Origin of the sequence: Acinetobacter sp. S54 (assembly GCF_016624945.1) — a bacterium.
In the GTDB taxonomy this organism is placed as follows: Bacteria; Pseudomonadota; Gammaproteobacteria; order Pseudomonadales; family Moraxellaceae; genus Acinetobacter.
The window spans coordinates 1-57,671 of record NZ_JACVUI010000007.1 but is presented as its reverse complement, the minus strand read 5'-3'; the positions used below and the strand labels follow the sequence as shown (position 1 = coordinate 57,671).

Annotated in this window: 44 protein-coding genes, 1 pseudogene and 1 CRISPR repeat array (1 of these 46 running past the window's edge); of the genes and pseudogenes, 29 read left to right on the top strand and 16 right to left on the bottom strand. The window is 39.7% G+C overall.

The window, feature by feature from the left end; all coding sequences use genetic code 11:
• The 5 genes from IAE20_RS11370 to IAE20_RS11350 all read left to right on the top strand — a co-directional run.
• A protein-coding gene (locus tag IAE20_RS11370; RefSeq protein WP_200460868.1) for an HlyD family efflux transporter periplasmic adaptor subunit crosses the window boundary here: on the top strand, positions 1-481 show its 3' end. 521 nt of this gene lie to the left of the window's left edge; only the last 481 of its 1,002 coding nucleotides appear in the window; its start codon lies off the left edge, out of view; it ends in the stop codon at positions 479-481.
• A 10-nt stretch (positions 482-491) separates the two neighbouring features.
• Positions 492-2,279 (top strand): ATP-binding cassette domain-containing protein, encoded by a 1,788-nt coding sequence (locus tag IAE20_RS11365; protein WP_200482081.1) that lies wholly within the window; start codon positions 492-494, stop codon positions 2,277-2,279.
• On the top strand, positions 2,276-3,403 hold the full coding sequence (locus IAE20_RS11360; protein ID WP_200482080.1) for an ABC transporter permease: 1,128 nt from the start codon (positions 2,276-2,278) through the stop codon (positions 3,401-3,403). The genes IAE20_RS11365 and IAE20_RS11360 overlap by 4 nt, the downstream gene beginning before the upstream one ends.
• Before the next feature lie 4 nt (positions 3,404-3,407).
• Positions 3,408-4,526, top strand: a complete 1,119-nt coding sequence (locus IAE20_RS11355; RefSeq protein ID WP_200482079.1) for an ABC transporter permease — start codon at positions 3,408-3,410, stop codon at positions 4,524-4,526.
• A 176-nt stretch (positions 4,527-4,702) separates the two neighbouring features.
• Positions 4,703-5,887: a hypothetical protein gene (locus IAE20_RS11350; protein ID WP_200482078.1), complete on the top strand. Its 1,185-nt coding sequence runs from the start codon at positions 4,703-4,705 to the stop codon at positions 5,885-5,887.
• 57 nt (positions 5,888-5,944) lie between these two features.
• On the opposite strand, the gene IAE20_RS11345 is transcribed toward IAE20_RS11350, so the two are convergent.
• Entirely contained in the window at positions 5,945-6,925 is a 981-nt protein-coding gene (locus IAE20_RS11345; RefSeq protein ID WP_200482077.1) for a LysR family transcriptional regulator, read from the bottom strand.
• A gap of 100 nt (positions 6,926-7,025) precedes the next feature.
• Here IAE20_RS11345 and IAE20_RS11340 point away from each other — a divergent pair, with 100 nt between their 5' ends.
• The 8 genes from IAE20_RS11340 to IAE20_RS11305 all read left to right on the top strand — a co-directional run bounded on the left by IAE20_RS11340 (position 7,026) and on the right by IAE20_RS11305 (position 15,966).
• Entirely contained in the window at positions 7,026-8,138 is a 1,113-nt protein-coding gene (locus IAE20_RS11340; protein WP_200482076.1) for a tartrate dehydrogenase, read from the top strand.
• A gap of 180 nt (positions 8,139-8,318) precedes the next feature.
• Complete coding sequence (locus IAE20_RS11335; RefSeq protein ID WP_200482104.1) at positions 8,319-9,974, top strand: BCCT family transporter; 1,656 nt, start codon at positions 8,319-8,321, stop codon at positions 9,972-9,974.
• Entirely contained in the window at positions 9,971-10,924 is a 954-nt protein-coding gene (locus IAE20_RS11330; protein ID WP_200482075.1) for an alpha/beta hydrolase, read from the top strand. The genes IAE20_RS11335 and IAE20_RS11330 overlap by 4 nt, the downstream gene beginning before the upstream one ends.
• A gap of 63 nt (positions 10,925-10,987) precedes the next feature.
• Positions 10,988-12,103 carry a carnitine monooxygenase subunit alpha gene (cntA, locus tag IAE20_RS11325; protein ID WP_200482074.1) on the top strand — a complete coding sequence of 372 codons (1,116 nt, stop codon included), beginning with the start codon at positions 10,988-10,990 and terminating at the stop codon, positions 12,101-12,103.
• A 77-nt stretch (positions 12,104-12,180) separates the two neighbouring features.
• Entirely contained in the window at positions 12,181-13,632 is a 1,452-nt protein-coding gene (locus tag IAE20_RS11320; RefSeq protein WP_200482073.1) for an NAD-dependent succinate-semialdehyde dehydrogenase, read from the top strand.
• A gap of 99 nt (positions 13,633-13,731) precedes the next feature.
• Positions 13,732-14,688, top strand: a complete 957-nt coding sequence (cntB, locus tag IAE20_RS11315) for a carnitine monooxygenase, reductase subunit CntB (protein WP_200482072.1) — start codon at positions 13,732-13,734, stop codon at positions 14,686-14,688.
• A gap of 247 nt (positions 14,689-14,935) precedes the next feature.
• Positions 14,936-15,343, top strand: a complete 408-nt coding sequence (locus tag IAE20_RS11310) for a GFA family protein (protein WP_200482071.1) — start codon at positions 14,936-14,938, stop codon at positions 15,341-15,343.
• Positions 15,344-15,621: 278 nt separating this feature from the next.
• Complete coding sequence (locus IAE20_RS11305; RefSeq protein ID WP_200482070.1) at positions 15,622-15,966, top strand: hypothetical protein; 345 nt, start codon at positions 15,622-15,624, stop codon at positions 15,964-15,966.
• A 76-nt stretch (positions 15,967-16,042) separates the two neighbouring features.
• On the opposite strand, the gene IAE20_RS11300 is transcribed toward IAE20_RS11305, so the two are convergent.
• Positions 16,043-17,872, bottom strand: coding sequence for a monovalent cation:proton antiporter-2 (CPA2) family protein (locus tag IAE20_RS11300; protein WP_200482069.1), 1,830 nt, complete (start codon positions 17,870-17,872; stop codon positions 16,043-16,045).
• 283 nt (positions 17,873-18,155) lie between these two features.
• On the opposite strand from IAE20_RS11300, the gene cas1f reads away from it, so the two are divergent.
• The 6 genes from cas1f (at position 18,156) to cas6f (ending at position 26,933) form a co-directional block, all read left to right on the top strand.
• Entirely contained in the window at positions 18,156-19,118 is a 963-nt protein-coding gene (gene cas1f, locus IAE20_RS11295) for a type I-F CRISPR-associated endonuclease Cas1f (protein ID WP_200482068.1), read from the top strand.
• A complete protein-coding gene (gene cas3f, locus IAE20_RS11290; RefSeq protein ID WP_200482067.1) occupies positions 19,118-22,624 on the top strand; it encodes a type I-F CRISPR-associated helicase Cas3f in 3,507 nt (1,168 codons plus the stop codon). The genes cas1f and cas3f overlap by 1 nt, the downstream gene beginning before the upstream one ends.
• A 204-nt stretch (positions 22,625-22,828) precedes the next feature.
• Entirely contained in the window at positions 22,829-24,169 is a 1,341-nt protein-coding gene (gene csy1, locus IAE20_RS11285; protein ID WP_200460852.1) for a type I-F CRISPR-associated protein Csy1, read from the top strand.
• The gene (csy2, locus tag IAE20_RS11280) at positions 24,170-25,276 is read left to right on the top strand and encodes a type I-F CRISPR-associated protein Csy2 (RefSeq protein WP_200482066.1); all 1,107 of its coding nucleotides are present in this window, start codon (positions 24,170-24,172) and stop codon (positions 25,274-25,276) included.
• 2 nt (positions 25,277-25,278) lie between these two features.
• Positions 25,279-26,325 (top strand): type I-F CRISPR-associated protein Csy3, encoded by a 1,047-nt coding sequence (csy3, locus tag IAE20_RS11275; RefSeq protein ID WP_200482065.1) that lies wholly within the window; start codon positions 25,279-25,281, stop codon positions 26,323-26,325.
• The gene (cas6f, locus tag IAE20_RS11270; protein WP_200460849.1) at positions 26,325-26,933 is read left to right on the top strand and encodes a type I-F CRISPR-associated endoribonuclease Cas6/Csy4; all 609 of its coding nucleotides are present in this window, start codon (positions 26,325-26,327) and stop codon (positions 26,931-26,933) included. Before csy3 ends, cas6f begins: the two co-directional genes overlap by 1 nt.
• A 132-nt stretch (positions 26,934-27,065) precedes the next feature.
• Positions 27,066-32,617: a CRISPR direct-repeat array (repeat unit 28 nt; unit sequence GTTCATGACGGCATACGTCATTTAGAAA).
• Positions 32,618-32,821: 204 nt separating this feature from the next.
• Here cas6f and IAE20_RS11265 read toward each other — a convergent pair.
• The 3 genes and pseudogenes from IAE20_RS11265 to IAE20_RS16940 all read right to left on the bottom strand — a co-directional run.
• Positions 32,822-33,511, bottom strand: coding sequence for a pirin family protein (locus IAE20_RS11265; protein WP_200460848.1), 690 nt, complete (start codon positions 33,509-33,511; stop codon positions 32,822-32,824).
• A 237-nt stretch (positions 33,512-33,748) separates the two neighbouring features.
• The gene (locus IAE20_RS11260; RefSeq protein ID WP_200482064.1) at positions 33,749-35,059 is read right to left on the bottom strand and encodes a L,D-transpeptidase family protein; all 1,311 of its coding nucleotides are present in this window, start codon (positions 35,057-35,059) and stop codon (positions 33,749-33,751) included.
• A gap of 11 nt (positions 35,060-35,070) precedes the next feature.
• Positions 35,071-35,133 (bottom strand): annotated as a pseudogene (locus tag IAE20_RS16940) (4Fe-4S binding protein); the annotation flags it as partial.
• Between the two features lie 130 nt (positions 35,134-35,263).
• Between IAE20_RS16940 and hemE the strand changes: the two are divergent.
• Entirely contained in the window at positions 35,264-36,337 is a 1,074-nt protein-coding gene (gene hemE / locus IAE20_RS11250) for a uroporphyrinogen decarboxylase (protein WP_200482063.1), read from the top strand.
• A complete protein-coding gene (locus IAE20_RS11245) occupies positions 36,309-37,145 on the top strand; it encodes a DUF817 family protein (RefSeq protein WP_227610934.1) in 837 nt (278 codons plus the stop codon). Before hemE ends, IAE20_RS11245 begins: the two co-directional genes overlap by 29 nt.
• Before the next feature lie 51 nt (positions 37,146-37,196).
• Here the strand turns inward: IAE20_RS11245 and IAE20_RS11240 are convergent, their stop codons facing one another.
• The 4 genes from IAE20_RS11240 to folE form a co-directional block, all read right to left on the bottom strand.
• Positions 37,197-38,060, bottom strand: a complete 864-nt coding sequence (locus IAE20_RS11240; RefSeq protein ID WP_265092584.1) for an arabinose transporter — start codon at positions 38,058-38,060, stop codon at positions 37,197-37,199.
• A 17-nt stretch (positions 38,061-38,077) separates the two neighbouring features.
• Entirely contained in the window at positions 38,078-38,413 is a 336-nt protein-coding gene (locus IAE20_RS16870) for an MFS transporter (protein WP_265092583.1), read from the bottom strand.
• A 197-nt stretch (positions 38,414-38,610) separates the two neighbouring features.
• Positions 38,611-39,162 carry a VTT domain-containing protein gene (locus IAE20_RS11235; protein WP_200460844.1) on the bottom strand — a complete coding sequence of 184 codons (552 nt, stop codon included), beginning with the start codon at positions 39,160-39,162 and terminating at the stop codon, positions 38,611-38,613.
• Positions 39,163-39,255: 93 nt separating this feature from the next.
• Positions 39,256-39,804 carry a GTP cyclohydrolase I FolE gene (folE, locus tag IAE20_RS11230; RefSeq protein ID WP_200460843.1) on the bottom strand — a complete coding sequence of 183 codons (549 nt, stop codon included), beginning with the start codon at positions 39,802-39,804 and terminating at the stop codon, positions 39,256-39,258.
• A 359-nt stretch (positions 39,805-40,163) separates the two neighbouring features.
• Here folE and xdhA point away from each other — a divergent pair, with 359 nt between their 5' ends.
• The 3 genes from xdhA to xdhC are packed head-to-tail and all read left to right on the top strand — an operon-like array spanning position 40,164 to position 45,042.
• A complete protein-coding gene (gene xdhA / locus IAE20_RS11225; RefSeq protein WP_200482062.1) occupies positions 40,164-41,663 on the top strand; it encodes a xanthine dehydrogenase small subunit in 1,500 nt (499 codons plus the stop codon).
• Between the two features lies 1 nt (position 41,664).
• A complete protein-coding gene (xdhB, locus tag IAE20_RS11220; RefSeq protein ID WP_200482061.1) occupies positions 41,665-44,040 on the top strand; it encodes a xanthine dehydrogenase molybdopterin binding subunit in 2,376 nt (791 codons plus the stop codon).
• Positions 44,041-44,055: 15 nt separating this feature from the next.
• Positions 44,056-45,042 (top strand): xanthine dehydrogenase accessory protein XdhC, encoded by a 987-nt coding sequence (gene xdhC / locus IAE20_RS11215; RefSeq protein ID WP_200482060.1) that lies wholly within the window; start codon positions 44,056-44,058, stop codon positions 45,040-45,042.
• Positions 45,043-45,052: 10 nt separating this feature from the next.
• Here the strand turns inward: xdhC and IAE20_RS11210 are convergent, their stop codons facing one another.
• The 6 genes from IAE20_RS11210 to IAE20_RS11185 form a co-directional block, all read right to left on the bottom strand.
• Positions 45,053-45,757, bottom strand: a complete 705-nt coding sequence (locus IAE20_RS11210; RefSeq protein ID WP_200482059.1) for a Smr/MutS family protein — start codon at positions 45,755-45,757, stop codon at positions 45,053-45,055.
• Between the two features lie 132 nt (positions 45,758-45,889).
• On the bottom strand, positions 45,890-46,399 hold the full coding sequence (locus IAE20_RS11205; RefSeq protein ID WP_200482058.1) for a GNAT family N-acetyltransferase: 510 nt from the start codon (positions 46,397-46,399) through the stop codon (positions 45,890-45,892).
• A gap of 100 nt (positions 46,400-46,499) precedes the next feature.
• Positions 46,500-47,306: an indole-3-glycerol phosphate synthase TrpC gene (trpC, locus tag IAE20_RS11200; RefSeq protein WP_200482057.1), complete on the bottom strand. Its 807-nt coding sequence runs from the start codon at positions 47,304-47,306 to the stop codon at positions 46,500-46,502.
• A 10-nt stretch (positions 47,307-47,316) separates the two neighbouring features.
• A complete protein-coding gene (gene trpD / locus IAE20_RS11195) occupies positions 47,317-48,366 on the bottom strand; it encodes an anthranilate phosphoribosyltransferase (RefSeq protein ID WP_200460836.1) in 1,050 nt (349 codons plus the stop codon).
• On the bottom strand, positions 48,367-48,951 hold the full coding sequence (locus IAE20_RS11190) for an anthranilate synthase component II (protein WP_200482056.1): 585 nt from the start codon (positions 48,949-48,951) through the stop codon (positions 48,367-48,369).
• Positions 48,952-49,196: 245 nt separating this feature from the next.
• Positions 49,197-49,397 (bottom strand): hypothetical protein, encoded by a 201-nt coding sequence (locus IAE20_RS11185; RefSeq protein ID WP_200460834.1) that lies wholly within the window; start codon positions 49,395-49,397, stop codon positions 49,197-49,199.
• A 433-nt stretch (positions 49,398-49,830) separates the two neighbouring features.
• On the opposite strand from IAE20_RS11185, the gene IAE20_RS11180 reads away from it, so the two are divergent.
• The 4 genes from IAE20_RS11180 to acnD all read left to right on the top strand — a co-directional run bounded on the left by IAE20_RS11180 (position 49,831) and on the right by acnD (position 55,410).
• A complete protein-coding gene (locus tag IAE20_RS11180; protein ID WP_200460833.1) occupies positions 49,831-50,499 on the top strand; it encodes a GntR family transcriptional regulator in 669 nt (222 codons plus the stop codon).
• A 45-nt stretch (positions 50,500-50,544) separates the two neighbouring features.
• Positions 50,545-51,429 (top strand): methylisocitrate lyase, encoded by an 885-nt coding sequence (gene prpB / locus IAE20_RS11175; RefSeq protein WP_200482055.1) that lies wholly within the window; start codon positions 50,545-50,547, stop codon positions 51,427-51,429.
• A 200-nt stretch (positions 51,430-51,629) separates the two neighbouring features.
• The gene (prpC, locus tag IAE20_RS11170; RefSeq protein WP_200482054.1) at positions 51,630-52,787 is read left to right on the top strand and encodes a 2-methylcitrate synthase; all 1,158 of its coding nucleotides are present in this window, start codon (positions 51,630-51,632) and stop codon (positions 52,785-52,787) included.
• Position 52,788: 1 nt separating this feature from the next.
• Positions 52,789-55,410, top strand: a complete 2,622-nt coding sequence (gene acnD, locus IAE20_RS11165; protein WP_200482053.1) for a Fe/S-dependent 2-methylisocitrate dehydratase AcnD — start codon at positions 52,789-52,791, stop codon at positions 55,408-55,410.
• A gap of 343 nt (positions 55,411-55,753) precedes the next feature.
• Here acnD and IAE20_RS11160 read toward each other — a convergent pair whose 3' ends face one another.
• The gene (locus IAE20_RS11160; protein WP_200482052.1) at positions 55,754-56,467 is read right to left on the bottom strand and encodes a hypothetical protein; all 714 of its coding nucleotides are present in this window, start codon (positions 56,465-56,467) and stop codon (positions 55,754-55,756) included.
• Positions 56,468-57,075: 608 nt separating this feature from the next.
• Between IAE20_RS11160 and IAE20_RS11155 the strand changes: the two genes are divergently transcribed.
• A complete protein-coding gene (locus IAE20_RS11155; protein ID WP_004929145.1) occupies positions 57,076-57,219 on the top strand; it encodes a zinc ribbon-containing protein in 144 nt (47 codons plus the stop codon).
• Positions 57,220-57,671: the final 452 nt, after the last annotated feature.

Sequence of the window (57,671 nt, the reverse complement as noted above, 5' to 3'; positions counted from 1 at the left end):
GTTATTGGAAAAAGGTGCAAGAGCAGAAGATCGCGCCGCTACCAAAGCGCAGTACGAAGCCAGCCAAGCCAACCTGAATTTAATTGAATATCAAATTACTCAAAGTATATTACGTGCCCCAGTCAATGCAGTCGTTCGTGCCAGACTTCAGGAAGTGGGTGATATGACTACTGCTCAAAAAACAGTTTATACATTGGCTCTCACAGATCCAAAATGGGTGCGTGTCTATGCCAATGAACAGCAGTTGGGTTTGATCAAAATGGGTAATCAGGCTCAAGTTATTCGTGATTCCCAGCCGAATCAGCCCATTTCAGGCAAGATTGGTTATATTTCTTCTGTAGCAGAATTTACCCCAAAAACGGTACAGACCGAAGATATCCGAACCACTTTGGTTTATGAGGTTAGAGTTTATGTAAATGATCCAGATGATCAATTAAAAATGGGTCAACCTGTGACAGTCAAAATCGCCAAAGCTGATTGAGTAACTGCTTATGAATGACTTGCCAAACAATGCTTCTGATGTGGTTATTGCGCAAAATTTGCGACAGGTCTTTCGCTCAGAAAATAAGAAAATGCCTGATATCTGTGCAATTCAGGATTTAAACATGCACATACGATCAGGGCAACTAACGGCATTGGTCGGGCCAGATGGAGCGGGTAAAACAACTTTTTTACGCTTAATCGCAGGATTATATCAACCCACTTCGGGTTCATTGCAGGTATTAGGAACTGACGTTTCAAAAAATCCGCAAGCTGTGCAAGACCGTATTAGCTATATGCCACAACGGTTTGGATTATATGAAGATCTGAGTATTCAGGAAAATCTTGATCTCTATGCCGATTTGCACGGCGTTCCTCAAGAAATACGCAGACAACGATTTGCCCGTTTATTAGAGATTACCGATCTCAGTAAATTTACCCAAAGACCAGCAGGAAAGCTTTCTGGGGGAATGAAACAAAAACTGGGTTTGGCTTGTACTTTGGTTCGTTCACCCGAGTTATTACTTTTAGATGAACCCAGTGTCGGAGTGGACCCTTTATCCAGACGAGACTTATGGTTAATCATTGAACAATTGGTTAAAGAAGAAAATTTAAGCGTAATTATGAGTACCGCATATATGGATGAAGCCGAACGATGTGCTGAGGTATATGTCATGTATGAGGGAAAAATACTGCAACAAGGCACACCGCAACATTTAAGCGAACAGGTCAGAGGGTTGACTTGGCAAGTCAAGCCACCTGAATTTATGAAGGCACGGGCATTACAAGCACATTTATTAGATAATCATCAATTTATTACAGATGCGGTACCTAAAGGGGATGAAGTTCGATTTATTACACAACCCGATTGTCCGAAATTACCCGATGAGCAGTTACCACAAGGCGTTGTAGTTTCAGCTAGGGAACCTGAACTTGAAGATGCGTTCATGTGGTTTTTACATCAGGCTCAACAGCATGATGATGGTACACAGCATCAGTCTGCAAATGATTTAGTTTCTTCTACGCAAATTGCGAATGATCAAGTTGAACCCGTGATTGTAGTGAAAGATCTTGTGCGCAAGTTTGGTGATTTTACAGCGGTCGCCAGTACTTCTTTTGATGTAAACCGAGGAGAAATTTTTGGTTTACTCGGACCCAATGGCGCGGGTAAAACCACTACATTTAGAATGTTATGCGGCCTATTACCTGCAACCAGTGGAACTCTTGAAGTTGCTGGACTGAATTTGCGTCATGCACGGGCACAGGCACGAGCGCGTATTGGCTATGTTTCACAGAAATTTGCGCTATATGGAAATTTAACAGTTCTGGAAAATTTAAAATTTTTTGGCGGGGCGTATGGTTTATCTGGAAATAAACTCAAGCAACAAATTGAAAAAGCGTTACATCAATTTGAACTCCAGCCCCATGCAAAAAGCGGTGATTTACCCAATGGATTTAAACAACGTTTGTCGATGGCAGCGGCTTTATTACATCAACCCGAAATTGTCTTTCTGGATGAACCGACCAGTGGTATTGACCCTTTAGCGAGGCGAGCTTTTTGGTACACCATCGGAAAATTAGCCGATCAGGGCATGACCATTATTATTACGACACACTTTATGGAGGAAGCTGAGTACTGTGACCGTATTGCGATACAGGATGCCGGTAAGATGCTGGCTTTAGGTTCTCCTAAACAAGTGCGTCAGCAGGCGGGTACAGGCAGTAGTAGTGATATGAATCGCGCATTTATTGCGATTGTAGAACAAGCCCGTACACATCAACAGGAGCATGTCGCATGAAAGGATCGGCTTCTGTTTTACGTTTGGCTGCTTTGATCCGTAAAGAAATTCATCAATTACTCCGGGATAAAAGTAGTCTGGCAATCGGCCTGATCTTACCCCTTATCCTGATTTTACTCTTTGGTTACGGGTTATCTTTCGATTTAAATAATGGCCGGGTAGGCGTGGTTGCACAAAATATGACGCCTCAAAGTCAGCAGTTGATTGCTGGGCTAAATGGGACGAAATATATTACGGCTTTGCCTTATACCAGTTTTTATCAGGCTGAACAGGCAATGGGACGCGCTGAAATAGATGCTATTGTCAATCTGCCTACAGATTTTGCACAGCAAAGCGCACAAAATACCGCAACCATACAAGTCATTACAAATGGCCGATCGACCACGATTGCCTCTGCTTTACAGGGATATATTTCAGGGGCATTACTGACAGCACAAACGATTCAAGCAGATCGAAATAATATCGGCACATCAGCGGGATTAATCAGTGTTGAACAACGTATGTGGTTTAATGAATCGGCAAATAGTACTTGGTTTTTAGTTCCTGGGCTGATCGTATTGGTATTGACCTTGATTGGTGCATTTCTCACCGGTTTATTAATCGCTAGGGAGAGAGAAAGAGGAACGCTCGAAGCTTTATTTGTAACTCCAGTTCGTCCATTGGAAATTGTTCTTTCAAAACTCATTCCATATATCGTGATTGGCATGATCGATATTGTGATGTGCTTATTAGCAGCAAGTTTGATCTTTGATGTTCCAATCCGTGGTTCATTACTTTCTATTATTAGTGCATCATTTTTATATTTATTGGTTTCATTGTTATTAGGATTGACGATTTCGGGATTCTCCAAAAGCCAGTTCCAAGCCAGTCAAATGGCTCTACTGGTCAGCTTTATGCCAGCAATGATGCTATCTGGGTTTGTTTTTGACACTCGTAATTTACCGTGGTTAATACAGATAATTAGCCAAATTTTGCCTGCAACTCATTTTATGTCCCTCATTAAAACTCTGTTTTTAGGGGGAGATGACTGGGGGCTTTGGCTAAAAGAGTGTGGCATTTTAATGGTGTATGTTGTGATTTTAATGACTGCATCGTGTCGATCACTAAGAAAACGTTTGGGGTAACAGCATGTTTCATACTTTTGTTACTTGGTTAAATTACTTGATGGTATTGGTCAAAAAAGAATTTCTCACGATTTTAAGTGATCCAGCCAATCGGGTTATTTTATTTGCACCTGCTTTAATTCAGGCTTTATTGTTTGGCTATGCCGCGAACTATGATGTAAATCGAGTGGATTATGCAATTTTAGATCAGAGTAAAAGTCTGGCATCTCAGCAATTATTATCGCATTTGGATGGTTCTGGTATTTTTCATCGAACCGCTATTCTCAATAATAATTCACAGATTAAAGACGTGATTGATCAGCGCACAGCGTTAGCTGTGATAAGTATTCCGCCAGATTTTGAAGACAAACTAAATAACACTCAAACTTCGCCTATACAAGTTATTTTAGATGGTCGTAATTCATCTACTGCAGGAATGGCTGGCGCTTATATCAATAATGTAGTGAATTCACTTAACCAGGAACGCTTAGGAAATATTGCCCCTTTTCAACTTGAAATACGTACGTGGTATAACCCCAATCAGGAATCCAGATGGGGGATTATGCCTTCGTTAATTGCTGCTTTAAGTATGATGCAAACTTTATTGTTATCTTCGCTTTCGGTTGCAAGAGAACGAGAACAAGGCACGTTTGATCAATTACTTGTGACTCCTTATACCCCGCTTCATATCATGATTGGTAAAGCATTACCGCCAATTTTTATTGGTTTGATGCAATCCACCATTATTTTATTGATCATTATGTTCTGGTTTGGCATTCCCATGAATGGCTCTTTAAGCTTGTTATATTTTGGGTTGTTATTTTTTAACATTGCTGTGGTCGGTGTGGGCTTGTCTATTTCGGCGATCTCTTTAAATATGCAACAGGCCATGTTATTTACGTTCTTTTTAATTATGCCCTTAATGTTGTTATCAGGATTACTTACACCCGTACAAAACATGCCACATATTCTACAAATTGCGACTTATGCCAATCCTTTACGTTTTGGAATCGATTTAGTACAAAGAATTTATCTGGAAGGGGCAACTTTTAGTCAGGTAAAAGGTGATTTTATTCCCATGTTTGTTCTGGCGGTTATTACGTTGCCCTTGGCTGCATGGCTATTTAGAAATCGGTTGTCCTAATAAAATTTGGGTAATTCCACCCTCATTTTGAGATTGCTGGGTAATCGATGCTTTGATTTTGCTTATGCGCTGTAAGGATTAAACACACTTCGGAAAAGCCAACTTCATAGTTTAGCCGTTGTTCATTGGGTTAAATTTCTTCATTTTTACATAAGTTAAAACAAGGATGTAAAACAATGAAGAAGGTGCTTTTATTTTTAGGTTCAATGAGCATTTTGGCAAATATGCCTCTATTAGCGGCAGATTTAAGTATCGGTGATCCCACTGCTGAAACGGGTCAACTTAAACTTTCAGGGGCGATTCGTACCCGCTATATCCATAAAGATTATGTGGTTGAGGCAAATGAAGGCTCAAAGAATGATGATTGGCAACTTGCAGATATCAAAACAGTTTTAACATATGAAAATCCTGACTGGATTGCATCGATGGATGTTCGTTGTTATCAATACAGCCGCTTATGTGATGCGTTATTTTTAAAAGATGCATGGGTTGGATATAAAATTTCAAATCAGCAACGTGTTTCAATAGGATTGCAATCAGTCGATTTTGGGTTTGGACGGCTTTGGGGCAATAGTTATTATGAAACTTTACTCAATACAGTCGGACTGGAGGATATCCAAAATTTAGGCGTGAAGTATCAGTTTAAGGATGATCAATACAACTTTATTTTAGGTTTTTATCCCACCGATGGGGGAAATTACAAAGGCATTTCTAAAGATTCCAGTCGTTATAGTGGTAACTTCGTTGAAGCTGATGATTTGACCCAGGGTACCGATATTGATGAAAAAAATATGTGGGTGACACGTCTTTCACGGAAATTTGAATTGAACGCTACAGAAAACTTTTCGACTGAAATTGGAGGGTCTTACTGGTATTCAGAACTGAAAAATCATCGCACAGATCAAGATGGACATCGCCGTACATGGAGCATTTTTAGCACCACCAATTATCAGGCATGGCAATGGTTATTTTTATTTGGAGAACAAAATATTAAGAATGGTGATGATTTGCTGCCAAACAGTTCGACAATCGGGGTATTTGATTATCCTTATCAAGTCGCTAATAAAGGCAAATATATGGCCAATGAGATTAATTACACCTTTGCCAAGCCTTTTCACCAGTTAGAAAATATCAAGCCTTATGTTTCATATAGTCGTTTCTATAAAGAGGAATCGGACTATCAGGATTCAGATCGTTTAATTGCGGGCATATATTTTAACTATAAAGCGGTTGGTATACAGGGGGAATATATCTGGAGTCGTAATGATCCAATGACTGGCAGCGGAGCCAATGGACTCGCTCAAGGCGATACCAATCAGTGGAATAAATTATTTTATTTGTCCATTGGATATTATTTCTAACTTGCTTGTATTTATTTAAAAAGCCAGCTTGTAATAAAAAAAAGCTGGCTTTTTTGACTATAAAAATACCTTTTCTGTTGGTGGTGTCATGGGTTCAATTGGTTGAATCAACTGACCACGAGAGACATTTTGAACATGCTGTAAACGATTAAGTAGTTCATTCTGGATAAATAAAATACAGGTTTGTAATTTAGAAGAACTCTTTAAACGGGATGGATAAACAGCCCAAATATCAGCATCTTGCCAGTATTCTGGTAAAATATGTTGTAATTGTCCATTAATCAACTCATCTGCCACGTCCCAGATTGAACGTAAAATAATACCGTGCCCTTCAGTTGCGAGCTGATGAATAATTTCGCCGTTATTAGAAACAAAGCGCGGGGTAACATGCACAGATCGATCTTCTAAAGCATGACGAAGTTTCCACAGCACTGAGGATTGGTCACGTTCACTAATGGTTAAACAATCATGTGTCCGCAAATCTTCAAGACTTTCAGGCATTCCGTTTTTCAGTAGATAGCTCGGGGCTGCACAAAAAATCCGAAAATTGGATGCTAATTTTTTAGCAATCATATTGGGCGCAATTTCATTACCAATCCGAATATCCAAATCAATGCTATGTTGAATCAAGTCTTTGGTGTTATCAATCGTATCAAATTGAATTTCCAGTTTGGGGTACATAGTCATGAGTTTCGACAGGATAGGCGCAATATGTTTACGACCAAAACCAAAACTACTCACAATATCCAGACGACCCGTTGGCGTGCTGAGCGGATTATTCACTAGCTCGCTGATTTCATCAAATTCATCCAGAATATTGGATACGCGATCTAAAATCAGTTTTCCATCTTCAGTCAAACTTACATGGCGGGTACTACGATGAAAGAGTTTGCAGTTTAAATTTGTTTCTAAAATATTGATACGTTTACTGATAAAAGCAGGTGAAACACCCAGTTCTTCCGCAGAATCGACAAAACTCTTGCGTTTGGCGACTGTGCAAAAAACCTTTAAATCCGATAGGTTAGGTAGATTATTCACGATCCGTGTCCATTGGGATGATAGTTTTCTTATTGATCATTGCTGTTGAAAATAGCATGTTTACATCTAAGGATATTAACCAAAGGTGTAAGGGAGCGTTATGGCAAAAAAGTATAAAGTTGCCACGATTGCGGGTGATGGGATTGGTTTAGAAGTTCTACCAGAAGGGATTAAAGTTGTAAAGGCTGTAGCAGATAAATATGATCTTGCGATTCAGTTTGATGCATTTGATTGGGCGAGCTGCGATTACTATCTTGAACATGGCAAAATGATGCCAGATAACTGGTTTGAAGTCTTACAGGAATACGATGCAATCTTCTTTGGTGCTGTAGGTTGGCCTGAAAAAGTCCCAGATCACATTTCATTGTGGGGTTCATTACTACAGTTTCGTCGTCGTTTTGACCAATATGTAAATTTACGCCCCGTTCGGTTAATGCCTGGAGTGAAATGTCCACTTGCAGGTAAAAAGCCAGGCGATATCGATTTTTATGTGGTGCGTGAAAACAGTGAAGGAGAGTACTCTGCCATTGGTGGTAAAGCTTTTGAAGGTACGGATCGTGAATTTGTATTGCAAGAAGCTGTGTTTACCCGTCATGGTGTTGACCGCATTTTAAAATATGCTTTTGAATTTGCCGATCAACGTGATGCTAAAAAGATTACGGCAGCAACCAAGTCCAATGGTATTGCGGTGAGTATGCCGTACTGGGATGAGCGCGTTGACGAAATGGCAAAACAATATCCGCAGATCAAAGCAGATAAACAGCATGTTGATATTTTAGCGGCACGTTTTGTACTACAGCCTGAGCGATTTGATGTAGTGGTGGCATCGAATTTATTTGGTGACATTTTGTCGGATCTAGGCCCGGCATGTACCGGTACGATTGGTTTAGCAGCTTCGGCAAACTTAAACCCAGAACGCAAATTCCCGTCACTTTTTGAACCTGTACATGGTTCTGCACCTGATATTTTTGGACAACAAATTGCCAATCCAATTGCTGCGATTTGGTCAGGTGCCATGATGCTGGATTTTCTGGCAGAGGGCGAAGAGAAAGTCATTGAAGCAGGTCAAGAGATTATGCAGGCAATTGAGCATGTGTTAGTCCATGGTCCTAAAACACCTGATGTCGGTGGAACGGCAAGAACCTATGAAGTGGGAGATGCGATTGCATCATTTGTTACGCATCAGAAAATGGATTTATTCGCGATGGAGTAGGCGTCCTTAGCCAATAATAAGGGAATCCCTAAAGCTACTTAAGCAGGTTGGTATGGTTTAAAAATGTCCTGAAAATGCTTATTTACCTTATGTAAACTGCGATTTTTGTTCATTCTTTTCCACATACTGACAGTGATAGGCATGTTTTAGAGACTTCCACTACTATCCGAGATGGATTGAATAGATATGGATAATCAAATTACAAAACCTTATACAGATAAGACGCTTGCGATCACCAGTTTAGCCGTTGTATTTATCTCGGTGACTGGTCTGGCAATTTACTCATCTGAATCAATACGGTTGGCAGCAAAGTGGATGCAGTGGACAACCTCTGTATTTACTACACCTGTACTTTTATTTACTTTTTTATCAATTATTTTTACTTTTGCTTTGGCATTTAGTAAATATGGCAAAATCAAGCTCGGTGAAGGTAAACCCGAATACAGTACCATGTCATGGATTTTTATGTTCATTTTATCGGGAATTGGTTCTTCGACCTTGTACTGGGGCTTTTTAGACTGGGCTTATTATTACCAAACCCCAGGTTTAAATTTAGCCCCAGAATCGGCAGAGGCACTGAAATACAGTGTGGCTTATTCATTCTTCCACTCTGGCTTAAGTGCATGGTCAATCTATGCCTTGGCATCGATTTCACTATGCTATAGCTATCATGTCAGAAAGAACAAAGGCTTAAGTCTGGCTTCGATGATTGAAGCAGTGACTGGCTTTAAAGCAACCGGCCCAGTCGGACGCTTGGTTGATCTGATGTTCTTGCTGTGTATGTTTGGCGCCCTCACCATTTCACTGGTTTTAACTGCTGTGACATTTACCAATATTTTGTCGCAGTTGACTGGTATTCCAAATACTTTTATGACCAAAGTGATTGTCATTTTAGCTGTGTCAATCTTATTCGCGCTCAGCTCTTATGTGGGTATGGACAAAGGGATGCAACGTTTAAGCCATATGGTGTGCTTGGGCGTAGTGTTGTTTGCAATCTATGTGCTGTGTTTTGGGCCAACCCAATTCATTATGAATAACTCATTGATGAGTTTCGGTTTGATGGCGACTAATTTTGTGGATATGAGCTTATTTACAGACCCAATGGGTGACGGAAAATTCACACGTGAATGGACCGTGTTCTATTGGTTATGGTGGATTTCTTATGCACCTGGGGTGGCTTTATTCGTAACGCGTGTGTCTAAAGGGCGAACCATTAAAGAAGTGATTCTTGCCATGGTTATTGGTGGTAGCGTTGGTTTATGGGTCATTTTTGGAATATTTGAAAATTACAGTGTTTATAGTTTTATTCACGGTATGGTTAATGTCCCACAAGTCTTAACTCAGCAAGGTGGTGAAGTGGCGATTGGTCAACTGCTTGGTTTATTGCCCGCAGGTAAACTAATGATGTGGCTATTTCTTGGCATTATGGTGATTTTCCTTGCAGCACATATGGACGCAGTGGGTTATGCGGTATCTGCAACGTGTACCCGGGGTTTACGAGAAGGGCAGGATCCGTCTCCAAATGCACGTTTATTTTGGTGTGTAATGTTAACGCTGGTCCCGATTGCGATGATTTTCTCTAAAGCGCCTTTAGATACCATGAAAACCGCAACAATCGTGACCGCCTTACCTTTTATTTTGATCATTCTGGTGCAGACCTATGGTTTAGTGAAATGGCTCATTGAAGACTATTCCAAGATTCCATCGCATTTGATTGAGCAAAAAAGCTTTAGCGAATTGGAAGCACTTGATCATACTGACTCACATCAGCAGATGCATATTGATATTGCTGCAACTCAAATTGCGAATAAAGTCAGCCAAAAGGAATTGTCATGACTCTACAACCGAACATATACGATGAGCTAAGTGAAGAAATGCAAAGTCTGGTGTACTGGAGCAGTATTTATTCGCCAGCAGATAGTGATATTGATTCAATTCGTGCAGCTTACGATGCAATGTGCTTGCACTACACTTTACCACGCGATGGTACGGTCAAGATTGAAGATAAAACGATTGCAAATGTCGCTCATCCCGTCAATGTTCGGTTGTATACGCCATTAGGTAGTGCCCCAGCAACAGGTTGGCCATGTGTGTTGTATATACATGGTGGCGGATGGATGGTGGGCAATTTAGATTCTCATGAGTTTATTACCCGTTATTTATGCCGTGATCTCAATGTTGCAGTGTTGAGTGTGGATTATCGCTTAGTGCCAGAACATCATTTTCCAGCTGCTTATGAAGATTGTGAAACGGTGTACCAATGGTTACAACAGTTTGGAACCGACTGGAATATTAATCCGGCACAAATTGTTTTAGCGGGTGATAGCGCAGGCGGTAATTTAGCCGCTGCACTGGCTGTTCAACTCCAACATACAGGCGCTCAGGCATGTGGTATGGCCTTAATTTATCCGTGTTTGAGTAGCAGTTTTGATACGGCAGCGTGTCAACAACATGCGGAAGCACCGTTGCTAACGCTCAATGATATGCAGTATTACCTGAAAGAATATGCACCGAATAAAAGTGACTGGCAGGATTTACGGTTATCACCACTCATGGCGCAGGATTTTTCTGATATGCCAAGTAGTTTTGTTGCGGTCGCTGAATACGATCCATTGTGTGATGACGGGCGTATTTTTGTAGAGAAATTAAAGCAAGCCAATATTGTAGCTGAGTTTTATCTCGGTAAAGGATTACTGCATGGCAGTTTACGTTTAGTACGTGATTGTCCTGTAGTGCAAGATTTATATCAGCATATGCTGAGTTCGATAAAGCAAATGTTCACGTGATCTGAACATCCGCCAATTTTGATAAAACAGTCTCAGGACAAAAGAGTTTAATGGAGTAAAACCATGAATGCAGTTGAAAAATTACCCGAAGATTTCTGTTCAAATCCAGATGTAGCCTGGACATTTCCAAAAGTATTTTATACGTCTTCTCAAGTTTATGAGCTTGAAAAAGAAGAAATTTTTGCAAAAAGCTGGATTTGCGTGGCACATGGCAGTGAAGTTGCCCAAGCCAATGACTATATTACCCGTAAAGTGATTGGTGAAAACATTATCGTGATTCGCGGTAAAGATAGCGTTTTACGTGCGTTTTACAATGTCTGCCCGCATCGAGGTCATGAGTTGTTAAGTGGCAGCGGCAAAGCGAAGAATGTGATTACCTGTCCGTATCATGCATGGACGTTTAAGCTGGATGGTAGTTTGGCATTAGCACGTAACTGTGATCATGTGGAGTCTTTTGACAAGCAAAACTCAAGTATGGTGCCATTAAAAGTTGAAGAATATGGTGGTTTCGTCTTTATCAATATGGACGAAAATGCCACTTGCGTTGAAGATCAATTGCCTGAATTTGCACAAAAACTCAATGAAGCTTGTGCGGTAATCAAAGACTTGAAATTGGCGGCACGTTTTGTCACTGAAACTCCTGCCAACTGGAAAGTGATTGTAGATAACTATTTAGAATGTTATCACTGTGGCCCAGCACATCCTGGTTTCGCAGACTCTGTACAAGTGGATAAATACTGGCACACCACTCATCAGAACTGGACGCTGCAATATGGTTATGCACGTTCTTCAGAGAAATCATTTAAGCTTGATCCCTCTGTTAAAGATCCAACCTTTAGTGGTTTTTGGACGTGGCCTTGTACCATGTTTAACGTACCGCCGGGTGCAAATTTTATGACTGTAATTTATGAGTTCCCGATGGATGCGGAAACGACTTTGCAACATTACGATATTTTCTTTACCAATGAAGAATTGACCCAAGACCAGAAAGATTTGATTGAATGGTATCGCAATGTATTTCGTCCTGAAGACCTTGAACTGGTTGAAAGTGTACAACGTGGCTTGAAATCACGTGGTTATCGCGGTCAAGGCCGGATCATGACTGATAAGCAACGTTCAGGAATTAGTGAACATGGTATTGCCTATTTCCAGAATCTTGTGGCGCAACATCACAAATAATTTTGTGCCAGATATCAGTCAATTTAAAGGTATGGCGAATAGCGTCATACCTTGCTTTCAATCGATAGGAACATGACATGTCAAGTTTGCAAGCAAGTCCGTTATTTCAACAACAAGGATGGGTCAATGGTCAATGGATCAATGCCCACTCCAATGCCACCATTCCTGTGACCAACCCTGCAACTGGCGAAGAAATTGGTTTAATTCCAAATATGGGTGCAGCAGAAGCAACCGAAGCGGTTGAGGTGGCGTATCAGGCGTTAGCCACATGGAAAGGATTGACTGCACAAAAACGTGCAGACCTTTTACTGGCTTGGTACCAGTTAGTTCTAGCGCATGCCGATGAATTGGCGCGTATTATGACCATTGAACAGGGTAAGCCTTTAACGGAAGCACTAGGCGAAGTGAAATATGCGGCTTCGTTTATTCAATGGTTTGCCGAAGAAGGCAAACGCGTGTATGGCGATGTGATTCCAACCACAAATAGCCAACAACGTTTTATTGTCACTAAAGAACCGGTGGGGGTTGTAGCGGCAATTACGCCGTGGAACTTTCCGATTGCCATGATTACACGTAAAGCTGCGCCTGCTTTGGCTGCTGGCTGTACCATTGTAATCAAACCTGCCAATGAAACACCGTATTGTGCGCTTGCGATTGCTAAATTGGCTGAAATGGCAGGTATTCCAGCAGGTGTCATTAATGTAGTTACAGGTAAATCGCAAGAGATTGGTGCAATATTTACCAGTCATGAAAAAGTAAAAAAACTGACTTTTACAGGTTCTACACCAGTCGGTCGTTTATTGATGCAGCAATGTTCAGACACCATTAAAAAGTTAGCTCTGGAACTGGGTGGTAACGCGCCGTTGATTATATTTGATGATGCGGATTTGGATAAAGCAGTACAGGGCGCGATCTTTGCCAAGTTCCGTAATGCTGGGCAAACCTGTGTCTGTGCCAATCGAATTTACGTACATGACAAGATTTATCAAGCGTTTACTGAGAAATTTGTTCAAGAAGTACAGAAATTTAAAATCGGGAATGGGCTTGAGGCTAATGTACAAATTGGGCCATTAATCAATGAAAAAGCCGTATTAAAAGCGCAACAGTTAATTGACGATGCCTGTAGCAAAGGCGCCCAAATAGCATGTGGAGGTAAACAGCATCCACTTGGCCAGACTTTTTTTGAACCTACAGTTTTAACTGAGGTGAATCGAAATATGGAAATTGTTCAAGAAGAAATTTTTGGGCCAGTGGCACCCTTGATTCGTTTTACAGATGAAACGGATGTCGTGACACAAGCCAATGACACCATCTTCGGTTTAGCAGCATATGTCTATAGCGAAAACATTTCACGAATTTGGCGCGTCGCTGAAAAGCTTGAATATGGCATGGTCGGGATGAATTCAACTGCGATTTCTAATGAGGTGGTGCCCTTTGGTGGCGTTAAGCAGTCGGGTGTTGGTCGTGAAGGATCTAAATACGGTTTAGAAGAATTCATGACCATTAAATACATGTGTTTAGGATTATAGCAATAATGCTTATGGGGCTGTCAGCGGTGACAGCCTCACATGCGAGTTTAAAAATAGAACATGCTTAGATGAGCAGAATGCGGTAAAGAGGATTTAGACATGGCTAGTCATTATGAAATGTTTCCATCAGTGGTCACACGTGTAGAGCAACTTACGCCCCTGATCAAACGCTTTACATTTAAACGTCAGGACGGACAAAATTTCCCTCAATTCAATGGTGGCAGTCATATTATTGTGAAAATGAATGATCAACTGTCCAATGCTTATTCACTGATGAGCTGCGCTCAAGATCTTACAACGTATCAGGTCTGTGTTCGTAAAGATATTGATGGCAAAGGCGGGTCTGTCTTTATGCATGATCAATGTAGCGAAGGTTGTGAGATTCTGATTTCTGAACCCAAAAATCTATTCCCGTTGGCGGAAGATGGTGAGAAACATATTCTAATTGCAGGAGGAATTGGTATTACTCCGTTTGTACCGCAAATGGGGGAACTGACTGCACGTGGTGCAGAATTTGAATTGCACTATGCTTATCGTTCTCCCGAACATGCAGCCCTCTTGCAAGAATTAGAACAAAAACACGCGGAACACATTTTTAGCTATGTCGATTCAGATGGAAAATACCTTGATCTGGATCAATTGATTGGCGCTCAACCGAAAGGAACACATGTGTATGTGTGTGGACCAAAACCAATGATTGATGCTGTGATTGAGCGCTGTAATTTTTATCGTTATCGTGATGAATATATTCACTGGGAACAGTTTGCCTCAGCTATGCCTGAAGATGGTGAAGCATTTACCGTGGTGTTGGCAAAATCCAATCAGGAAGTTGAAGTTCAGGGCAATCAAACCATTTTACAAGCAATTGAAGCTTTCAATATTGATGTTGAATGTTTATGTCGTGAAGGAGTCTGTGGCACTTGTGAAACTATGATTCTGGAAGGTGAAGCAGAACATTTTGATCAATATCTAAGCGATGATGAAAAGGCATCACAGCAATCGATGATGATCTGTGTGTCACGTGCTAAAGGCAAGAAGTTAGTATTGGATTTATAAGTTTTATGGAACTGAAATGGTACGTTCTTCAGGAAAGATAATGATAGAATAAATCTGTAATTTAATATGAAAATAATTTGTCTAAGGTTATTTTAATTAAAGAAATTAAAATCTGTCAGGTATATACATCTTTATAATTTAAACAGTTTAAAGTATACCTGACTTTAAAAATTAAATTTTATGTTGGTTGAGCTTTTGGATTTATGCGATATCTTTATTAAATTATTGGTCATTAAAAGGTGAAAAAATGTTTACAGCATCTTGTTTATGTGAGGGTATTCAATTAAGACTATTGGCTCCTTTAAATCCGATTTATATATGTCATTGTAAACAGTGTCAAAAGGCACAAGGCGCTGCATTTGCTGCGATTACTCAGGTTGAAATCAAGGATATGCAAGTCGTAAAAGGAGAAAATCTTTTACAGTCTTATTTTGCAACGCCAAATAAAAAACGCGTATTCTGTAAACAATGTGGTTCACCAGTTTATAGTGCACATCTGGATAAACCAGATGTAGTGCGTTTACGGGCAGGACTTATTAATGAACCCGTGGATGTGAATGTTGTTTCCCATGCGTACGTTAATTCCAAAGCTTTTTGGCATGTGATTGGTGATCAGGCTCCGCAATATCCTGAAGCTTTACCCCCTATAAATTAAAATGAAAACACATCTGTTTATATTTTAAATTAATCAGCATCAAGCTATAGAAATATTATTTTTAACATTTAAGAGAATATTGCTAAATTTATTCTGAAGAATATATATTCAGAGTGTTTATTATTAAGACGTATCTATTTTCATTCATTGGTACGGTATTATTTATTGGTAATAAGCTATGTAACATTTACTATCAATGCTGTTAAATCTTGTGTGTATTACTATCTCTTTACCCAGTTCCATTTCATGATAGTTTGACAAAACAAGTTGAGGTGTTTATGAAACAGCAAACAGATCAGACTTCAATTCTTTTAAAAGTGCTATTGATTATATTTAGCATGATTGCTGGAATGACCCATGCCAGTTCAGAGCAGGCATGGAAACAACATGATCAAGCGGTTAAAACTGCCTGTGTCAAAGCCAGTGGTTTGAAAAATGCCAAAGCAGTCAGCGATATTATGCTATTTGATGACCGTGTAGGTTATTCGGCTTTAGTGCTGGAAGGAAATTACCCTCAAACTCATATGAAAAATAAAAAAGGACGAGAACTTTGTCTATATCAACGTCAACAGAAGAAAGCTGTAGTCACAACAGCAGATGGCCTTTTAAGTAGCAAAAAATAAAGCCGAATGACTTCAGCTTAAGTAATTGATCGGAAATATGAGCTTCAACGTGCTCATAATTTTAAATAGTTTTTTGCTATTTTGTTTCAGAGGTTTCTGACTCATTTAAAAGTTGGCTATGAGTTTTTGGTTTGACTAAAGGTGAAGTTGGACGAGGATGACGTTCAGTATTTGAAAATTGGAAACCTATACCTGCTTCTACATCATCCGCTGCAATTTCAGTTTCAAAGCGCTCTTTATCCAGTTCACGTATTTCTTTGGTGATACTCCGAATTTCGTCACTATCAACGCCTAAAGCATTCAGTGTTGCACCGCCAAATAAAAGAGCGGACTCGAAGGTTTCACGAATTTGATAATCTACATCCTGTTTTACCAAAGACAATGAATGTTCACGGTCATAAGAACGTACTAAAAGTTTTGCCAAAGGAAACTCATGTTTTACCAATTCCACAATTTTATTTGTAATATCTTTATTATCAACGCAAACCATTATCGCTTGAGCGTTAGCAGCACCAGAGGCGCGTAAAATGTCCAGACGTGTACCATCACCATAATAAATTTTAAAACCAAATTTGGTGGCATTTTGAATCATGTTGATATCAGTATCAATCAGAGTGACATCGACTCCACGTGCCAGTAAAAGCTGACTGGCAACTTGTCCAAAGCGGCCAAAACCAATAAGTAATACATTTCCATGCAAATCATTGGCGAGTTCCACATTATCAAGTGAGGTCATTTTATTTGGTCGAATTAAACGATTCATCACAATACCCAGTAATGGGGTGAAAATCATGGATAACACTACAATTGCTGTCAGATTGGATTTAATGGTTTCATCAATAACTTGTGCGCTTGCCGCTGCTGTAAAAAGCACAAATGCAAATTCGCCCCCTTGTGCCATGATCACAGCACGATCTAAAGCCGTAGCATGTGAGCTTTTAGTTAAGCGTGCTACCACGTATATTAGAATTGCTTTAGTTAACATTAACGCAATAACGCTGCCTAAAATGAGAAGCCAATTGTTTTGTACAACTGATAAATTCAGCGACATACCCACGCTAAGAAAAAATAACCCTAATAAAATGCCGCGAAAGGGTTCGATATCGGCTTCAATCTGATGACGAAAGGTTGACTGAGAAAGTAAAACACCCGCAAGAAATGCACCCATGGCCATAGATAAACCTGTGGTTTGCATTAGTAATGCTGCGCCTAATACAATGAGTAATGTGGCAGCGGTCATGACCTCCCGTGCTTTGGCTGCAGCCAATATTTTAAAAAGCGGATTAAGTAACCAGCACCCGGCTGCAACTAATCCTGCGATTGCGGCAAGTCCAATACCAATATCTTTAAGACGATCTGGCGTGCTTTCTACTACTTGATTCGGTGACATAAATGCCACGATAGCGAGCAATGGAACAATCAGTAAATCTTCAAACAATAAAATAGCAACGATCTTTTTACCATTGGGTTGGCTTAAATCACCACGGTCTCCCAGCACTTGCATAACGATTGCAGTGGAAGTAAGTACAAATCCAGCTGCACTAATAAAAGCAATCTGCCATGGAAAACCGTAGAGCAGACCTATACCAGTTAGACCTATAATACAAAAAGTGATTTGCAAGGTACCTAAACCAAAAATATCACGTCGCATATTCCATAAATGTGACGGCTGCATCTCCATGCCAATAATAAAGAGATACATCACAATACCAAGTTCAGCGATATGTAAAATAGAAGCAGGATCATGAATAAATGCGAATCCAAACGGCCCAATTATTAAACCCGCAATCAGATAGCCAAGTATTGAACCTAGTCCGAGTTTTTTAAAAAGCGGAACGGCGATCACGGCCGCGGCGAGTAAAATAACGGGACTCAGCAGTCCAAGAGAGTGCGCTTCTGCTGCCATAAACTATGCTCAAAAAATGGATTGTTCCAAAGTAGGAATCATTATTGTTGAATAATATGACGTAAATCATAACAAGTTATTTAGATATTTATCCATTTAAGTGGGGGCACTCTGATTTTATACACTGTTATTTAATTTTTATAAGTTCATAGACATTTTAAACAACTCCATGATTAAACTGAATCTTTAGCGACAATATACGTCGCTAAAAAGCATTTAATTTATAAAAACACCTAAATACTTATGATAAATTCGAAATCATTAAAAAAATGATTTGATAAAAATGGAACAACTTAATCCTTCTGATTTAAAAGCAATTCTTCATTCTAAACGTGCGAATTTATATTACCTTGAGCATTGCAGAGTCATGCAAAAAGATGGTCGAGTTCTTTATCTGACTGAGGCTAAAAATGAAAATCAATATTGGAATATCCCCATTGCCAATACCACCGTAATTTTATTGGGCACAGGAACATCCATCACACAGGCAGCGATGCGAATGTTGTGTAGTGCAGGGGTTTTGGTTGGTTTTTGTGGTGGCGGGGGAGCACCATTATTTGCAGGTAGTGAAGTGGAATGGCTCACACCACAAAGTGAATATCGCCCAACCGAGTACATGCAAGGCTGGATGAGTTTCTGGTTTGATGAAGCCAAACGTTTGCAAGTTGCTAAAGCTTTTCAACATGCTCGCATTGAGTATATCCGTAGAATTTGGGCTAAAGATAAGGATATAAAAGATGAAGGTTTTTATCTGGATGATGCAGATATTAGTCAAGCTTTAAATGGTTTTGAAAAGAAAATTCCACATCAAACCAAAGTTGGTGATTTACTACTTGCTGAAGCAATGACCACCAAACAGCTTTATAAAATTGCTGCCACTCGTTGCAAACTCAGTTTTGAGCGAAATCCTGAACAGGGAGATTTAGCCAATGATTTCCTTAATCATGGGAATTATCTCGCATATGGTTTAAGTGCAACCACGCTTTGGGTATTAGGTATTTCACACAGTTTTGCAGTGATGCATGGAAAAACCCGACGTGGTGCATTGGTCTTTGATGTCGCGGATTTGATTAAAGATGCTGTGGTTCTACCTTGGGCATTTATTTGTGCTAAAGAGGGGGCAACCGAGCAGGAGTTCCGCCAACAACTCCTACAAAAGTTCACGGATTATCGTTGTTTGGATTGGATGTTTGAACAAGTGAAATTACAGGCATCTAAAAGCTTTCCAAGTTCGGAGAGTGAATAATGATTGTCACCTTTATTTCTCAATGTGAAAAGAAAGCCATTCCTCGAACTCGCCGTGTGTTGGATGCATTTGCAGAGCGTATAGGTGATAACACGTGGCAAACCATTATAACTGAAGACGGTTTGTTGGCGGTTAAAAAGCTACTTAGAAAAACAGTCACTAAAAATACTGCGGTTAGTTGTCATTGGATACGTGGCCGTCGTAGAAGTGAGTTGATGTGGATTGTAGGAAATCGAAATAAATTTAATGAGCAAGGGATTGTGCCTGTCAATCGGACAGCTAGGCCAATTAAATTGGACTATAATGATACCAATTGGCACACAGCTCCACTGATTGCTGTACTAAGTCGGATAGCTGCAATGTTTCATGATTTTGGCAAGATCAATCCATTTTTTGCCAAGAAAATTGCCAATGCAAAATATAATAAAAAGCCGATTGCTGATCCATTTAGGCATGAATGGATTTCTTTAAGATTATTTGAAGCGTTTGTAAAATCATGTGATCATAATGATGAATTATGGATTGAAAAATTAATTAAAATTTCACCTGAAAATGATGATTATGTGTGGTTGGAAAAGATGATTCAGGATTCTCCTGATCAACCACAGCATGGATCACTATTTCAGGGATTACCAGAACTTGCCAAGCTAATTGCATGGTTGATTGTTTCACATCATCGCTTACCAATTCCTAATGATATATTAAGTAAAGATAAAAATAGCGATAAAAATTATACAGTTTCCAAGTTTGGAACAGTATTGGATGACTTGAATTTTAAGTGGTGTTATCCCAAAAAATACGATGCTGATGATCAAAATCAAAAAAAAGAGATTCAGCAATGCTGGAAAATAAAAGCAGAACATATTCCTTTTAACAGCCATACATGGTGTAAAGAAATCAATAGCTGTGCAATAAAGCTTCTACAACTGCATAAAGCATATCCAACAACTAATTTGTCTGATCCTTACCTAAGTCATGTTTCCCGTTTGGTCTTAATGTTATCTGACCATTATTATTCGAGTTGTGAACCAACTGCCAAATGGCATGATCCGAAATATCCATGTTATGCCAATACAGATCGATTGGGTGATTTAAAACAGCCCTTAGATGATCATTTGATTGGTGTAAGTCAATCCGCCAGACAACTCATGGGTGCTTTAACTCGTTTAAATGAATTATTTAATCGTTTGCCAAAACAAAAAGTTTTAGAAAGAAAAACCAGTAATTCTTATTATAAATGGCAGGACAAATCTTATCAGGAGGCGTGTAGCATTCAGAAAAACTATCCAAATCATGGATTTTTCGGTGTTAATTTAGCTTCCACTGGCCGAGGTAAAACCTTGGCGAATACTCGAATTATGTATGGTTTGGCTGATCCTGAAAAAGGTGCTCGTTTTAATATTGCGTTAGGTTTAAGAACTTTAACCTTACAAACAGGCAAGGCATTACGACAAAAATTAAATCTGGATGATACTGATTTAGCCATTATGGTGGGAGGCGGCGCGGTTAAAGAAATATTTGAACAATATAGCCATGCAGGTTCGGAGCAATTACTTCAGGATACAGAAAACCTTGATCCCAGAGAAAACCTCAAATTAGCCAAAATGATGGGATCAGAATCTTTAAGTGGATTATTTGAGCCTGATTTAAACGTTGATTTTGAAGATTCCGAACTGGATTTTGAGGGAATTTTAAGTCACGATCATTTGTTTACCAAATGGCTTAAAGGCAATCATCAGGTTAAGAAAATGCTGATGAGTCCAATCTTGTGTTGTACTATCGATCATTTAATTCCTGCCACTGAAAGTACACGAGGCGGCCGACAAATTGCCCCAATGCTGCGGCTGATGTCTTCTGATTTAATCTTGGATGAGCCAGATGATTTTTCACCAGATGATTATTATGCGCTTACTCGATTAGTTTATTGGTCAGGCCTATTAGGGAGTCGGGTGTTATTATCCTCCGCGACCTTAACTCCTGCTGAAATTAATGGTTTATATCTGGCCTATAGTTCTGGTCGAAAATTCTATAATTTGCATCGTACCCAAGCCAACCAGCCGATTATTGCAGCATGGTTTGATGAAAATGAGAAAAGTATTTGTCACCAAGTCATTCCATGTGATGGCACAGTCACAAACTCGGAGGCTAATCCTGTATTTGAAAAAGCGCATCGGCAATTTACAAAAAAACGAGTGGCTTATTTAAATGAACTTGCAAAAGTCACACAAAGACGTAGTTTAGAATGGGTGGGGTTGCCTAGACAAATCCCTACGACTGAAAAGTGGCACGAGATTTTTACTCAGCATATTTTAGATACAAGTCTGAAAGCCCATCAGTTAAATGCGATTACTGATCCACAAACACATAAACAATATAGTGTGGGCTTAGTGCGTTTTGCCAATATCGATCCATTGGCAACTGTTGCTCAACAGTTATTAAAACAAAAAATTGATGTCGACACTCGTATCCATTTATGTGTATATCATTCCCGTTTTCCATTGTTGATTCGAGCTAATATTGAAAAATATCTGGATGAAATTTTAGATCGCAATAATGGTAAGCAACCGCATGATCACCATCTAGTTCAAGGCTGGTTGCAGAAATATCCTGAACAAAAACACATTATTTTGGTATTAGCTTCACCTGTCTGTGAAGTAGGGAGAGACCATGATTATGACTGGATGATCATTGAACCTTCTTCAATGCGTTCGATTATTCAAGCTTCTGGTCGAGCAAGACGGCATCGAATAGAACCCTATACACAGCCAAATGTCTTTATTATGGAAACCAATATCCGTCATTTTAGACATCCTCAACAAACCTGTTTCTCACGTCCTGGTTTTGAAGCAGAGGGATTTAAGTTTCATCCAGCTCGGCATTTTTTGAGAGGAAATGATGATACAAAAAATGCAGGTTTAATGGATATTAAACATTTTAAACAACTAGATTCAATCGCTCGTCTGACTCAATCACCTGCAAATTATCTTAAACAGTTTTATGAAAAATCGGGCTATCCACGTTTAGCCGATTTAGAACATGATCGTATGCATCATATTTTGTTGGGGAATGGTATTTGTCCTGACATGCGTTCTACTGATGTGTCCCCAATCAAGTTTCCTGCCTATAGTTTTTGGAATACACCGATTCACTACACAGGAATTTTGCAAACTTTAAGCCGTTTTAGGCAGTCACAGGCTGAATTTTTTACTGCTTTAAGAGCAGAGAATGAAGAACAAGCTTTAAAGCTGTATCAATATAATGAAAAAACAGGAAATTGGTTGTTGGTTGAAAGTTTGGTTAGACGAATTGAATTAGTCAATAATCCTCAAATTCATTGTTGGCCGAATCAGAAGACTGAAATGGCGCTTCAAAAATATTTAGATATGGCATCGGTAGAGCGAGGTTGGTCTGAAAATTGTTCTCGCTATTTAAGTCTAAACTTACCCAAATTGGCAGACCAAAAGAAATGGCTTTATCACGATTGGTTAGGATTTATAAGGGAGTAAACCTTATAAATCCTTTAACTCTAAGTTACCTGTGCGGTAAATAAAAGTGATTAACATTTAAATATTTCTAAACTATTGATGCAATAGCTTATGAACTTTAATCAATTTTGCTTGTTGAAGCAAAATAAAGCTGTTAAATTGAAGAATATAAAATTTAAATTAGATTTACAATTAAATAGGTTTAAAATTATAATGAGAGTACAAATGATACCCGAAATAGACGCGAGTGAAAATTCTTCACCACCAACCATTCGAGCCGTGATTGAGCAATACATTCAAAGCCGTTTAAATGAAAAGTTGGAGAAGCTAAAACAAGATGACTTTACTGAACGTGAAAAGCTATTTGAAAAATATCAATCTGAAACGTGGTTAGACGATGCCAGTTTACGGGTGAGTCAAATTCGACTTGCAACACATACTCCTAAACAGCATCACCCAAGTTCGAAAGCGTCGGCAATGTTTTATGCAGGACAGAACAAAACCCATGATTTCGTTGGTTCGCAAGGACTTCAACTTGAAGCTGATGTGATTGGGAATGCTGCTGTTCTGGATGTATTTAAGCTATTACGTCAAAAGTTTAACGGAATTTCATTGCTTGAACGTTTATTAAAAGCGGATCAAGACTTTATTGCTGCACTTTCAAATAATGTTGAACAGGCAGAAATTCGTTATCAACGATTTTTGGCATTTAGTAGAATTCCATCGGAATTAAATGCAGGTCGACTTTCCAAACAGGTTTATTTTCCTGTGAATCAGGATAACTATCATATCTTGGTAATTTTATATCCAAGTGCGTTGGTACATCGCGTTTATCAGCAAATTTCACATGATCGTTTTGGAGAGCAAAATAAGGTTTTACGTGAAGCTCGCTTTAAGGGTTTGCATCAGACACAGGAAAGTCGAGAATATCCAAACTTATTGGTTCAAAATTACGGAGGGAGTAAGCCCCAGAATATTTCACAACTGAATAGCGATCGGCGTGGTTCAATGTGGTTATTGCCATCATTACCACCTGTTTGGCAAGGGCTGATAGTGGAGTTACCAAAATCTGGTTCGGTATTTACAGGCTATTTAAGCAATCGTAAAGATGTAAAACCGATTTTAAAGTCTATCATTCATATGTATCGATATGAATATGGTCAAAATAATGTCGAGTTTCGCCATAGGCGAGATGAATTAGTCGATCAGCTTGTGGATTGTGTCATTGATATGAGCTTTGAGCTGCAACAAAGTGCAAATTCAGGTTGGACACTTCAACCAAGTCGTCAATTTAGTCAAGCAGAAAGTTTTTGGTTAGATCGTGGTTATCGAGAGGAACTTTTTGATAAAGAAGATTTGGACACGTTGACAGATGAAGAAAAAGAGTGGTTAGAGGCTTATCGTGATCGAGATTGGCATACCGAGGTTGGTTCTAACTTTGGAGGGTGGCTAAATAAAATTTTAACCACTAAAGGTAAGTTAGCAGATCTAGATGATCATGAAGCTCGAGTATGGTCAATTGCATTACGGGATAAGTTGCGACTGATGAAAGAGGAGTTTGCCTAAATGAGTTACTCCTATCCGAAAGCATTATATCTGGTACGTTTACAAGTTGAAAATGCCTCGATTATTAGTAGCCATTTGACGTGGGGTTTTCCTGCACCCAGTGCATTTACAGGGTTTGCCCATGCACTACAACGTAAACTAAATACGATTGAACAATATCGGGATATTGAGTGTTGTGGTGTTGGGATTCTGTGTCATCAATTTACACCCCAAGTCACAAAAAGCAGTGATTATCGATATTCGCCCTATCAACTTAATCTTGCTCGACATCCATTAGAGTCAGATGGTTCAACACCTGCGATGGTAGAAGAGGGAAAAGGGCATTTTGAGGTGACATTAGTCATTGGTTTAAGTGGTGAGGATGTAGAGCAACATTTATCTGCCAATGATAATGAGTTAAATCTGTTAACCCAAAACCTGATAAAGCAGATCAATCAATTCATTTATGGTATGCGTTTGGCTGGTGGAGCAGTTTTTCCTCATCGACGAGTAAAACCTAAATTGATGAATTGGTCACTGTCTGATGCTGTAGCTAAAACTAAAAAGTTGCGTCATTGGTTATTGCCAGGTTTTGCATTATTGCACCGACATGAAGTATTGCTTACCCATCAAAAATGGTTAGGCCAACAAGAAACTTATTTTGATACTCAAGGACATGAACCTAATGTCTTAGATACTTTACTGGATATTAGTCGCCTGAATCTTGCGAGTACAGAACAAGCGCAATCAGGTTCTGAAGAAGAGCCTAAAGGAGTTTGGCAGGTACGTCCTCGTCCTGAGCATTTAAAAGGATGGTTAGTGCCGATTCCAATCGGTTATGCGGCTTTAATAGACTTGCAAGAAAAAGGTGTCATTTCCGGCTTACGAGATCACAAATATCCTGCAACTTTTGTTGAAACTTTATTGAGTTTGGGGGAATGGCAAAGTCCTCATCGAATTAATGACTTAACCGAAATTTTATGGACGTATAACCCTGAGCCTAAAGTGGGTGTATACGAGCTAATTCAACCATTTTCACCAAAATTAAACATCCAATTATTGTCAAATGACTTAGAAGAACAATCATTTGAGTTTGATGAACCCGACTTAGAAGAACAGGAAGATTAATCATGGCTAAAGCTCCAGCAGCAAAAATTAAAACTGCATCAGTATTATCATTTAACCGTCATTTAGACCCATCGGATGGACGTATGACCGCAGTGAATTGGAATGATATTCAACAAGGTGCAGGTACAGCGACAATTCAAATTCAGGAGAAATCAGTACGAGGCACAATTTCAAATCGCCCTAAAAATGCCAAAGAAATTGATCCTGCCTATATTAATGCAGCAGTCGAAAAAGCAAACTTACAAACAGTTGATATTGCAGCATTACCACAAGGTAAAGATACCGTTGCTGTTACATTTACCTTACGTGTTTTACCGAATGTGGGACAACCCTCTGCCTGTAATGATGAAAGCTTTGCAGAGCGCCTTGAAGCAGTAACTTCAGGGTATAAAACTGAATCACAGTTTAAGGAGCTTGCTGGGCGTTATGCTGTAAATCTGGCAAATGGACGTTTCTTATGGCGAAACCGTATCGGTGCAGAAAATGTTACTGTGACCGTTGAACGTATTGTTGATGGCAAGCCAAGTACAAAATTAAATTTTGATGCTCTGGCTAATCGTTTAAATGAGGCTAAAGTCCATTCAGAACAAGAACAATCGTTAGCGCAACTTTCTAGCTGGATTCAGTCAGGCTTAACTGGTGATGAGCATGTATTATTGCATGTTACAGGTTTTGCCCGTTTAGGAGAGGGACAAGAGGTGTATCCCTCTCAAGAGTTAATTTTGGATACAGGGAATACCAAAGGCAAAAAAAGTAAAACGCTTTACAAAATTAAAGATAAAGATGCAGGAATCCACTCACAAAAAATTGGTAATGCACTACGCACTATCGATACATGGTATCCAGATGCAACCAAGCCGATTGCGGTTGAACCCTATGGTTCAGTGACTTCGGAAGGGAAAGCGTATCGTCAGCCAAAAGAAGGGAAAGATTTCTATAGCTTGTTTGATGGCTGGGTGAATGCAGGTAAAGTGCCTGAAATTGAGCAGCAGCATTATGTAATGTCTGTATTAGTACGTGGCGGTGTCTTTGGTGAGAGTGATAAATAATGCAATATTATATTGAGCTTACACTTTTACCTGATGAAGATACTTCTGCGTATTTTCTTTGGTCAAAAGTTTATACCCAATTACATATTGCTTTTGTTGAACATATTGACGCTCAGGAAAAGATACCTTTTGGTGTATCTTTTCCACAGTATCGTATTAATCAGCAAAAACAAACAGGTTTTTTGGGTAATAAAATCCGTATTTTTGCCAATACAGAAAACGAGTTACAGCAATTGAATCTAGAGAGCTGGCTAGAACGATTGGTTGATTATGTGCATATTAAAAGACTAAGTGAAGTTCCAAAAGATATTAAAAGTTATGCATATTATTACCGTGTGAATCCGAAAATGGATTTAGATACACGAATTGCTCATCAAGCACGACGCCGTAATATTTCTTTAAGTGAAGCAAAACAACATTTTAAGGAATATGTTGATCAGCCTGTGACTGAGCCTTATGTGAGTTTAAAAAGTCTCAGTGCTAAACGAGAGGAAAATATAGATCGATTTTATAGGTTATACATTGGTAAATCTTTTGCTGATGAAGCAAAAGCTGGAAAATTTGGAACATATGGATTAAGCCGAATGGCAGCAGTTCCAGAGTTTTAACCCAATATTTTTTCTACTCTTTAACAGTTTAATAAAATCAATAAGTTACAGTAGGTCGTTTTTTGATTGGGTAAATTGCCTGAATCTAAGATAAACGCCTGTTGTAACTTGTTTTTTTGCTTTATTATTACTGTTCATGACGGCATACGTCATTTAGAAAGTGAAAGGGCGATAACCCTCTCACTAAATATTGTTCATGACGGCATACGTCATTTAGAAAAACGAGCAGAGGAAATTCCTCATCAAGTGTTTGTTCATGACGGCATACGTCATTTAGAAATTATTGGTCCGCATTCAAAACGCTTCCGATTTGTTCATGACGGCATACGTCATTTAGAAAGTATGCAATCGGCTCAGGACAAGAAAAATACTGTTCATGACGGCATACGTCATTTAGAAAAATAAAAGGAGATTCTTATTTTACAGGTTTATGTTCATGACGGCATACGTCATTTAGAAAAAATGAAATCCACTTATTAATGGTTTGCATAAGTTCATGACGGCATACGTCATTTAGAAAATTAAATGGCGAGATCAGTGTTACACGTCTTGGGTTCATGACGGCATACGTCATTTAGAAAGCAAACTGGATATTGAAAGGCGGCCTAGAGAAGTTCATGACGGCATACGTCATTTAGAAAACATTTCGCGGCCATACTTGTGCTCACGATCCGTTCATGACGGCATACGTCATTTAGAAATCAGCAAAATCGGGTTCAAATTGCTTGATCTGGTTCATGACGGCATACGTCATTTAGAAATGACCAAGTTCATTCGGTGGGTGTGCAAACACGTTCATGACGGCATACGTCATTTAGAAAAATAAAGGCATTAAACCTGTTGAATGTCGTCTGTTCATGACGGCATACGTCATTTAGAAAAAACAAGCTGCATTGCGTATTTATCTACTGACGTTCATGACGGCATACGTCATTTAGAAAATTTCAGGAACATGCACTTTATGCGATTCCTTGTTCATGACGGCATACGTCATTTAGAAATTATCACGTCTGCTAAACGTCCAAAACTGACAGTTCATGACGGCATACGTCATTTAGAAAATATTAAAAAACAAATAGAAAATAAGAGAAACGTTCATGACGGCATACGTCATTTAGAAATGTGCTTAATAAGTTTAGCGAAAGAAATAGCAGTTCATGACGGCATACGTCATTTAGAAATAGACAATCCGATCCATCTTGTCTTAATTCCTGTTCATGACGGCATACGTCATTTAGAAATTGAGGGTGCAATCGTCTCTCCTGACTGGGCTGTTCATGACGGCATACGTCATTTAGAAACAGATGTTGGTTACCCGATAAACGTTATTCAAGTTCATGACGGCATACGTCATTTAGAAATTTATTGTCTTTAGCAAATAAATCCTGTTCCCGTTCATGACGGCATACGTCATTTAGAAAACAAGAAAAAAAGGCGAAGCCTGCTGAAACTTGTTCATGACGGCATACGTCATTTAGAAAAGTCAAACGGCTTTTCTGTAGTCGATTGAATTGTTCATGACGGCATACGTCATTTAGAAAGTCACTTCATAGCTAATCTTTTTTTGTATATCGTTCATGACGGCATACGTCATTTAGAAACGTGAAAGTACACATAATATTTTTACCAGACTGTTCATGACGGCATACGTCATTTAGAAATTAGCGTTTTAGTGCTTTAATGCACATTTTTAGTTCATGACGGCATACGTCATTTAGAAATCCAGATTCTTCAATTGATGATGCATGTTCAAGTTCATGACGGCATACGTCATTTAGAAAAATGCGAATGCTGCTACTGGTATTGATGTAACGTTCATGACGGCATACGTCATTTAGAAAACCGAGTCGCAACCATCTTTAATAAAAGAAAAGTTCATGACGGCATACGTCATTTAGAAATTATGCAATTGAAAAAATTTCAGCAGGCTTCCGTTCATGACGGCATACGTCATTTAGAAAACTTCAAATGAGTTCTCAACAGTCATTAGAGAGTTCATGACGGCATACGTCATTTAGAAAGTATGAATCTTTGCCAAGCGATTACACAGATAGTTCATGACGGCATACGTCATTTAGAAATATTGCTGTAAAAGAGAGAACAACCTCGTTAAGTTCATGACGGCATACGTCATTTAGAAAATCATCCATTCCACTTATTGAGAATTTTCTTAGTTCATGACGGCATACGTCATTTAGAAATCATCCGTGCGTATAAGCGTACAGAATGTCGCGTTCATGACGGCATACGTCATTTAGAAAATGAAACAATGTCACATTACAATAAAAACTATGTTCATGACGGCATACGTCATTTAGAAAGTGTTCACGGATTAGTGTGTAAGTTGCATAGAGTTCATGACGGCATACGTCATTTAGAAATGTTTTTAGTGGCTGTTCCAAAATGAATGGAAGTTCATGACGGCATACGTCATTTAGAAATGATTATGATGCTCAATCTAAGCCTGAAGAGAGTTCATGACGGCATACGTCATTTAGAAAGCAGGGTTTTTTGTCAATGATGCGATAATTTCGTTCATGACGGCATACGTCATTTAGAAATCTGGCCAAAACTTTCGCTACGTCAGCAGCTAGTTCATGACGGCATACGTCATTTAGAAATGACTTTGAGCAAGTACAAAAAGACTTTGGCAGTTCATGACGGCATACGTCATTTAGAAAATACGGACGATGTAAGTGAAAATGTTCCCCAAGTTCATGACGGCATACGTCATTTAGAAAATTTGGAGAAATTCTTTCTTTGAACGGTAATTGTTCATGACGGCATACGTCATTTAGAAAAACTTGCAAACGTATGTCTTAAATCATGACAAAGTTCATGACGGCATACGTCATTTAGAAATTCTAATTCAACCCAGCAAGTAGTGATTGCTTGTTCATGACGGCATACGTCATTTAGAAAAGAAATGGATTTACACGCAAAGTCAATACTTTGTTCATGACGGCATACGTCATTTAGAAAGTGATCGCCAATACCATCGGGTTGGCCAACATGTTCATGACGGCATACGTCATTTAGAAATTAGGCGGTTTTCAAATGGGTGGTCGTCCTCCGTTCATGACGGCATACGTCATTTAGAAAATCGATATGTTTAAGGTTGTAAAAACGCTCACGTTCATGACGGCATACGTCATTTAGAAAGTTTTGGATAACTCCGCTCAAAGTATTATTATGTTCATGACGGCATACGTCATTTAGAAATGACTGAGTTTTTTTGGTTACTGCTAAGGTAGGTTCATGACGGCATACGTCATTTAGAAAAACTGCAGTTCAGCTGCAGCGGCGAGATCCAGGTTCATGACGGCATACGTCATTTAGAAAAGTATGCGTGTCAGTCTGTCTGTCACATCCAAGTTCATGACGGCATACGTCATTTAGAAAAGATGATAAAAAGTTTCCTCAAGAAGTTGTAGGTTCATGACGGCATACGTCATTTAGAAATGCCAATAACTCTAAAACTAGCACCATTATCGGTTCATGACGGCATACGTCATTTAGAAATTGCGCTGCTTCATATACGCGCTCGTTTTCTAGTTCATGACGGCATACGTCATTTAGAAAACACGTCTGTGAAATTATGCTCGGTCATGCTTGTTCATGACGGCATACGTCATTTAGAAAAGAAGGACAAATAATTGAGCCATTTTGAGTACGTTCATGACGGCATACGTCATTTAGAAATAGAATGGATGCTCTTGAGCAAGAATTAGTTAGTTCATGACGGCATACGTCATTTAGAAATGACGTTGGTTATCCAATCAACGTTCTACAATGTTCATGACGGCATACGTCATTTAGAAATGATGTTGTTGGTTCTGGCATAAAGCCCCCTTGTTCATGACGGCATACGTCATTTAGAAAGAAAACAACGTGAAATAATCAGCGTTTATCGGGTTCATGACGGCATACGTCATTTAGAAAATTCTGAGTTCGTGTGCAACCATCGTCAGGGAGTTCATGACGGCATACGTCATTTAGAAACTTTGCCGCTTCAACCGCCTCGTAGTCTGCGAGTTCATGACGGCATACGTCATTTAGAAATTTCCAGAGCCAACCGATTCAGCAATGGATTTGTTCATGACGGCATACGTCATTTAGAAATTTTAGGTGATTTGTGTTCACAGGGTATAGGTGTTCATGACGGCATACGTCATTTAGAAAACATTTTTACGCGCAACGGCCCTTGCTTGTTTGTTCATGACGGCATACGTCATTTAGAAAACTAACTGATGCTAAACGAGCGCTGATCAATGGTTCATGACGGCATACGTCATTTAGAAATACTTTTTCAACATTTCTTTCCATGGTTCCAAAGTTCATGACGGCATACGTCATTTAGAAAACCTTTGTTCATTACTGGATTTACGACTACACGTTCATGACGGCATACGTCATTTAGAAATGTTATTAATCTAATTTTCGACATTATTAACTGTTCATGACGGCATACGTCATTTAGAAATAAATATGTTCCTGTTTCAGATGAGGAACTTGGTTCATGACGGCATACGTCATTTAGAAATAAACTTGATAAAACAGTACGACCCGATTTAGGTTCATGACGGCATACGTCATTTAGAAAACTTTGTAAGTGGCAATAGGTGATTCAACTTTGTTCATGACGGCATACGTCATTTAGAAATTTTGAAAAGTATTGCAAGGATGTATTCGGCAGTTCATGACGGCATACGTCATTTAGAAAAAATTGGTTCACGAGTAGAACAGTTGTGCTTTGTTCATGACGGCATACGTCATTTAGAAAAATAATAAAAGGGTAGAGCCACATTATTTAGCGTTCATGACGGCATACGTCATTTAGAAATACTTCATTTACTGGCATGGCTTGCAAAGTCAGTTCATGACGGCATACGTCATTTAGAAAACGTCAGGTCATAATCAATTCCTGCAGATGTGGTTCATGACGGCATACGTCATTTAGAAAATTTCAGTATTTAGACCAAATAAACAGGTGTTGTTCATGACGGCATACGTCATTTAGAAAAATATACTCAAACATTAATGGTCTTGATATTGGTTCATGACGGCATACGTCATTTAGAAAAATGTAAACACGCAAGTTTGCTGAAGGATCTCGTTCATGACGGCATACGTCATTTAGAAATGACAAAGCTAATAATCCAAGAACATCATTAGGTTCATGACGGCATACGTCATTTAGAAAAGTTAGAAGAAAAACAAGTAAAGGCTGCTTAATGTTCATGACGGCATACGTCATTTAGAAAACATTTCGGGCATTCAGCTTGGTTATCACCGTGTTCATGACGGCATACGTCATTTAGAAAGCCATTAAGTTATACCGAAGCTACGGCTATCGGTTCATGACGGCATACGTCATTTAGAAAATCATCGGTTAGTACGATTTGAGCTTCTACGAGTTCATGACGGCATACGTCATTTAGAAATACAAATGCTGCATATTATGCGGGTAAGTGTTGTTCATGACGGCATACGTCATTTAGAAATTTTCAGGAACATGCACTTTATGCGATTCCGTGTTCATGATGGCATACGTCATTTAGAAAAACTGGAGAGGCTTACCATCTCCAGTGGTTTTGTTCATGACGGCATACGTCATTTAGAAAATTTTGATAAGTCTAGTTGATCGATCTACACCGTTCATGACGGCATACGTCATTTAGAAATGCTGTTAACGTTACATTAATCGCTTCTGGCAGTTCAAGGTAGAATATATATCGGGAGATTTATTTTTAAAATTTTGATTGTACAGAGTTGCCATTTTAGGATTAAATTATTTAATGAATATAAAATAATTTATGATCAAATAAATTATATATTCAATAAAAAAACGCACTGCTTCTGACGAAACAATGCGTTTTTTAATAACATTATGCAGGCAAATCAAACCAGATCATTTCACTATCTTCAAGGGCATTAATCGTTGTTTTCTCATCAAACAATAAAGCATCTCCTGCTTTAACAATTTGATTTTCAATCATAATTTGACCTTTCACCACATGTACATAATTGTGTTTCAAGGTTGCCTCGATTTCCAGTGTTTTACCCGCTTCCAATACAGCAGCTTTAACTTCCGCATTTTGGCGAATAAACATAGGAGCATTATCATTAGGTCCAACAATCAAATGCCATTCATTGGGCGCTTGGTGCGGATCAAGGTTAATTTGTTGATAAGTTGGTTCAGCATCACGCACATTTGGGTGAATCCAAATTTGGAATAGATGAACAGGTTCATCCCCATTATTGATTTCACTATGTGTAATGCCTGTACCAGCACTCATTAACTGCCATTCACCCGCATTAATATGTTTTTCATTACCCATGCTATCACGGTGAGTGAGTCGACCATTGGTTACATAAGTCAGGATTTCCATATTGTCATGCGGATGCGTGCCAAAACCATTATGTGCGGCAACAGTATCATCGTTAATCACACGTAGTGGACCAAAACCCATGTATTTCGGGTCATACCAACTACCAAATGAAAAACTATGATAAGTATCTAACCAGCCTGCTTTCACATGACCACGGTTTTCGCTGCGATGTAAATAAGCATTCATTCTGCAACTCCTAAATTCTTGTGTTTTATTTCATGAACACATAGTAGCAATCTCGTATGAAAGTAAAAATACCAGGATTAGAACAAATTGTTCTATTTTTGAAATGATTTTAATATTTTATTGTTATTATTAAAAATAATAGAACAATAAAAAGCATCAGAATAATTGATAACTATAAAAAGAAAATATAAAAAAAGCCTGCATATAATTACAGGCTTTTAAAGTATTGAATTGATTTTATTCAAGGAATTTAACAGTTACGCCACTGCGTACTTTATTACCCAAATCATTGGCATCCCAGTTAGTTAAACGAATACAACCATGTGATGCTGTTTTAGAAATAGCAGAAGGGTTTGGAGTACCGTGAATACCAAATGATTTCTTGCTTAAACCAATCCAGATATTCCCTACAGGCGCATTGGGACCTGGTGGTAGTGAAAGTGGTTTCAGGTTGTTGCCTTGTACAAAATTACTTGGAGAGTAGCTATACCAAGGGTTACGAGCAACACCAACAACTTTATAAGTTCCAGCTGGAGATGGGGTATCGCTACTACCAATAGTTGCAGGGAATGAAGCAATCATTTGGTTGCGACTATTAAATAGATATAACTGACGCGCACCTTTATGGGCAATAATCAAATGAATATCTTCTGGTAGGTCATTACGCACATTGGCAACAATGATCTTTTCACCAGCTTTTTTAAAGGTTGCTTTAGGATTTAACTTTTTCAAAAAGTCTTCATCCATATGGAATTTTTCACCCAACATCTCTGTAACGCGAACATAGTACAAACCTTTCATCTTGGCTTGTAAGGCATAATCATGTGGAATAGATGCGGCGTAAGGACCTTTTAAATCGTCTTCGGTCACGGTGTATTCCACGTAAGCTGGCTTATTCTGCTTTGCGACTAAGGCATCCCACGTCTCTTTAGTCAATTCACCTGTTGGTTTCAAACCATTCATTTGCTGAAAAGAGGAAAGAGCTTTTAGCGTATTCATCCCACTGGTGCCATCAATTGCACCTGGAGAAGCATGAGTATTATTAAGCATCACTTGCGCACGTGCATACACAGGGAACTGACCACGTCCGATATTTTCATACCAGTCTGCATTATTTAAACCATCAAGTGTCCATGATGCTTTACCAGCCTGATTTTTGCTTGCAGTAGTAGTCGCTGCTGCTTTCTGAGCAGAAGTAGGCGCGATACCTGTATCTGCATTTTTAGTCTCGCTGCTTTCAAGATTTTGCAATGTGGCAGATGCCTGATTCAGGTCGTGTTCTTCCTGGGCACTGACTTGTGCTTGATCTGAACTCGCAGGACTAGATGCAGCAGCAACATTTGCATCCGGTGTAGATACAGGACTAGATGCAGACGATGAACTTTGTGAAAGAGGCTTATGTTCAATGGCAAGTGGATCAATCGGATCTTGAACGGATTGAGTGCGAATCACTTTTGGATTTAACGGTTGCTCGGCCGTAGGTGCAGCAAACGCTGTGCCAGTCATAATACAGGTTAGACTCAAAGCGAGCAAAGAGCGAACAAACATGTAATTCAACCTTAAGAATTATTCATATAGTTAGGACAGAAAACTTGGCAAGTATTACAGAAAATACATCGTGATGCAGTAGTTCTTTTGTGTAGTTATCCATTTTTATCTTACTCGATCTGCATTTTATCCCACTTAGAAGTTATTAAATAGCAAACCTTTTTGTTATGATGCATGCAATAAAAATTGAGATAGAGAAAGTAAATGACGACCTTAAAAAATGATCGTTTTCTACGTGCTTTATTGCGTGAACCTGTGGATACCACACCTGTATGGATGATGCGACAAGCAGGTCGTTATTTACCAGAATATCGTGAAACGCGCGGCAAAGCAGGTGACTTTTTATCTTTATGTAAAAATACTGACTTTGCCTGTGAAGTGACTTTACAACCTTTACGTCGCTATGACTTAGATGCAGCTATTTTATTTTCAGATATTCTGACAGTGCCAGATGCTCTTGGTTTAGGGCTTTATTTTGAAGCAGGTGAAGGGCCAAAGTTTAAAAAAACGATTCGCAATGAACAAGATGTTTTAAATTTACCTAACTTTAATGCCAAATCTGATCTGGATTATGTCATGAATGCTGTTTCGACTATTCGTTCGGCTTTGGGTGGTCAAGTTCCCTTAATTGGATTTTCAGGAAGTCCTTGGACATTGGCAACGTATATGATTGAAGGTGGTTCTAGCAAAGACTTTCGTCATACCAAACACATGCTTTATGCGCAGCCAGAAGTTTTGCATGCCTTGCTGGATCGACTTGCTGTGGCGGTCATTGACTATTTGAATGCACAAATTGATGCAGGTGCTCAAGCCATCCAGATTTTTGACAGTTGGGGTGGGGCTTTAGCACATCGTGAATATATTGAATTTTCACTCAATTATATGCAAAAAATTGTGGCTGGTTTACAGCGTGAAAAGGATGGTCGCCGTATTCCAGTGATTTTATTTACTAAAGGCGGTGGTCAATGGCTAGAACCGATGATCGCGACAGGCGCAGATGCGTTTGGACTGGACTGGACAACTCCGTTGAATGTGGCGCGTCAAAGCATTGCTGGTCGTGCTGCCGTACAGGGTAATCTGGATCCTGCGGTTTTGTATGGTTCTGCATCATCTATTGAAAAGTCCGTCAAAGCTATGCTGGACGATGCATATGCTAATGGTGAAACCACAGGGTATGTGGCCAATTTAGGGCATGGTATTACTCAGTGGGTTGATCCAACTCAACCGAAAATTTTTGTTGATACCGTACATGAATATAGCGCCAAATACTTGGGATAAAGTTTTTGTGTACATCCTGAGTTTAAGTTTTCATTTTTGTTTTAAGGCCGCTTCGGCTGCCTTGTTTGGTATTCTTTTACTATTGGCATTTATGTTTACCGCACCAATGGGTGGTCATGACTATCATGGGTTTTATCGCTATGATTATTTGCTATTTTATGCCTTAATCATTCAGGCGTGTCTGCTTTATCTCAAGCTTGAATCTTGGGCGGAAGCTAAAGTCATTGCGTTATTTCATATCATGGCCATGATAATGGAAATCTTTTTAACGCATCCCGCGATTGCATCCTGGCAATATCCACAACCTGCAATCTTTAAACTCTGGACTGTCCCGCTTTTTGCTGGATTTATGTATTCGGCGGTAGGGAGTTTTTTTGCCCGTTCGTTACGTTTATATCAAATGTCATTTGAGGCTTTACCCCGGTTTGGCAATATGCTGGCATTAGCATTGTGTTCATACCTAAATTTTATGAGCAAATTTTTTATCCCAGATCTGCGTTATGTGTTATTTATCTGGAGTGCAATTATTTTTTGGAAAACTCGATTAAATTTTTATTTATCGGGGAAAATATATCAATTACCGATGTTGCCCGTACTTTTGGTTTTGGCGTTTATCATCTGGATTGCAGAGAATATCAGTACCTTTTATAGAATCTGGCTGTATCCTAGTCAGGTCAAAGCCTGGCATATGGTGGGCTGGGGGAAACTCGGTTCGTGGTATTTATTATTGTTGTTGAGTTTGGTACTGGTACTCAAAATATTGGGAACTCGAAATAATAATGGTCATTGGAAATTGAACCAGTTTTGATAAAATAGGCAGATGACCATCTAAAATTATTGGGCACATAGTGCCCAAAGTTTAGTGTTTGATTTGTGTTTGTTGCGCAAACTTTCGGGTAAAAATATTGACTATGCCCCCTAACAGCGCGCAAAGCGCAGCCGCAATAAATACAGATGGGTATCCCAGATAAAGTGCAACTAAACCAAATATAGGCGCATAAATCGCATAGGCAATATCTTGACATGCGGAAAATACCCCCATTGCAGTGCCACGAATTTGAGCTGGCGCGCCTTTAATCAGTTCTACACCGAGTGCTGGATAAATTAAAGAACATCCAGCGCCTGTGACGATTGCACCCAATAATGCAATTTCCACACGAGGTGATATAAATAATAAAAACAGACCAATGGCTTCAACAATCAATGAATATTTGACGAGTTTAAACCCTGAAACTTTATCGGTTAAATGCCCACAAAAAATACGTACAGCCACAAAAGCCAGCCCAAAAAAGGTCAATGCGTAGCCTGCATACGCCCATTGCTGTTGTTTGAAATAGAGGGCGACAAATGTTCCAATACAAGCAAAGCCTACACCTTGTAAGGCTAGTACCAGACCAAAACGCCAAACGTATTGAATGACCTGTTTTAATGGGGGATAAATGCCACTATGTGGAACAGTAGCGCGAATAAATACATCAATAAACAAAGAGATTAAAGGTAAACTGATGATCAACAATGCAACCGCGTAAAATCCAAAGCTGTCATATAACCAGAGCCCCAATGGTGCACCAGCAGCCAAAGCACCAAACATCGCCATGCCCGTAAATGAAAGAAGTTTACCTGCACGTGGCTGTCCCACTAGGCCGAGTCCCCAGGTCAGATGTCCACTCACCAATAAGCTTTCAGCATAACCATGAACCAGACGACCAAGCAGCAAAATCATAAATTTGATTGTGATCGTCACGGGTGAAAAAAAGCAATGAGATAAATCAGTCCAGCAATAAGTAGAGACGCCATTCCTTGTAAGGTTGCACGTTTAGCACTGATTTGATCGGCAATACGTCCAGCATAGGGGCGTGTTAAAACTGTCGCTACAAACTGAGTGCCTACTGCAATACCGACCCAAAAATTGTTTAGATTTAAACTGTCATGTACGTATAGAGGAATTACCGCGAGAGGAGCAGATATCGTAAGATAAGCAAGGAAAAGTGCAATGACCAGAGGGTAGAGTGTTTTATTTTCACTTTCTAAAGAAGAAGATTTGGTCAAGATAATAGGATGATCAGTCTGTGTCATTTGGTACTCCATGGAGGGGATACCGTATAGACACATGCATCCACCTCCATTATTAAAAAAATACTGGAATAGATGCGTTGGCTAACGTGAACGCTTACGATTTTAGTCAGTCACTGTAAATGACTGCTAACGCTTTGGCAGAATATCCCATGTTTTGTAATGATGATCAAGCTGATTTTTTATAACATAAAGTAGGGTTATTCTATATCACCAATAAACATAACGGTATGGCCTAACAAGTAACCTACTGTGACCAGTAAGGCAATCCAGATAAAAGCTCCAATCACATTATATATGGAAAAAACAGTGTATTTCATGGCACTCGAGCCTGCCGCAAACGGTGCAAAAGAACGTACAAAAGGAATAAAACGTGCGACCAAAATTGTTAATGCGCCATGCCGTTTAAAGTAATCATGGGTCTTAAGTAAATGTTCATGTTTAATAAAACGTGATTTGATCTCAAAGATACGAACTCCCATACGACGTCCAATATGATAATTCACCATATAGCCTAGTGTGGCAGCAATCGAAAGCAAGATAATAACAAAACTTAGATTCATCAACTGTACAGTCGCACAAAGTGCACCAACTGCAAGAAGCAGACTATCTCCGGGTAGAAAAAACATGAAAACAAAAGCAGTTTCACAAAAAATAATCAGAAACAATATGGCATAAATCCATAGCCCATATTGCTGAATCAAAACAGGGAGATAATGTTCAAAGCTTAGTAAAAAATCAAAAAATTCCACTAACGATCTACCTTAATTATCACTTCGTTAATGTATAAAATCGCCAGACTTTATTGTATTGTCTGGCTGATTGATTCAAATTACGACATAAAGTTAATAACTTTCAGGTACTGCACTTAAAAACTCACGACGAACGTCTTTATCAGTTTTAAAATCACCTAAAAAAGAAACTGTACGTGTAGTAGATTCTTGTTTGCCTACGCCACGCATCATCATACACATATGAGCTGAATCAATCATAACAGCAACACCACGTGCTTGCGTCACTTCAAGTACCGCTTCTGCAATTTGCTGAGTTAGATTTTCCTGAATTTGTAAGCGACGTGCAAACATTTCAGTAATGCGGGCAAACTTTGATAAACCTAATACTTTACCTTCAGGTAAATAGGCAATATGTACACGTCCGTAAAATGGCAAGAGATGGTGTTCACATAGAGAATAAAATTCAATATTTTTAACCAAAACCATTTCGTGATTGTCTGATGGAAAAACGGCACTATTAGTGACTTCTTCCAGTGTTTTGCCATAGCCAGAGGTCAAAAAAGAAAATGCCTTGGCAGCTCGAATAGGGGTATCTTTAAGCCCAGGACGATTTAAATCCTCACCGACTGCGGTCAGAATATTTGCATAGGATTGCTGCATTGACATAAGACGTATAGGCTTACTCTAATAAACAAGCTCGGCATTGTATCAGAAAACCTAACAAGTGGGTCATGTAACTTTGCAGGATATTTATTCCAATGAGAGTCAATTCATAAAAGCTGAATAAAATTCAGTTTGATCGCGGTTGATATTTCATCACATACAATTTTTTATTCATTTTTTGCTTAAAAGTCTGTTAAAACTGAGTAGTGAAGTTTCTGATTTTAATCCATTTGAAAGATATATATAAAATCTTATATAGGATATTAAATCCTGTGAAAATCAGTTGATCACAAGCAAAATGGCATTGTAATTGCTCATGGAAAAGTATCTGGATACCACAGTAAAAAGGATAGAAAATGTCAGCACGTCCCATCACGTTTTATTTTCGAGGACAACGCCAGCACATTGAAACGCTCGCTCCGACCACGACCGTTTTACAATATTTACGTGAATATATTTCGGCTGAAAAAACACGTCAAACTGGAACCAAAGAAGGCTGTGCAGAGGGTGATTGTGGCGCGTGTACTGTGGTGGTTGGAGAGTTGGTTAATGACCAATTGCAACTGCGTAGCGTTAATGCTTGCATCCAGTTTTTACCCACGCTGGATGGTAAGGCGCTTTTTACTGTCGAAGATTTAAAAGCCCTAACATTGAACGCTGAATCAGATCTACATCCAGTGCAACAAGCTATGGTCGATCATCACGGTTCACAATGCGGCTTTTGCACACCAGGCTTTATTATGTCGTTATGGTCCATGTATGAAAATGAAACTAATGCGCCTAATAAAAATATAATTAGTGATTACATTTCTGGGAATTTGTGCCGTTGCACGGGTTATCGCCCAATTTTAGAGGCAGCACAACAGGCTTATGTTTACCCGCGTTTAGAACTCGAACGTCAAAAAGTAATTGAAGTATTGACCGAAATTCAAGCATTACCTTCTTTACAAGTTTGTGATCATGGACAACAATTTTTTGCCCCTAAAACCTTGCAGGAATTTGCTAAATTACGTCAGCAATACCCAGAAGCACGAATTATTGCAGGCAGTACCGACGTTGGGTTATGGGTTACCAAGCTTGGCCGGAACTTGGGGGATATGTTATATATTGGCCAAGTGAAAGAATTAAAACATATTACGGTTCAAGACGAAGTGCTAGAAATCGGGGCGAATGTCAGTTTAAGTGATGCATTCTCGAAAATTTCTGGGCTCTATCCCGATTTTGCCGAATTACAACGTCGTTTTGCTTCGATGCCGATCAAAAATGCAGGGACTTTAGGTGGAAATATCGCCAATGGTTCGCCAATCGGGGATTCCATGCCTGCATTAATTACATTGGATACCAAGTTACGTCTGCGTTGTGGTGAACAAAGTCGTGAAATAACCCTATCTGATTTTTATCTGGATTATCAAAAAACCGCGTTGCAAGTAGGGGAGTTTGTCGAAGCAATTTTAATTCCCGTTGTTATGCCTCGTTCTTATTTTAAATTTGCTACGTATAAAATTTCTAAACGTTTTGAGCAGGATATTTCTGCTGTTTGTGCGGCTTTAAGCTGTGAATTAGATGACAGCAAAAGGGTTCAAGCAATCAAGATCGCATTTGGTGGGATGGCGGCAATTCCAAAACGGGCGTTGAATACTGAGAAAGTGCTATTGGGTCAAATCATGACGCCTGAGTTGATTGAACAAGCACAAATTGCATTGACACAGGATTTTCAGCCGTTGAGTGATGGTCGCGCCAGTAGCGCCTATCGTTTACACGTTGCACAGAATTGTTTACAGCGCTTTTATATCGAAAAAATTCAGGCAAGGACACTCACCCGTGTCGAAGATTTAATTGCGATGGTGGAGGTGTAAGATGAATCAGTCCATCGAACTTAAGGGATTAAAACCCTCCGCCAAAGCTGGCCACTCGATTCCACACGAAAGTGCACATTTACATGTTACAGGGCAGGCAACTTATATCGATGATCTCCCAGAGCTTGAGAATACATTGCATCTGGCTGTGGGGTTTTCACAATGCGCTAAAGGCAAAATCAGTAAGTTTGATCTGGAGGCTGTGCGTCGAGCAGAGGGCGTATTTGCTGTCTATACCGCCGATGATGTCACGATTGAAAATAACTGGGGACCGATTGTTAAGGATGATCCGATTTTTGCCAAAGATCAGGTTGAGTTTTATGGGCAGGCTTTATTTGTAGTCGCTGCAACAAGTTATCAGCAGGCGCGCCGAGCGGTACGTTTAGCCCAAATTGAATATGAACCAGAAACGCCTATCTTGAGTATTAAAGACGCGATTGAACAACAATCATGGGTGTTGCCACCTGTAGAGTTTAGTCATGGAGATGTGGAGCAAGCATTTCAAAGTGCTGTGCATCAACTTTCGGGTTCAATTGAACTAGGCGGACAAGAGCATTTTTATCTGGAAGGTCAGATTTCTTATGCTGTTCCACAAGAAGATCAGACTTTAAAAGTTTATTGTTCGACTCAACATCCAACTGAAATGCAATTGCTGATTTGTCATGCTCTGGGCTTTCACATGCATCAGGTGAGTGTGGAAGCGCGCCGTATGGGGGGCGGTTTTGGAGGTAAGGAGTCGCAATCTGCACAGTGGGCTTGTATCGCTTCACTGGCTGCGCAGAAATCGAGTCGCCCATGCAAATTACGTTTAGATCGTGATGATGACATGAGCTCGACGGGAAAACGACATGGTTTTGCCTACGAGTGGTCTGTCGCATTTGATGATCAAGGAGTTTTACAAGGCTTAAAAGTTCAGCTAGCTTCCAACTGCGGTTTTTCAGCTGATTTGTCAGGTCCAGTGAATGAACGCGCCATTTGTCATATTGGAAATGCCTATTATCTAAATGCTGTGCAATTACGCAACTTACGTTGCAAAACCAATACTGTATCGAATACTGCTTATCGAGGTTTTGGTGGGCCGCAGGGGATGTTTGTCATTGAAAATATTATCGATGATATTGCCCGTTATTTAAAATGTGATCCAGTTTTAGTGCGTCAGCGTAACTTTTTTGCTGAAAAATCCGGCAATGGCCGCGATCATATGCATTATGGTGCGGAAGTTCGGGACAATGTTGCGCCAAAAATTGTCGAGGAATTATTAAAAAGCAGCCAGTATTTTAAACGTAAGCAAGCGATTGAGCAGTTTAATCAAGATCACGATACGATTAAGCGGGGCATTGCTTTAACCCCTTTGATGTTTGGAATTTCTTTTAATGCTGTGCATTACAACCAAGCTGGTGCACTGGTCTATGTATATATGGATGGGACCGTTGCTATTACGCATGGTGGTACAGAAATGGGGCAGGGCCTTTATACGAAAGTGCGTCAGGTCGCCGCACATGAACTTGGTTTAAGCATTGAAAGTGTTCGTTTGATTGCGACAGACACTTCTCGGGTTCCTAATACTTCTGCAACTGCGGCTTCAAGTGGTGCGGATTTAAATGGTAAAGCTGTACAAAATGCATGTAGTAAGATCCGCGAGCGTTTAGCCAAATTGGCTGCTGAAATCAGTCAAAGTGATATCGAAAGCATTCACTTTGAAAATAACAGAGTGAGTACGGAAAACGGGCAATCATGGACATTTCCAGATTTAGTCAATCGTGCTTATATGGCGCGCGTTCAACTTTGGGACAGTGGATTTTATAAAACCCCAGAAATTCATTATGATCAGGTGAATCATTTGGGTCGTCCATTTTTCTACTATGCTTATGGTGCAGCAGTAAGTGAGGTCGCAATTGATACCTTGACGGGTGAAATGAAAGTATTGCGTGCTGATATTTTGCATGATGTTGGACGTTCGATTAATCCGGCAATTGATATTGGTCAGATTGAAGGCGGCTTTATTCAGGGCATGGGCTGGTTGACCACCGAAGAATTGTATTGGCAACCACAAGGCAGACATGCGGGACGATTATTTACTCATGCACCATCGACCTATAAAATCCCCACCAGTGTTGATATTCCCCATGTATTCAACGTCAAACTTTTTGATAATGAAAATCCAGCAGATACCATTTATCGCTCTAAAGCTGTCGGTGAGCCACCTTTTATGTTGGGGCTTTCGGTTTTTTCTGCTATTCGACAAGCTCTACAAGCTGCGATCCCTGTCGATGCAACCCTTGAGCTAAATGCACCTGCTACAGCAGAAGAAATTTTACGCGCAATCTCGATAGGTCGTGGTCGTGCCTTAGCCGATCATCCGCAGCCTAAATTGTGATAGTGACTTAGCGTTATGCAACAATATTTACAATGGTGGCGAGATTTTGTTGACTGGCAGCAACAAAGACGTCCTGTGGTACTGGTTACAGTGGTTCGTGCTGATGGTTCTACCCCACGTGAAGTAGGAGCGACCATGGTGTTAGGTTTAGATCAGCAGCAACAAATACAACAGTCCGATACGATTGGTGGTGGGCATTTAGAATTTCAGGCGATTGATATTGCCAAAGATATGTTGTTGGGTCATGAAGTTCGTCAGCGATTTACTGAACGGTTTAATTTAAGTGCTCGTTTGGGACAATGCTGTGGTGGCGTGATGTGGCTACTTTTTGAAAGAATCGGAGCTAGATTAAATTGTTATGATCTCATCGTCTCTCAAAAAGCATGGCAAAATGGGCAAAATATTGTTCGACATGTATCGGATCAGCAGGCATCGGTTTGGTATAGTGCTGATCATCCCATGCAGGCATTACAAGCGGATTGGCAACGAAATGATGAGCACTGGCAATGGCGACAAATTATTCAGCCCTATGCTATGAAAGTCATGATTTTAGGTGCAGGACATGTGGGAGAGGCGATCGTACGCTGTTTATTACCTCTTGATGTACAGGTTACTTGGGTTGATAATCGCGATCATATTTTCCCGCTGGATTTGCAAGATCAGATCCGTTGTATTAGTACTGATTTACCTGCACTTGAAATTACTCATTTTGACCGAGATGGTGCAATTCTGATTCTAACGCACGACCACCAGCTGGATTTGCAATTATGTTTTGAAGCTCTGAAACCCACTCAGCAATCGTTTGCTTACGTGGGAATGATTGGTTCGAAAAGTAAACGTGCGATTTTTGAAAAGCGGATGCAGGCCAGAGGATACAGTTCAACGCAGCTTGAACAATTGGTTTGTCCAATTGGAATTGATGGAATTACCTCTAAAAAGCCTGCAATGATTGCGATTGCTGTAGTCGCTGAGTTATTGCAAGTATTTGATATAACGAAATGATTTAACCAAATCATTTCGTTTGTTCATATTTTGGATTCTTTTCCGATCGTTTGAGTAAAACCAGAACAGCTCCTGTTCCACCTTGATTTTCAGGGGCACTGACAAAAGCCAACACATCGCGATGCTGACGTAACCAGCCATTTACATAGGTTTTCAAAATGGCTTCTGGGCCTTTGCCATGCACAATTTTAATCACATTTTGATTTTCAGATTTTGCCATCTGAATAATTTGTAGAACGGCCGAACGTGCCTGTTCAACAGTACAACCATGTAAATCTACTGCTTCAAACCAGCGTAATTTTCCTGCTTTTAAATCTTCAAAAACTTTGTGCTGTAAGGTAGCAATGCGATAGCTTAGGCTGGCCTGACTGGCAACTGGGTTGAGTACCGCTTGAGTATCAGAAAGTTCCGCATTTTCTGTTTCAAAACTACCTTCTGCCGCTGCACGTTTTGCCAATGTTTGTGCATCGATTTTTTTAGTGCGATTGGGTTGAACATGAGCAATGTTGCCACGATCAATGGGCTTTACGCCGTGCAAGGCTTTGTTAAACAGCTGGCTGTCATCTTCTGGCTCTGTTTCGGGGCCGTTATAAATAGGCTGTTTATTTGAAGTTTGTTTGTTGACAGACTTTTCCTGTCCCGTAGAAATTTGTTTTTTAAACTGCTTTAACAAATCCTGTTGGGCTTTGGAGAGGGAGGTATCGTGTTTGCTCATAATTGCGAAAAAATAGCATAAGAGAATAAATATTTGGTTATCGATTATAGTCTGAAATATAGAAAAATTTGAACTAAATTGGATTCAGTCCAAGTTATATTACAAGTTCATGATTTAAAACTGAGAATAAAGTTATTCTGTTGCATTAAATGCTGAATGATACGTCACGATTGCTTGAGGAATATTTTTATTAAAACTGATTGCCTGAAAATATTGTGCGGGTACATCCTTTAGAATGAGTTCAGCATAAGATTTAAAACCAAAGCGATGATAGTAATTTGGATCACCTAATAAAACACAGCCTTTTGCTTTTAGATCTTTAAGCATTTCCAAAGCTGAAAGTATCAGTTGTGAACCAATACCTTGTTTCTGCATTTTGGGTAAAATAGAAACTGGACCAAATCCATACCAACCTAATTCATGCGTTGAAAGTTGTACAGGAGAAATAGCGATATGTCCCACAAGGATATGATCGATTTCAGCAACAAGAGAAAGCGTTAATACGTCATTCTGACGTAGTGAATTGACAATAAATTGTTCTGTATGACTTGAGTATTCAGAATTTAAAAAGGCTAATCGAATAACTTCTGAAATTTCAGCAATATCTTTTGCCTGTTCAGAGCGAATGATGATTTTATTCAAAAACGAATCTCAACTTTTATTTAATTTTATATTGTTGATAAACAGTTAAAGATGATTGACCCTCCTTAACTGTTTTATAGAACCTATTTATTACAAATGATTAAACGTGTTCAGGCACTCCAAACAGCTCTGTAAATGCCAAATCTGGTCGTGGTTGTTTCATAAAACTTTCACCCACCAAAAATGCATGAATATCATGTTGTTGCATCATATTGACATCCGCAGGTATCGCAATCCCACTTTCAGTGACCAATAGACGGGATGGGTCGAGCAATTTCTTTAAACGCAAACTGGTATTTAAATCAACATCAAATGTTTTAAGATTACGATTGTTCACGCCCAGCAAGCACTGTTCAGAAAGCTTGAGTGCACGTTCTAGCTCTTCTTCATCGTGAACTTCAACCAAGACATCTAAATGATAGTCAAAAGCTGTTTTAGACATTTCTTCGAGCTGTTGATCTGATAAACAAGCCACAATCAAAAGAATACAATCCGCCTGTAAGGCACGCGCTTCAATGACATTGTAAGGATCAACCAAAAAGTCTTTACGCAATGCAGGCAAAAGACAATGCTGGCGAGCGATTGCAATATTTTCATCGGCGCCCTGAAAAAAATCAACATCAGTTAATACAGATAAACATGCAGCACCTGCCTGTTCATATTGTGCTGCAATCTCAGCGGGATTAAAGTCAGCACGAATTATGCCTTTAGAGGGTGACGCTTTTTTGATCTCAGCAATTACCCCTGGTTGTTTACTACGCAAGGACTGGGCAAAACCACGAACAGGCGTTGCTTGTTTTGCCCATTCTTCTACATCTTTGAGGCTACGTTGTTTTAAACGATTTGCCAATTCTTGGTGTTTACGATCAACGATTTTACCCAAAATGGTATTTTGAATCTGAATCATCTGGATAACCTCACTGGTTTGCGTATTGTTTTAATGCCTTGGTGAATTCGGACAGGATACTCATTTTTTCCAGTGCCTGTCCGCCATAAATAATGTCATGAGCCAAAGCTACGCCTTGTTTATAGCTAGTCGTGAGCCCGGATACATAAATACCTGCACCAGCATTTAGGGCAATCATATTTGCAGCTTTTTCACCAATTTCAGATTTCTTACGACCTAAAGCATCTTTAATCAATTTGAGGCTGGCACCAGAATCTTCCACAATTAAACCGGTTAAAGTTTGGGATGGAATATCCACATCCTCAGGATTTAAGACCCACTCAATGATTTCACCATTTTTAAGTTCGGCAATATAGGTTTGTGATGCGAGGCTAATTTCATCCAATCCATCTTTGGAATGAACAACCATGACATGCTCTGCGCCAAGTTGTTTCATTACTTCGGCAATAGGGCGGCATAATTCATCTGAAAATACTCCAATCACAAAACGTTTTACTCCTGCGGGATTCGTAAGCGGGCCGAGTAAATTAAAAATACTGCGAATGCCCAGTTCACGGCGAGGGCCTACGGCATATTTCATGGCTTTGTGATGATTAGGTGCAAAGAGGAAACCGACTCCCATTTCACGGATACAGCGTTCGGTTTGCTGCATATTCAGATCAAGATTAATGCCTGCTTGCTCTAACAAGTCAGAGGAACCTGATTTACTTGAAACACCACGGTTGCCGTGTTTGGCAATGGTTGCCCCCGCAGCTGCAATCACAAAGCTAGATGCAGTTGATACATTAAACAGGTTTTGACCATCGCCACCCGTACCAACGATATCAACTAAATAGTGAATATCGCTCACATCAATTTTAATCGCAAACTCGCGCATGACACGCGCTGCTGCGGTAATTTCATCAATACTTTCACCTTTCATCCGAAGCCCCATCATAAGCGCGCCAATTTGCGCTTCAGTCGCTTCACCCTGCATGATGCTACGCATCACATCTTCCATTTGTGGCTGGGTCAGATGAATATTTTTGGTGATGTGGTTTAAAGCTTGTTGAATATCCATTTATGCATAAATCTCTAAAAAATTCTTGAAGATTTGGTGTCCATGCTGGCTAAGAATAGATTCAGGATGAAACTGCACACCTTCAATAGGTAATGTCTTATGTTTAACACCCATAATTTCTTCCATAGAACCATCGGCTTGATTGGTCCAACAGGTCACTTCCAGACACTCAGGTAAGGTTTCCTGTTCGATCACTAAAGAGTGATAACGTGTCGCTGAAAAGGGTGATGGCAAATTACTAAAGATACCTTTATCAATATGATGCATATCTGATAAACGACCATGCATCACTGTTTTGGCACGAATAATATTGCCACCCAAGGCCTGTCCAATCGCTTGATGTCCTAAACAGACACCAAGTAATGGAATTTTCCCCGCGAAATGATGAATGGCAGGAACCGAAATACCTGCTTCAGTCGGGGAGCAAGGGCCAGGACCCACCACCAAATACTTTGGTTGCCATCGTTCAATGTCCTCTAATGTGACTTGGTCATTGCGAACTACTTTAACGTCTTGGTTTAACTCGCCAAAATATTGGACGATGTTATACGTAAAGGAGTCGTAATTGTCGATCATCAGAAGCATGTCTATTGCAACCTTTTGAGAATTAATTAGATATTAAATTATTGGCTTTAGTGTTACTCGATTTGTAACTCGTTCTGAATTTTCACTCAAAAAATAAAGCTGTTATTTAAGCGGGTTATATTATCACTATTTTTGGTTTGCTTTACTATGTCTTAAAGCGTAATGACTAGCTTAATCTGTCTTAATTTTTATAGATAAAAAAATAAAGCCCAACATTACGTTGAGCTATATCAAACAGAATGAATTTATTCTTCGACTTCTATAGGGTCTCCATCCTCTGGGCGAATATGACGTTCGCCATCATCGGCTGGATCAACACTTGAACCATCTTTGGTGATGCTATTATAAAGCTCATCTTCTTTTTTATCATCGATAAACTCTTCATCTTCAAAATCTAAAGGTTCGTTATCATCGTCGAAATTCAGCGGTTGTTCTTCATCTATCATGACGATTTATCACTTATCTGATTTATGAAATACCATGGTCAATGATTTAAAAACATGATTCAACAGTTGCCCCTTGGTGTTTATGTAACGGAAGGTATAACCGTCATTGATATCGATTTTTAATATCGGTTTCCTCACAGCTTTTGAGGGGCGATTTTCTTATTTTTTGTCGTTTAATCTTGAATTTATATTGATCTACAACCTTTGATTCGCATTGTTCTATCATTTGCATCAGAGCTGTAGCAGAACCTCATTGCTTTGAAAAACGTAAGATATTGAAATTTAATGTTTTTTTGTTTGAAGATGCTTTTGGTGAAATTTAATGGTTATTATACGAAAGCATAATTGTTGACAATATTGTTGATTTTAACAAATTAAACCTTTATTTTTGGGGTATTGAATATGAATTGTTGACAATGTTGTGGCTGATGAAATGAATCAATCCGTTAAAGAGTTAAATTCGATAACACTGACTGATCAAATTTTTAAGAAAATCCAGACCGCGATTGTCAGTGGAGATATTGCTCCAGGTAGTAAAATTTCTGAACCTGAACTGGCTCGTGTTTATGGCATTAGCCGTGGGCCGTTACGTGAGGCGATTCATCGTCTGGAAGGGCAGAAACTGGTGGAGCGAACTGCCCATGTCGGTGCGCGCGTGGTGTCTTTATCACACCAACAGCTTTTTGAGTTATATCAAATTCGTGAAAGCCTAGAAGGCTTAGCCTGTCGTTTAGCAGCGCAAAGTATCGATAAACAACAAATCCTAAATTTACGTGAAGTACTACATTTACATGCACAGGATTCCAATTTTAAGGAAGGGAAAGGCTATTACCTGCAAGAAGGTCAGGATGATTTTCATTATTGCATCATCAAAAATTGTGGCAATAAAACTCTGGAAAAAATGCTTTGTGATGAGTTATATCATCTGATTCGTATGTATCGGGTGCAATATTCAAAAACACCAAATCGTCCACACAAAGCCCTTTCTGAACATATTCGTATTTTAGATGCTATTGCAGATGGCGATGCAGAGCTGGCCGAGCTTCTTATGCGCCGCCACATTGCTTCATCTTATCGCAATATTCAGCAACATCTTATTTAACCCATTTTTTATAGATCAGTTTTAAAGACAAGGAGCAAAAAATTCATGTCAATATCATCCGCAGGTCAAAAATTTAGAGAAGCAATTGCCGCTGAGCATCCGTTACAAGTGGTTGGTGCGATTAATGCGAACCATGCGTTACTAGCAAAACGTGCAGGCTATAAAGCGATTTATTTATCGGGTGGTGGTGTTGCTGCAGGTTCTTTGGGGTTGCCAGATTTGGGGATTAGTAACCTTGATGATGTCTTGACCGATGTGCGCCGCATTACCGATGTTTGTGATTTACCATTATTGGTCGATGTCGACACAGGTTTTGGTGCTTCTGCTTTTAATATCGCGCGCACGACGAAGTCAATGATTAAGTTTGGCGCAGCCGCTATGCATATTGAAGATCAAGTGGGTGCAAAACGTTGCGGTCACCGTCCAAATAAAGCGATTGTGACACAACAGGAAATGGTCGATCGTATTAAGGCAGCAGTAGATGCGCGTACTGACGAAAATTTCGTGATCTTGGCACGTACCGATGCTTTGGCCGTTGAAGGTTTACAGGCGGCAATTGATCGTGCAGGTGCCTATATTGAAGCAGGTGCAGATATGTTGTTCCCAGAAGCGATCACTGAACTTGCCATGTATAAACAGTTTGCAAATGCAACCAAAGTACCTATTTTAGCCAATATCACTGAATTTGGTTCTACGCCATTGTTTACCACAGAAGAACTGGCTTCTGCCGATGTCAGCATTGCGCTCTATCCACTTTCAGCATTTCGTGCCATGAATAAAGCAGCAGAAAATGTCTATGAGACGTTGCGTAAAGAAGGCACACAAAAGAATGTGATTGATACCATGCAAACCCGCCAAGAATTATATGAACGCATTAATTACCATGCATTTGAACAATATCTTGATGCATCGTTTGAAAAAGCAAAATAAAAAATCCCTTAATTCATAAGAATTTAGGTTGAAATATGCTATGCAGTTAACAATGGTTGTGCCTACTTTTCCCGAAATGAGAAACAACGTTTTGTAAGGTAGGGCGAACCGAAGGTTTATCCTGAAACAGGATGGGAACTCGGCACGACTCCGTTGAGTTGCTCAAAAATAAAGTTAAATAGATAGAAAAGGACAATCTTATGAGCAGTAATGAAACGACCACAGGCTTCAAACCAAAAAAATCAGTTGCACTCAGTGGACAAGTCGCAGGCAACACCGCACTATGTACCGTAGGACGCAGTGGTAACGACTTACATTATCGTGGTTATGACATTCTTGACCTTGCGGTCGGCAGCCAATTTGAAGAAGTTGCGCACTTACTTGTTCATGGCAAATTACCTAACAAGGCAGAACTCAAAGCTTATAAAGCAAAATTAAAAGCACTTCGCGGCTTACCAGCGGCATTGAAAACAGCACTTGAGCAACTCCCACCATCTGCGCACCCAATGGATGTGATGCGTACAGGTGTATCCGTCCTTGGTTGCTTAACCCCAGAACATGAAGATCACAATGAAGCGGGCGCAAAAGATATTGCTGATAAATTGATGGCAAGCTTAGGCTCAATGTTGTTGTACTGGTATCACTTCAGTAACAACGGTCGTCGTATTGAAGTTGAAACCAATGATGATTCCATTGCTGCGCATTTTTTGCATCTACTGCATGGCGAAGCGCCATCTGAGGAATGGATTCAAGCAATGCACACGTCTCTGATTCTGTATGCAGAACATGAGTTTAATGCATCAACCTTTACTTCACGTGTGGTGGCAGGGACAGGTTCAGACATGTACTCGGCAATCACAGGCGGTATCGGTGCGTTACGTGGCCCTAAACACGGGGGTGCCAATGAAGTTGCGTTCGTGATTCAACAACGTTATGACAATGCAGATGAAGCTGAAGCAGATATCCGTAGCCGTGTTGAGAAAAAAGAAGTGGTGATTGGTTTTGGTCATCCAGTCTATACCGTTTCTGATCCACGTAACGAAGTGATCAAAAAAGTGGCACGTGAACTTGCTGAAGCACAAGAAAACACCAAGATGTATTTGATCGCGGAACGTTTGGAAGCCGTGATGAAAGAAGTGAAAAACATGTTCCCGAATCTCGACTGGTTCAGTGCGGTGAGCTATCACTTGATGGGTGTTCCAACTGCGATGTTCACCCCATTATTCGTGATTGCACGTACTGCGGGTTGGTCTGCGCACGTGATTGAACAACGTCAAGACGGCAAGATTATTCGCCCAAGCGCTAACTATACTGGTCCTGAAAACTTAGAGTTCAAACCATTGGCGGAGCGTGGCTAATATGAGCAATACTCAATATCGTAAACCACTGCCAAATACCCAGCTTGAATACTATGACGTGCGTCAAGCCGTTGAGGATATTCAGCCAGGCGCATATGAAACTTTGCCGTATACCTCTAAAGTACTGGCAGAACAATTGGTTCGTCGAGCTGAACCAGAGCATTTAACAAATTATCTCAAGCAATTGATTGAGCGCCGTCAGGACTTGGATTTCCCTTGGTATCCAGCACGCGTAGTCTGTCACGACATTTTAGGACAAACTGCACTGGTTGATCTTGCAGGTTTGCGTGATGCGATTGCCGATAAAGGCGGTGATCCATCCAAAGTCAATCCTGTAGTTCCAACTCAGTTGATCGTGGATCACTCTTTGGCAGTTGAATTCGGTGGCTTTGACCCAGACGCGTTTGAGAAAAACCGTGCAATCGAAGATCGTCGTAACGAAGACCGTTTCCACTTTATTGAGTGGACTAAAACAGCCTTTAAAAATGTCGACGTGATCCCTGCGGGCAACGGCATCATGCATCAGATCAACTTGGAGAAAATGTCTCCAGTGATTCAAAATCGTGATGGTTTGGCTTTCCCTGATACCTGTGTTGGTACAGATTCACATACCCCACATACCGATGCGCTTGGCGTCATTTCAGTCGGTGTGGGTGGTTTGGAAGCTGAGAACGTAATGCTCGGCCGCGCGTCTTGGATGCGTCTACCAGACATTATCGGGGTTGAGTTTGTTGGTCAACGACAAGCAGGCATTACGGCAACGGATATCGTATTGGCATTGACCGAGTTTTTACGTAAAGAGCGTGTCGTCGGTGCATATTTAGAGTTCTTCGGTGAAGGCGCTGACAGCATGTCTGTGGGCGACCGTGCAACCATCTCGAATATGACGCCTGAATATGGCGCAACTGCGGCCATGTTTTACATCGACCAGAACACGATTGATTATTTACGTTTAACGGGTCGCGAAGATACGCAAGTGGCTTTGGTTGAGCAGTATGCCAAAGAAATTGGTCTTTGGGCATCAGATATGACCAAAGCTGCATATCCACGTGTGCTTCGTTTTGACCTTTCAACAGTGACTCGTAACATTGCAGGCCCATCAAACCCGCACGCACGTGTGTCTACTGCTGATTTAAAAGAAAAAGGCATTGCAGGGAATTTGGAGCTTGCTAAGGCACAAGAAGCAGAAGGTTTAATTCCTGATGGCGCAGTGATTATCGCTGCAATCACCTCATGTACCAATACTTCTAACCCACGTAACACGGTTGCCGCAGGTCTATTGGCACGTAAAGCCAATGAACTGGGTTTGGTCCGTAAACCTTGGGTGAAATCTTCATTTGCACCGGGTTCTAAGGCAGCTGCGCTGTATCTTGAAGAAGCAGGCGTGTTGGGTGATCTTGAGAAACTTGGTTTTGGTATCGTCGCCTACGCATGTACCACCTGTAATGGGATGTCAGGCGCGCTTGACCCAGTGATTCAACAAGAAATCATTGATCGTGACTTATACGCGACTGCGGTACTTTCGGGTAACCGTAACTTTGATGGTCGTATCCATCCCTATGCAAAACAAGCGTTTTTGGCATCTCCACCACTCGTTGTGGCGTATGCGATTGCAGGAACCATTCGTTTTGATATCGAAACAGATTCGCTCGGAAATGACAAAGACGGTAATCCAATTTATCTGAAAGATATCTGGCCTTCGGATGCTGAAATTGATGCGCTTGTGAAAGAAGCAGTGAAGCCTGAGCAGTTCCGTAAAATCTACATTCCGATGTTTGATTTGGGTGTCAATGAAGAAGCGGCAAGCCCATTGTATGATTGGCGTCCAATGAGTACCTATATTCGCCGTCCACCGTATTGGGAAGGGGCGTTGGCTGCACCACGTACTTTAGCCAATATGCGTCCGCTTGCGATCTTGGGTGACAACATTACCACCGATCACTTGTCTCCATCGAATGCGATTGTGTTAGACAGTGCTTCTGGTGAATATTTGGCGAAAATGGGTGTGCCTGAGGAAGACTTTAACTCCTATGCAACCCATCGTGGTGATCACTTAACCACGCAACGTGCGACCTTTGCGAATCCGAAACTGTTTAATGAAATGGTGGTTCGTTCAGACGGCACCATTAAGCAAGGTTCAAAAGCGCGCGTCGAGCCAGAAGGCGAAGTGATGCGCATGTGGGAAGCGATTGAAACCTACATGAACCGTAAGCAACCGTTGATCATTGTGGCGGGTGCGGATTATGGTCAAGGTTCAAGTCGTGACTGGGCTGCGAAAGGTGTACGTCTTGCAGGGGTTGAAGCGATTGTTGCCGAAGGTTTTGAGCGTATTCACCGTACCAATTTGGTCGGTATGGGTGTTTTACCGCTTGAGTTTAAAGCTGGTGTAAACCGTAAGACCTTAAAGCTGGATGGTACTGAGCTGTATAGCGTGATTGGTAATATTGCACCGCGTTCGACGTTAACTTTAGTGATTGAGCGTGCCACAGCAGATGGTAAGGAAGAGATTGTTGAAGTGCCTGTGACTTGCCGTTTAGATACAGAAGAAGAAGTGTCTGTTTATGAAGCGGGTGGAGTATTACAGCGTTTTGCTCAAGACTTTTTAGAAGGCCAAGTGGCTTAGTTAAAAAATAGAGCCAATAGCTCACCTGTGAACTATTGGCTAATTTTTACATTCGAACTAAAAAGCAAAAACATTCAGCTGTTTTAGGATATACATCCTTACCTGAACGCCAATGTTTGAAGCTCTTACAAAATACCCACCGATAACCTGGCGGAGCTGTAAAAGGTGGCTTCATATAGCACTTCCTCTATTGAGAGCTCCTTGACATCAGCCTATCTATATTTCACAATGAATTGCTAGTCTTCAAATGTGATAAAAGTTCGGTCTGACCTTTCGTTGGATAGCTCTAATATCCTTGAAAGATTAATAAGTGTTTATATTTGGCGATATAAACACTTTTTTATTACTCTTGGCCTTTTGAGCTTATAAGCTTTTTTGCTTTTCGAAGAGAAATTTCAACATAGGCAAGATCATCTTCATCCTTTACGGTTATCTCAACATTTGTATTCGGTCCTTTTATCCAAAAAGTAAAATATGAAACATCTTCATCTATAGATGATTTGGTCGGTGTCGGTTCAAAGCTTATATTTTTATCTAGTTCAAGAGGGTCTTTTTCTTCAATAACATTTGTATGGATTTCTTTTTCTTGCTTAATGCAAAGGTATCCATCATCGGAAAGAATTCCACAAGTTTTTGCTCCATCAACAAAATACTTTGCAACTCTAGAGCTATAATTTTCAGGGACATTAAATTCTTTTATAAGTAACTTTTCAAAATGACTTAAAGGTAAAGACTTGTTATTGAATCTTTTTGAAATTTCTTCAAATAAAGGAGGGTTTAGAAAAATTCTTTGTAATTCATATGTCTCGTCTTCTGGAGTGTAGGCCAGTTTATATTCTTTAAAATAATCACTAATTTCTATTTGACCTTTACTATTACTAATTAAGCCAAAGCAAACACTTGCTGCGATTAGTGCTGAAAAAGCGCCACTCAATTTTTTATCTAATTTTTCTGCGACCATTTCGATAGAAGAACTTCCGCTTAAATCGTAAACGGCATTAGCTAATTCTAAACAATTGTTTAGCGATGCTCTTGGAAAGTAAGCTGTTTTTGACATTTTGGCTCTCTGCATCTTTGTTTTGAGTAATTATGCTATTATTCTTTACTTAATCAGTCAACAGTAATGAGTATATTATTTAGCATTTATTTTTATTTTAAATAAAAACATATATTTGCGTAATTTTTTAAAACTCTTTTTGATGCCTAATTGATTGCGCTATTAATTTTTTATTAAGGGTATTTGAATTTTAGGTATGAGGTGAAAATATATAAAACTGAGTTTTATACTTATTTGGCTGGAATAATCAAGTAGTAATCTAAAGTTGTGCATCAGCATTTTTGAAAAAGTATCTCTCTAATTTAAGTATTTTTAGCTCTGTGATCATCGATGTTGAAAAACTAGCGTAAACAAGAAGTTGTACTGTTGAGCAATATATTTACGTTGAGGGTTCTACTCGTTTAAGTAAGTCAAAATGTATTCGATCATTACCTACGAATTTATAAGGTTTTATCATCTTAAAGAAAAATGATTCGGACTGGTCATTGGATAGTAGAATCATCAATCTTAACCTTTCCGCCATCACCACTTGTCGGAAAGGTCAATAAATAATCAAAACTATCACGCTATAGTATATATACCATTTCTAAAATCTATGGAGAACAAAGATGGTAACTGCTGGCGAAAAACCTGGAACAGGCTTCTATTTTTGTGTTCAATGCGGACATCGCGTTTACTTAGAAATTGGTACTGATCGTTTACCTCCGTGTACCAAATGCCTTGGCAAGCAATTTAACAGTAAGCTTGCTTAAGCTGCACACATCAAACAGTTATCCGCTGTTATGAATGAAAGCCCTATCAATCGATAGGGCTTTTTAATATCCAAAAATAAACTCTGAAAGAGTAGAGCAGTAGAAAAATAAACATGCTCAATAAATGAATTATCTAGTCATATATGAATCAAATTTTTCTTATCTCAACTAAACCCCTATTGCATTTTCAGCTTTACAATAGAGTTCTCTTTTGTCTAACGCAATATTCCTTTTATGATAGGAAGGTATGAGATTATCTTCATGAAAGATCATCGCTGATTCCTCCGAAACTTATTTAAAGTAATTTTATTTTTTGTTTTTAATGTAATGAATAATAATAGATTTTATGAAATATACTGCATCATCAGTTTGCCTTTCTGGCAATATGAAAGGACTAAACCAAAAATAAATTAACATACCTAAAAAGCATGAAAACATACTTTTAGAGGTGT

Excerpts from the sequence above, each read along its gene's own strand:
- IAE20_RS11365 (WP_200482081.1), top strand. The coding sequence starts at position 492 with ATGAATGACTTGCCAAACAATGCTTCTGATGTGGTTATTGCGCAAAAT.
- IAE20_RS11360 (WP_200482080.1), top strand. The coding sequence starts at position 2,276 with ATGAAAGGATCGGCTTCTGTTTTACGTTTGGCTGCTTTGATCCGTAAA.
- IAE20_RS11355 (WP_200482079.1), top strand. The coding sequence starts at position 3,408 with ATGTTTCATACTTTTGTTACTTGGTTAAATTACTTGATGGTATTGGTC.
- IAE20_RS11350 (WP_200482078.1), top strand. The coding sequence starts at position 4,703 with ATGAAGAAGGTGCTTTTATTTTTAGGTTCAATGAGCATTTTGGCAAAT.
- IAE20_RS11340 (WP_200482076.1), top strand. The coding sequence starts at position 7,026 with ATGGCAAAAAAGTATAAAGTTGCCACGATTGCGGGTGATGGGATTGGT.
- IAE20_RS11330 (WP_200482075.1), top strand. The coding sequence starts at position 9,971 with ATGACTCTACAACCGAACATATACGATGAGCTAAGTGAAGAAATGCAA.
- cntA (WP_200482074.1), top strand. The coding sequence starts at position 10,988 with ATGAATGCAGTTGAAAAATTACCCGAAGATTTCTGTTCAAATCCAGAT.
- IAE20_RS11320 (WP_200482073.1), top strand. The coding sequence starts at position 12,181 with ATGTCAAGTTTGCAAGCAAGTCCGTTATTTCAACAACAAGGATGGGTC.
- cntB (WP_200482072.1), top strand. The coding sequence starts at position 13,732 with ATGGCTAGTCATTATGAAATGTTTCCATCAGTGGTCACACGTGTAGAG.
- IAE20_RS11310 (WP_200482071.1), top strand. The coding sequence starts at position 14,936 with ATGTTTACAGCATCTTGTTTATGTGAGGGTATTCAATTAAGACTATTG.
- IAE20_RS11305 (WP_200482070.1), top strand. The coding sequence starts at position 15,622 with ATGAAACAGCAAACAGATCAGACTTCAATTCTTTTAAAAGTGCTATTG.
- IAE20_RS11300 (WP_200482069.1), bottom strand. The coding sequence starts at position 17,872 with ATGGCAGCAGAAGCGCACTCTCTTGGACTGCTGAGTCCCGTTATTTTA.
- cas1f (WP_200482068.1), top strand. The coding sequence starts at position 18,156 with ATGGAACAACTTAATCCTTCTGATTTAAAAGCAATTCTTCATTCTAAA.
- cas3f (WP_200482067.1), top strand. The coding sequence starts at position 19,118 with ATGATTGTCACCTTTATTTCTCAATGTGAAAAGAAAGCCATTCCTCGA.
- csy1 (WP_200460852.1), top strand. The coding sequence starts at position 22,829 with ATGATACCCGAAATAGACGCGAGTGAAAATTCTTCACCACCAACCATT.
- csy2 (WP_200482066.1), top strand. The coding sequence starts at position 24,170 with ATGAGTTACTCCTATCCGAAAGCATTATATCTGGTACGTTTACAAGTT.
- csy3 (WP_200482065.1), top strand. The coding sequence starts at position 25,279 with ATGGCTAAAGCTCCAGCAGCAAAAATTAAAACTGCATCAGTATTATCA.
- cas6f (WP_200460849.1), top strand. The coding sequence starts at position 26,325 with ATGCAATATTATATTGAGCTTACACTTTTACCTGATGAAGATACTTCT.
- IAE20_RS11265 (WP_200460848.1), bottom strand. The coding sequence starts at position 33,511 with ATGAATGCTTATTTACATCGCAGCGAAAACCGTGGTCATGTGAAAGCA.
- IAE20_RS11260 (WP_200482064.1), bottom strand. The coding sequence starts at position 35,059 with ATGTTTGTTCGCTCTTTGCTCGCTTTGAGTCTAACCTGTATTATGACT.
- hemE (WP_200482063.1), top strand. The coding sequence starts at position 35,264 with ATGACGACCTTAAAAAATGATCGTTTTCTACGTGCTTTATTGCGTGAA.
- IAE20_RS11245 (WP_227610934.1), top strand. The coding sequence starts at position 36,309 with ATGAATATAGCGCCAAATACTTGGGATAAAGTTTTTGTGTACATCCTG.
- IAE20_RS11240 (WP_265092584.1), bottom strand. The coding sequence starts at position 38,060 with ATGATTTTGCTGCTTGGTCGTCTGGTTCATGGTTATGCTGAAAGCTTA.
- IAE20_RS16870 (WP_265092583.1), bottom strand. The coding sequence starts at position 38,413 with ATGACACAGACTGATCATCCTATTATCTTGACCAAATCTTCTTCTTTA.
- folE (WP_200460843.1), bottom strand. The coding sequence starts at position 39,804 with ATGCAGCAATCCTATGCAAATATTCTGACCGCAGTCGGTGAGGATTTA.
- xdhA (WP_200482062.1), top strand. The coding sequence starts at position 40,164 with ATGTCAGCACGTCCCATCACGTTTTATTTTCGAGGACAACGCCAGCAC.
- xdhB (WP_200482061.1), top strand. The coding sequence starts at position 41,665 with ATGAATCAGTCCATCGAACTTAAGGGATTAAAACCCTCCGCCAAAGCT.
- xdhC (WP_200482060.1), top strand. The coding sequence starts at position 44,056 with ATGCAACAATATTTACAATGGTGGCGAGATTTTGTTGACTGGCAGCAA.
- IAE20_RS11210 (WP_200482059.1), bottom strand. The coding sequence starts at position 45,757 with ATGAGCAAACACGATACCTCCCTCTCCAAAGCCCAACAGGATTTGTTA.
- trpC (WP_200482057.1), bottom strand. The coding sequence starts at position 47,306 with ATGATTCAGATTCAAAATACCATTTTGGGTAAAATCGTTGATCGTAAA.
- trpD (WP_200460836.1), bottom strand. The coding sequence starts at position 48,366 with ATGGATATTCAACAAGCTTTAAACCACATCACCAAAAATATTCATCTG.
- IAE20_RS11190 (WP_200482056.1), bottom strand. The coding sequence starts at position 48,951 with ATGCTTCTGATGATCGACAATTACGACTCCTTTACGTATAACATCGTC.
- IAE20_RS11185 (WP_200460834.1), bottom strand. The coding sequence starts at position 49,397 with ATGATAGATGAAGAACAACCGCTGAATTTCGACGATGATAACGAACCT.
- IAE20_RS11180 (WP_200460833.1), top strand. The coding sequence starts at position 49,831 with ATGAATCAATCCGTTAAAGAGTTAAATTCGATAACACTGACTGATCAA.
- prpB (WP_200482055.1), top strand. The coding sequence starts at position 50,545 with ATGTCAATATCATCCGCAGGTCAAAAATTTAGAGAAGCAATTGCCGCT.
- prpC (WP_200482054.1), top strand. The coding sequence starts at position 51,630 with ATGAGCAGTAATGAAACGACCACAGGCTTCAAACCAAAAAAATCAGTT.
- acnD (WP_200482053.1), top strand. The coding sequence starts at position 52,789 with ATGAGCAATACTCAATATCGTAAACCACTGCCAAATACCCAGCTTGAA.
- IAE20_RS11160 (WP_200482052.1), bottom strand. The coding sequence starts at position 56,467 with ATGTCAAAAACAGCTTACTTTCCAAGAGCATCGCTAAACAATTGTTTA.
- IAE20_RS11155 (WP_004929145.1), top strand. The coding sequence starts at position 57,076 with ATGGTAACTGCTGGCGAAAAACCTGGAACAGGCTTCTATTTTTGTGTT.